Origin of the sequence: Atlantibacter hermannii (genome assembly GCF_009907385.1) — a bacterium.
Lineage (GTDB): Bacteria > Pseudomonadota > Gammaproteobacteria > Enterobacterales > Enterobacteriaceae > Atlantibacter > Atlantibacter hermannii_A.
In genome coordinates, this window is record NZ_JAAATR010000049.1 from 1 (window position 1) to 57671 (window position 57671).

The window sequence follows — 57671 nt, forward strand, 5'->3', positions numbered from 1 at the left end:
GTTTTATTGTAGAGAGAGATTTATAAAATGAATGAATCATTATTATTTTGTGAGGTTGATGAATATGGCTTCCTGCACTGGAATGGCTTTGATGCATTCCGTGGGTATGCATTGCCCAAGAATTAGAGATTTATGACGGGGAATGCGTATTTATGCTTTATAAAATTTCATGGTTAATCTACCACCGAAACATGATGAAGCAATATGTTAAACAAGCTGAGATCTCAGCTTGTTAATTAGCGGGTGTTGCTGTATCAGAAGTCGGTGGAATGCCCGAAAGGTTCAAAGGATTAGGTGTTGTGCAAGCCAGGCAAGTAGTAATAGGAGAACCCAAAGAAATGAAAGTGAGAGTAAATACTCAATTCATGATCCAATAGGTTTTCCAACCCGTGTATATAGTGAATACGGACGGCGTATTCTTCAAAAAGAAGCCATAATGCGGATAGTAGAGGGTAGATGAATGAATTATAAAATTTATGCCCTAGGGATAATTTGGTTCTTTGTTGCGTTATTTTGGATTGTTGTATTTTCTTCTCAGGATAAAGAGTGGATGATAGGTTCTGGAGAAATTAAAAACATCTGCGATCTGATTTATTTGATTGAAAAAGACGATGTTCGCGATGTCGGTATCATCGTAACGCTTCCCCTTTTCTTTCCTGCAATTTATGTTCTTATTATCAAAAAAAAGCATCATTGGTTTATCTGGTTAATCACCTTATGTCTTACAGGATATTGGCTATGGCAATTTTTTATCCGCTATCAACTTTGCCTCTGCTAAAAAAGCCGGTCACCCGAAGTAACCGGCTCCCTGATTACACACTTCCCGCCGGGCGCGAGTTCTTTCCAGCCGACGTTAACGTCCGCGCAGTACGCTTGCCGTCCAGGCTTTCCAGACGCATCTGGAACGGCGGGAACGGCAGGTCAATACCGTGTTCGCGGAAGCCGTGCAGGATCAACTGGTGGATCTCATGGCGCAGCGGCATCCGGTGCCCCATCTCAGCGGCGTAAATACGCAGCTCAAACAGTTGCAGACCCTGCTGTAAATCCACCAGGAACACTTCCGGCGCCGGGTTATCAATGACCAGCGAACAGCGTTTCGCGGCGGTATACAAAATTTGCGTTACCTCTTCGCTATCGGCATCGCCCGGCGCAGGCACGGTCAGCACCACGCGGGTGACCGAGTCGGACAGCGACCAGTTGATAAACTGCTCGGTGATAAATGCCTTGTTCGGCACGATGATCTCTTTGCGGTCCCAGTCGCTGATAGTGGTGGCGCGGGTATTAATGCGCGTCACGCTGCCAGTCAAATCGCGGATGGTCACGGTATCGCCGATGCGGATCGGTTTCTCAAACAGGATAATCAGGCCGGAAATAAAGTTGGCGAAAATTTCCTGTAAACCAAAACCCAGCCCCACACCGAGCGCGGCCACCAGCCATTGCAGTTTCGACCACTCAATCCCGATCATTGAGAACCCGGTCAGGCCGCCAATCAGCATCAGCAGGTATTTGGTGATGGTGGTGATGGCGTAACCGGTGCCAGGCGTTAAATCCAGATGCTGCAACAGCGCCAGTTCCAGCAGGGCCGGTAGGTTTCGTACCAGCTGGGTAGTGATAATAAACACCAGAATGGCGATCAGCACCGCCCCGAGGGTGATTGGCTCAATGCTTTCCACGCCCTGCACCGTCGAGGTGACATCCCACAGAGAAATATTCTCCAGGAAGCCGAAGGCCGAATGGATTTCCGACCACAGCACAATCACCGACAGCAGAGCGATCAGCATCAGTATCGACCGCACCAGCCGGAGCGACTGGGCGCTGATGGTATCGAGATCCACTTCCGGCTCTTCAATAATCTCATTGCTGCCTTCGGTGCTGTGGTTGTGGGCTGGCTCCTCTTCGCCGCGTGCGCGCTGGGCGAGGATTTCCGCACGGCGGTGTTTGGCGCGGTCAAACGCCAGACGGCGGCGCTGAATAAACATCCAGCGGCGGATCACATGATAAACCACCAGCAGCAGGAACCAGATGGCGACCGAGGTTTCAAGGCGCGCCAGCAGTGCCTGCGCAGTGGCCAGATACCCCACGGCGGATGCCAGAATCGCCAGCAACGGCGCGCTGAGCATCAGGTTCCACAGCATCTTGTTCACCATGTTGTCGCCGCTGCCTTCTTTATCCAGCCACAGCGGTATCCCGGCGCGTTTCAGGCTTAACGTCACAATAGCCAGCGCGCCGCAAATCAGGATAAAGCACAGGCGGCCCAGCGAGCCGGAGAATTCCCGATCGTTAAGGTTATCGAACATGATCAGCGCCATGATCAGCGGCACCACAAACCCGATGGTCATCAGGTAGTAGCGCATTGCGCGGGCGACCTGGCGGCGCGGCCAGCCGAAGTGGGCGATAAACAGCCCGTTCGGGCGGGCGAAGGTGGCACAAATCATCACGACCCACAGCAGCGGCACGGTGGCCGTCACGCCATCGCCAATCGCCACGGCAATAGGGTAGGGCCAGGCCTCGCGCAGCCCGTAACCGAGCGTCGCCCAGAGCACCGGCAGCGGCGAGGCCACCAGAATCGACCAGAACAATGTGCGCAGCGTCAGCCTGAAGTGATCCTGGGTGACTTTGCCGATGCGGGCGCTGGAGCGCTCCAGAAACGCCGTGAAATGGCGCCGCGAACTGAGGCTGAAGCCCACCAGGATCAGCGCGCCAAACAACGGCAGCAGCGTCTCTTTACTGGTGAGCATCATCAGCGTGGCGTTGCCCATCTGGCTGGCGGTGTCGAGCGATACCAGGCGGCGTAAATCCTGCACGATTTCAAGCGGCCAGGCGATGGTCATCGGGCTGACGTCCGCCGTCCAGAACAGATAGCGGTGGGTCGCCTCGTTAACCTCTTTTAATGCGTCCTCCAGCTGGCTGTTGGCGACTTTCAGCTTGGTTAACTCCAGGATCAGCGTATCGCCGCCCTGCAACAGCGAATTGAGCAGCTCGCGCTGGGTGCGCAATTGCGCCTCCAGAATGCGGTTTTGCTCCGCCGTGAGCGGCGCGCCGTCGGCCTGGCGAACCTGACGCAATTGCGGCTGCTTGTTCAGCAAATCCTCATAGCGCATACGGTGAACGCGCAGCTGCGCCATTTCCGTATCCAGCTGCTGCGGCTTGGGCATTTCCGGCAGACGGGCTACCTGCGCACGCAACGCTTCGCCGAGCATGTTCGACACGCCCAGCCACTGTGACTGCTCGCGCAGGGTATTCAGCGCCTGACGCACTTGCAGCGTCTGGCCAGATGCCTGGCGCTGCTGCGAAGCCACCAGGTCCATACGCTGCGCCTGCTGATTGAGCGCCTGTGACAGCTCGCGGTTGATTTTGAACTGCTCTTCGATAGACGGCGGCAGGCCCGCGCTGTTTTCAGCCAACAGTTCGGTGCTTTCCAGGGCGCGCTCAGCCTCTTTCTGCCGCTGGCTATTGAGTTGATTGCGCAGGGCTTGCAGATAAGCATCCAGTTGCTGGCTTTGCTTTTGCGCCAGCTCGCTGCGCATCCGGGACAGCTCCTGGCGGTTGCTGGCGGAAAGCTGCGCCAGTTCGAGCTCATCGACCAACGCTTTAAGGCGTGCGGATTCCGCCTGAGCGTTAAGCTGCTGGGCCTGAGTTAAGGCGTTGCTTGCCCCGGTCTGCGCGCCCGCCCGCCGTTCCACTTCATTCAACTGACGGCGCGCATCGGTTTGCTGTTGCGGAAGCTGGCTGAGCGAGTCGGCGATTTCCCGGGTACGCTCCTGCTCCTGCTGGGCCAGACGGCTTTTTTCCAGCAGTTGGCTGCTGACTTGCAGGATTTCCTGACTCAGGGCGTCGGAGGTGAGGCCTTCCGGGACTTTTTGCGGCTCGTCGCGCAGGTTGTTCAACTGCTGGCGCAGGGTCTCAGAAAGCTTGGGGTAGTTATCAATAACTTGCTGGTATTGCGTTGCGCGCTCCAGCGAGGCTTTGCGCTCTTCAAGCGCGTTCAACGCGGCCTGGAGGGCCTCCACGGTTTCCGCCTGGTTGGGCAGGTTTTTTGCCGCTTTGGCTTGCTCCAGTTCCTGGGAGATTTGTTTTGCGTCGGGGGACGTCGCAGCGTACGCCCCCATACTGAGGCACCAGGCCATCAGGATTGTGATAATCAGGCGCACGTCAGTCTACCTTTACGTAAAAAATTAACCCTGATCTTTCGGGGAGCCGTCAACCAGCGGGCTGGCCGCCAGTTCAGCATTGATTTCCTCATCCGACAGCGGCGCAGGCGTGGTGTCCGGCGTCTCGAATGTTTCGGTGGAAACCGCCAGCGCTTCGCCAAGGCGAGTTACCGACAGGCTTTGCAGCCCCTCGACCAGATTCACTTTGCCCGGCGCGAACAGGTTAATCACTGTGGAGCCGAGCTTGAAGCGGCCCATTTCCTGGCCTTTAAGCAGCGCGACGGCGTTTTCGCTCTCGCCTGCGGGCCACGTCCAGCGCTTGATCACGCCTTCACGCGGCGGCGTAACCGTACCGGACCACGCCGTTTCGATGCTGCCGACAATGGTCGCGCCCACCAGAATCTGCGCCATCGGGCCAAATTCAGTATCGAACAGGCAAATCACGCGCTCGTTACGGGCGAACAGGTTCGGCACGTTCCGGGCGGTTAAATGGTTAACCGAGAACAGATCCCCCGGTACGTAGATCATCTCACGCAGGATCCCGTTGCACGGCATATGTACGCGGTGATAGTCACGCGGCGACAGATAGGTCGTGGCGAAGGTCCCGTTGCGGAATTTGTCCGCCATCAGGTAGTTACCGGCCAGCAGCGCTTCCAGGCTGTAGTTATGGCCTTTGGCTTGCAGGATTTTGTCTTCTTCAATGCGGCCCAACTGACTAATAACGCCATCGGCGGGCATCACCAGCACATTGGGGTCGGTATTGACCGGGCGCACGTCATCGCGCAGCGGGCGAACAAAGAAATCGTTAAAGGTGCGGTAGCTGGCGGTATCCGGCTTCTGCGCTTCGTTCATGTTGACCTTGTAGGCTTTGACGAACAGGTCGATCACCAGTTTGGTCAGCCAGCCAGCACGTTTACTTGCGCCCCAGCCCGCCAGGCGAGTGAGCCACAGTTTCGGGAGAATGTATTGAAGCGAAAGTTTAAAGTTGTTTAACAAGATAGCCTCCAGGCTAATGTTATTTTGCTGTTCCTGGCCCGGTCACTCTGGACCAGGCGACACCCAAAGGGGGGCGATTCTAGCGATGCCAGGATTAAATGTCAGTCATCAGATTCAGAAAAGCTTTTACGCGTTTTTACCTGACTCATGCTTTCCAGGATGCGGTGGTAATTATCGAAACGGCTTTCCGCAATTTTTCCCTGTTCGACCGCTTCACGAATGGCGCAGCCAGGGTCGGCATCATGCTTGCAGTCGCGGTATTTGCAGTGGCCCAGATAGTCGTGGAATTCGACAAAGCCCTGGGTGATTTGTTCCGGTTCGAGATGCCACAGACCAAATTCACGTACGCCGGGGGAATCAATCACATCGCCGCCGTGCGGGAAGTGATACAGCCGTGCAGCGGTAGTGGTGTGTTGTCCCAGCCCTGATACGTCAGAAACGTCGTTGGTGAGAATACTGTCGTCGGTCAGTCCCAGCAGAGCATTGAGCAGACTCGATTTCCCAACGCCTGATTGCCCGGCGAAGATACTGATCCGGTCGGTGAGGGCGTTTTGCAGTTCCTGCAAGCCGTTTTGCTGATGGCTGGAAACCATCAGGACGCGATAGCCGATCCCGCGATAGATATCCATCTGCTCATTAACAAAAGCCATTCCTTCAGCATCCAGCAGGTCGATCTTGTTTAATACGATCAGCGGCTCGACGTTCAGGGTTTCGCAGGCCACCAGATAGCGATCGATAATATTGAGCGACAGCTCAGGGAGGATCGCAGAAACGATCACGATCTGGTCGATATTGGCGGCGATAGGTTTTACCCCATCATAAAAATCAGGGCGAGTCAGCACCGAGGTGCGCTCATGCACGGCTTCGACGATGCCTTTCACCGCCATCCCTTCCGCCGCGGTTTTACCCGGACGCCAGACAACGCGGTCGCCGGTCACCAGCGAACGAATGGTACGGCGAATGTTACAACGGTGTACTGAACCCTCTGGCGCCTCGACATCGGCATGCATACCAAAACGGCTGATCACCACGCCTTCGCCCGGCTCGCCAAACAGGTTGTCGTCGTAATCCACCTTCTCCGGCGCCTTTAACCGACGCTGGTGGTTCGCTTTCACACGGCGCTGTTGCCCTTTGGAGAGTTTATTTTTGCTCAATCGTGCTGGCTCCTGGTCGCCCGGAATGGGCAAAACCTCTATGATACACACTAATTTTACATGAATTAACCGATCGTCACCGTGGGTGACGCCAGAAGGGTGGAAAATAGCATGAGTGGAAATGAAAATAATCTGATTTGGATCGATCTGGAGATGACGGGCCTTGATCCAGAGCGCGACCGCATTATCGAAATCGCCACTCTGGTTACCGATGCAAATCTGAATATCCTGGCGGAAGGCCCGGTGATCGCGGTGCATCAGTCGGACGAACAGCTGGCGCTGATGGATGACTGGAACGTGCGCACCCATACCGGCAGCGGCCTGGTGGATCGCGTGAAGGCCAGTACGCTGGACGACCGCGCGGCAGAACAGGCGACCCTCGAATTCCTGAAGCAGTGGGTGCCTGCCAATACTTCGCCGATCTGCGGCAACAGCATCGGCCAGGATCGCCGTTTCCTGTTTAAGTACATGCCGGAACTGGAAGCCTATTTCCACTATCGCTATCTGGACGTCAGCACGCTGAAAGAACTGGCGCGCCGCTGGAAGCCGGAAATTCTGGTCGGCCTGAAGAAAGAGGGTTCACATCAGGCGCTGGATGATATCCGTGAGTCGGTGGCAGAGCTGGCGTATTACCGCGAGCACTTTATTAAGCTCTGATACCATCAAATTCAGGCCGCTTTCGCGGCCTGAATTGTTTTTACTTAAGCGCCAGCGTGCCGAATGCGTTTTGCCAGTCCTGCTCAAATTTAGCTACCGCCGCCGTGACCGCTGGCGCATTGATAAACTGTTCCGCCACGTCCAGCGGCAGGGTGATGGCTTTACAGCCCGCCAGCAGGCAATCCAGCGCCTGACGCGGCGTTTTAAAGCTTGCTGCCAGTACGTTCGAACCCGGCGCATGCAGCGTCAGCAACTGCTGGAGCTCGGTAACGGTTTTGATCCCGTCACCGCCCTGAGCATCAACGCGGTTCACATACGGCGCGACGTATTCCGCGCCCGCCAGCGCGCTTAACAAGCCCTGAGCAGCACCGTAAACCGCCGTACCCAGCGTGGGGACGCCTTTGGTTTTCAGGATCTTGATTGCCGCCAGGCCTTCCGGCGTCACCGGCACTTTGACCACCAGATCGGCAATGATTTCCCGCAGCGCCAGCGCTTCGTCCACCATCTTTTCTGCCTGTGTCGCCATCACCTGCGCGAATAAACGCCCCTTACCGCCCAGCGCCTCCTGCAATTCCGGCAATACCACGCTCACGGGTTTTTTCCCGCTGGCGACAATGCTGGGGTTGGTGGTCACGCCGGCTAAAGGGAAGATCCGCGCCAGGCGGGCCACCGCCGCGACGTCGGCAGTATCCAGGTAAAGTTCCATTGTGTCGTCCTCAAAATGTGAAATGCAGCAACTTAGCGCAGTATATCTTCGCCCTTCGCAGGCTGGTTGATCGAAATCAATGTTACTTTCTTTCGAAAGTCATTTAATTTTCATACGTAACAAAACCGGTGAATTTTATGATTTTCAATATCCAGCGCTACTCGACCCACGACGGCCCCGGCATTCGTACCGTGGTATTCCTGAAAGGGTGCTCTCTGGGGTGCCGCTGGTGCCAGAATCCGGAAAGCCGTTCACGCGAGCGCGACGTGTTATTCGATCCCCGCTTGTGCCTTGAAGGCTGCGATCTTTGCCAACAGGCGCTGCCGGACATCATCCAACGTAGCCTGACCGGGCTGATTATTCATCGTGAAAAGCTGGAAACTGCGCATCTCGACCGTTTACAGGACTGCTGCCCTACACAGGCACTGACGGTGTGCGGCGAAGAGAAAAGCGTTGATCGGATTATGGCGACGGTGCTGCGCGATAAGCCGTTTTATGACCGCAGCGGCGGCGGGCTGACCCTGTCGGGCGGCGAACCCTTCATGAACCCCGAGATGGCGCTGGCGCTGTTGAAAGCCAGCCATGAGCAGGGCATTCATACCGCAGTAGAAACCTGCCTGCACGTGCCCTGGCATTATGTGGAGCCTTCGCTTCCGTATACCGATTTGTTTCTTGCCGATCTTAAGCACGTGGATGACGCGGCGTTTAAACAGTGGACCGACGGTTCAGCCCGGCGCGTGATGAAGAATCTGGAAAACGTGGCGGCAGCCGGGAAACAGATGATTATCCGCGTCCCGTTGATCCCCGGTTTTAACGCCGACGAAGCGTCAATCCAGGCGATTACTGACTTCGCCGCAGAAAAACTCAACGCCAAAGAGATTCATTTTTTGCCCTATCACACCCTGGGCATCAACAAATATCACCTTTTAAACCAACCCTACCTGGCGCCGGACAAACCGCTCGATGCGCCGGAATTGCTTGATTTTGCCCAGTCCTGCGCCCGTGAGAAGGGCCTGACGGCTACCCTGAGAGGATAATGTCATGACTACCCTGAAACTGGATGTGCTGAGCGACCGTATTAAGGCGCACAAAAACGCCCTGGTGCATATTGTTAAACCGCCGGTCTGTACCGAGCGCGCCCGGCACTACACCATGGTTTATCAACAGAATATGGATAAGCCGATTCCGGTACGCCGCGCGCTGGCGCTGGCCCATCATCTGGCGGAACGCACCATCTGGATCAAACATGACGAGCTGATTGTCGGCAACCAGGCGAGTGAAGTGCGCGCCGCGCCGATTTTCCCGGAATACACCGTGTCGTGGATCGAAAAAGAGATCGACGATCTGGCCGATCGTCCCGGCGCCGGGTTTGCGGTAAGCGAGGAGAACAAGCGGGTGCTGCATGAGATTTGCCCGTGGTGGCGCGGGCAAACGGTGCAGGATCGCTGCTACGGCATGTTTACCAGCGAGCAAAAGGCGCTGCTGGATACCGGCATCATCAAAGCCGAAGGCAATATGACCTCTGGCGACGCCCATCTGGCGGTGAATTTCCCGCTGTTGCTGGCGCTGGGGATGGACGGGATGCGCGCCAAAGTGGCCGAGCGCCGCTCGCGCATCAATCTGACCGTGCTGGAAGATTTGCACGGCGAGCAGTTCCTGAAGGCCATTGATATTACGCTTGAAGCCGTCAGCCATCATATTCTGCGGTTTGCCGCGCTGGCGCAGCAGATGGCGCAACAGGAAACCCGCGAGGCGCGTAAAACCGAGCTGCGCGCTATTGCTGAAAACTGTGAAGTCATCGCCCACGAGCCGCCGAAAACCTTCTGGCAGGCGCTGCAGCTGTGCTATTTCATCCAGCTGATTTTGCAGATCGAGTCTAACGGACACTCGGTGTCGTTTGGCCGCATGGACCAGTATCTCTACCCATGGTATCGCCGCGACGTGGAGCTGGAACAGTCGCTGACCCGCGAACAGGCCATCGAAATGCTGCACAGCTGTTGGCTGAAGCTGCTGGAAGTGAACAAAATCCGCTCCGGCTCGCATTCAAAAGCCTCGGCGGGCAGCCCGCTGTACCAGAACGTGACCATCGGCGGCCAGAATCTGGTGAACGGCGTGGCGACGGATGCGGTTAACCCGCTGTCTTACGCCATTCTGGAATCCTGCGGACGCCTGCGCTCTACCCAACCGAACCTCAGCGTGCGCTATCACGCCGGTATCAGCGACGACTTCCTGGACGCCTGCGTACAGGTGATTCGCTGCGGTTTTGGTATGCCGGCGTTCAACAACGATGAAATCGTGATCCCGGAATTCATCAAGCTTGGCGTGGAGCCTGAAGACGCTTATCAATATGCCGCCATTGGCTGCATCGAAACCGCCGTGGGCGGCAAATGGGGCTACCGCTGCACCGGCATGAGCTTTATCAATTTTGCGCGCGTGATGCTGGCGGCGCTGGAAGGAGGCAAAGACGCCACCAGCGGTAAAGTCTTCCTGCCGCAGGAACTGGCGCTGTCGAAGGGCAATTTCAGCCAGTTTGACGAAGTGATGGCGGCCTGGGATAACCAAATCCGCTACTACACCCGTAAATCTATCGAAATCGAGTACGTGGTAGATACCATGCTGGAAGAGAACGTTCACGATATTCTCTGTTCGGCGCTGGTGGATGACTGTATCGAGCGCGCGAAAAGCATCAAGCAGGGCGGCGCGAAATATGACTGGGTATCCGGTTTGCAGGTGGGGATCGCGAATCTGGGCAACAGCCTGGCGGCGGTGAAAAAACTGGTCTTCGAGCAGGGCGCGATGGGTCAGCAGCAGCTGGCGCAGGCACTGGCGGAGGATTTCGACGGCCTGACCCATGAGCAACTGCGTCAGCGCCTGATCAACAGCGCGCCGAAATACGGCAACGATGACGACAGCGTGGACGAGCTGCTGGCGCGGGCTTATCAGACCTACATTGACGAGATTAAGCAGTATCACAACCCGCGCTACGGCAGGGGGCCGATTGGCGGTAATTATTACGCGGGCACGTCGTCTATTTCCGCTAACGTGCCTTTTGGCGCGGCAACCATGGCGACGCCGGACGGCCGTAAAGCCAAAACGCCGCTGGCGGAAGGGGCCAGCCCGGCTTCCGGGACCGATCACCTCGGGCCAACGGCGGTGATCAGTTCGGTAGGCAAACTGCCGACCGGATCGATTCTTGGTGGGGTGTTGCTGAACCAGAAACTGAACCCGGCCACGCTGGAAAACAACAGCGACCGTATCAAACTGATGATGATGCTGAGAACCTTTTTCGAAGTGCATAAGGGCTGGCATATTCAGTACAACATCGTGTCGCGGGAAACGCTGCTGGAGGCGAAGAAACATCCTGACCAGTACCGCGACCTTGTGGTGCGCGTCGCGGGCTATTCCGCGTTCTTTACTACGCTGTCTCCGGATGCCCAGGACGATATCATCGCCCGTACCGAACACACCCTGTAACCCACCCCGCGCAGCGGCGTTGCCGCTGCGCTTCCTGACGTTATGAGCCTATGAACGATCGACAACAGCGTATCCTGCAATATGTCACCGATAATAAACGCGTACCGGTCGTCGAACTGGCGGATGTGACAGGCGTGTCGGTAGTGACCGTACGCCACGATCTTAATTATCTGGAACAGGGCGCGTATTTAAAACGCGAGCACGGTTTCGCGGTGGCAACGGATATCGACAGCGTGGATTCACGGATGCTGTGTAATTTCCCGGTCAAAAAAGCGCTGGCGGAGTATGCCGCCTCGCTGATTGACGATGGCGAAACGGTATTTATTGAGAACGGCAGTACCAATGCCATTCTGGCGCGGGTACTGGCAAAAGAACGCCAGGTTACGGTTATCACCGCCAGCGTGCATATCGCTAATTTGCTGCGTGACAGTCGTTGCGAGGTCATTCTGCTGGGTGGCGTGCTGCAAAAGCGCAGCGAAAGCATGGTAGGGCCGCTGGCGCGACTGGCCCTGGAGCATGTCCATTTTGCGAAAGCGTTTATCGGCATTGACGGGTTTCATCCTGAAACCGGTTTTACCGGCCGCGATATGCTGCGCGCCGATATTGTTGTCACCGCGCTGCGGAAGTGCGCCAGCAACTACGTATTGACCGACAGCTCGAAGTTTGGGGAGATCCATCCCCATGCGCTGGGCCCGCTGTCGCTGATGCATGAAGTCATTACCGATAGCCATTTACCGGCTATTTATCGCCAGCAGCTTGATACTGCCGGACTACGCTGTACGCTTATCACAGCAGCGTAAATTTTTTTGATAACCGTTTTGTAACAAGACTGTTTTTAATTTCGCCAGCTTGTTGATAAAATCAGCATTCAGATAAAAATCACAAAAAAACGCTTTGAAAGTATTGCGACAGCGATGATTTCTCGTATAATGCGCCTCCCGTGACAGAGCAGAAATGCAGTGCACGTCGGGCGGGAATAGCTCAGTTGGTAGAGCACGACCTTGCCAAGGTCGGGGTCGCGAGTTCGAGTCTCGTTTCCCGCTCCAAAATTTGTTCAGCACCACCCAATCGCAGGATTTCGGGTTGCAGTTACGCAGCGCGAAAGACGAAGATTAAGCGGGAATAGCTCAGTTGGTAGAGCACGACCTTGCCAAGGTCGGGGTCGCGAGTTCGAGTCTCGTTTCCCGCTCCAAAATTTGATTCAGCACCATTCAATCGCAGGATTTCGGGTTGCACTTCAGCAGCGCGAAAGACAAAGATTAAGCGGGAATAGCTCAGTTGGTAGAGCACGACCTTGCCAAGGTCGGGGTCGCGAGTTCGAGTCTCGTTTCCCGCTCCAAATTTCTCACCGATTAAAAATTATCCACAGCAAGTCAACTTGTCTGTAAGCCTTTTTCGCGAGTTTGAAACAGGTCTTTCAACAGAGTTATCCACAGGTTATTTCTTGCCGCTCCGCCGTAGACTACAAGTCACATTTTGACATCTTTTCGCCAGCATGTTGTTTCTTAATGAAATTTTTAAACGCTTAAAATTGTTAATTCGATCACTGACGTATTTTTTACGATTGAATGGCAAGGCCTTTTAAATTTTATTCACAGCAGAGTTTTCTTAAGCATCACGCGTTAAACCTTTCTCTATCACCCGCACCAGACGCTGTTTTTGCGGCAGTTGCACTTCGATTGCATCGGCGTTTCGCTTGGTCAATTGTTGCGCAATCGCCCAGTCTATGTGCTCATCAAGAAGTGGGTGCTCACCTTTTCTTTTTGTTAGCGCGGCGATATTGGCTTCATCCCAGGCCGCGTTACCTAACGCGACGGCGATGTTACGCAGAAAACGTATGTGACCAATGCGGCGGATCGCGGAACCTTCGGTCATTTTCAGGAAATGCGCTTCGCTCCAGCCAAACAGCTCAATCAGCTTAGGGCTATGTAACGCCTGGCGCGGCGAAAAGTCGGCCTCAACGGTTAGCTGAGAAAAACGGTTCCACGGGCAAATCAGCTGGCAATCATCGCAGCCGTAGATGCGGTTACCGATGAGCGGGCGGAATTCTTCCGGGATAGCGCCTTCCAGTTCAATGGTCAGATAAGAAATACAGCGACGCGCGTCAACGGTGTAAGGCTCGACAATCGCGCCGGTAGGGCAGATGGTCATACACGCCACGCAGCGGCCACAGCCTTCTTCCACTGGCTGATCCACCGGCAGCGGAATATCCACCAGCAATTCACCAAGAAAAAAGAACGAACCGGCGTTGCGATCGAGGATAAGTGAGTGCTTACCTGTCCAGCCCAGGCCCGCCTTTGCGGCCAACGGGCGTTCAAGCACGGGCGCAGAATCGACAAAGGGTCTAAAATTCAGCGACGCGTACTGCTCCTGAATCATTTCCCCCAGTTTTTTTAGCCGGTTTCGCATCAGCTTGTGATAATCGCGCCCCAGCGCATAGCGGCTGATATAACCCAGCGAGGGATCTTTTAAAGTGCGCGCAAACGCGGCGTTGGTGGGCAGATAGTTCATCCTGACGCTGATCACGCGCAGAGTGCCGGGCAACAGTTCGTGCGGGCGGGCGCGCATCATACCGTGACGCGCCATCCACTCCATCTCGCCGTGATATTGTTTGTCCAGCCACGCCTGGAGCGCGGGTTCATGGGGGCTTAAATCAGTGTCGGCAATACCGACATGCTGAAAGCCGAGCCCGGCGCCCCATTGTTTTATATTTTGCGCGAGAAGAGAGAGATCAAGGGGTTCAGACATGACGGACCATCGGCTTACCAATAACCGTAGCAGTATACCACACTCGGTATGGCCGGCTGAGTGGGTAAGAAAGGCGGAGAAAGAGGCGGCGGATAGCCTCGGCATCACCCTGTATGAACTGATGCTACGCGCCGGGGACGCCGCGTTTCGGCTGGCGCGCGCGACGTGGCCCGAGGCACAGCACTGGCTGGTGCTATGCGGCCACGGCAATAACGGCGGCGACGGCTACGTGGTGGCGCGGCTGGCGAAAGCCGAAGGCATCGACGTTACGCTGCTGGCGCTGGAGAGCGACAAACCGCTTCCTGAAGAGGCTGCCTGCGCCCGCGAGGCCTGGCTGAACGCGGGCGGGGAAATCCACGCATCGACGACGCCCTGGCCGCAGGGCGTGTCGCTGATTATTGATGGCCTGCTGGGAACCGGTCTTGCCAGCGCGCCGCGTCCTGCGGTCAGCGCGCTGATTGATCAAGCCAATGCCGATCCCGCGCCGATTCTGGCGTTAGATATCCCCTCCGGATTATTGGCCGAAACCGGCGCCACCCCCGGCAGCGTGATTTTTGCCCAGCAAACGTTGACGTTTATCGCCCTGAAGCCCGGCCTGTTGACCGGGAAAGCCCGCGATGTGGTGGGCACGCTTCAGATTAATGCGCTCGGGCTGGAAAGCTGGCTGGCGGATAAGCCTGCGGCAATCCAGCGTTACGATGCCGCAACGCTGGCACGCTGGCTCACACCGCGCCGCGCTACGTCGCATAAAGGCGATAACGGACGCTTGCTGGTGATTGGCGGCGACCACGGCACCGCCGGGGCAATACGCCTGGCGGGCGAAGCGGCGCTGCGTTCCGGTGCCGGGCTGGTCCGCGTATTGACGCGCCAGGAGAATATCGCCGCGCTGCTCACCGCCCGGCCTGAACTGATGGTGCAGGAATTAACCGATGAATCGCTCGCCAAAGGCCTCGAATGGGCGGACGTGGTGATTATCGGCCCTGGCCTGGGCCAAGAAAAATGGGGCAAAAGGGCGCTGCAAAAAGTCGAGAATTCGCAAAAACCGATGCTGTGGGATGCGGATGCGCTCAACCTTCTGGCATTCAATCCCGATAAACGTCAGAATCGGGTTATTACGCCGCACCCCGGCGAAGCGGCGCGTCTGCTCAACTGTGACGTCGCGCAAATTGAAAGCGATCGCTTACTCGCAGCCCACCGCCTGGCGAAACGTTATGGCGGCGTTGTGGTCTTAAAGGGGGCGGGTACGCTGGTCGCCAGCGAAAACGGTGAACTCGCGATTGTCGATGCCGGAAACCCCGGTATGGCGACAGGCGGAATGGGCGATGTGTTGTCCGGTATCATCGGCGCGTTATTGGGCCAAAAACTCAATCTTTATGATGCCGCCTGCGCGGGTTGCGTGGCGCATGCCGCCGCCGCTGATGCCGTCGCCCGCCGTTCTGGTACGCGTGGAATGCTCGCAAGCGATCTGTTTACGACGCTGCACCTGGTTGTTAACCCTGAACTGAATGATGTAAACCATGATTGAACGTGTTATCCCTCTCGCCGATGAACAGGCAACGTTAGATTTCGGCAAGGCCGTGGCGCAGGCCTGTAATGGCGCAACGGTGATCTGGCTGGTGGGTGATTTAGGGGCGGGTAAAACCACTTTTAGTCGTGGTTTTTTGCAGGCGCTGGGCCATAAGGGCAATGTAAAAAGCCCCACCTATACCCTGGTCGAACCTTACGAGCTTGAAGCGTTGACCGTGTACCACTTCGATTTATATCGACTGGCGGACCCTGAGGAACTGGAGTTTATGGGGATCCGCGATTATTTCGCCGACAACGCCATTTGCCTGGTGGAGTGGCCGCAACAAGGTGCGGGTGTGCTGCCTGACCCGGATGTCGAAATTCATCTTACTTATCACGATCGCGGGCGTTCGGCACAGATAAAAGCCGTATCTGCAGCGGGTAATACGTTATTGGCACGTTTGGATCCCAACACCGATCGGGTTGTGGTGTGACACGTCCAGCCATTTAACAAGGATGACGGGATGATACCTTTCATGAAAAAGTGGTTGATTATCGCTTTGCTGGCGCTGTGTGCGCCTGCATGGGCGGCAAGCTTATCCGATATCCAGGTCTCCAATGGCGATGACCAGGCGCGAATTACGTTCAGCTTTTTTGGCGAGCCTGATTACGCGTTTTCCCACAACGGCCAGCGCAGCGTCGCGCTGGATATTAAACAGACCGGCGTGATTCAGGGGCTGCCGTTGATTTTCAGCGGCAATAACCTGGTGAAAAGCATCCGCTCAGGGACACCGAAAGACACGGGCTCGCTACGCCTGGTGGTGGACCTGACTAAAAACGGCAAAACCCGCGCGGTGAAGCAGCAAAACGGCGCCAACTACACCGTGGTGTTCACCATTGACGCCGATGCGCCGCCTCCACCTCCACCGCCGCCCGTGGTAGCAAAACGGGAAATCACGCCGCCGCCGCGCGCCGTAGAGCCTGCGCGTAATCCGTTTAAAGCGGAATCCGATCGCGTGACATCGGTGGTGAGCAGCAACACCGTGACGCGGCCTGCCAACACGCGCAACGTCTCAGCCAGCGGCGACCGTATTGTGGTCGCGATTGACGCCGGACACGGCGGCCAGGATCCGGGCGCAATCGGCCCTGGCGGCGTGAAAGAGAAAAACGTCACTATCGCCATTGCCCGCAAGCTGCGCACTCTGTTAAACGACGATCCGCTGTTTAAAGGCGTGCTGACCCGCGACGGCGATTACTTTATTTCGGTGATGGGCCGTTCCGATGTGGCGCGTAAACAGAACGCCAACGTGCTGGTGTCGATTCATGCCGACGCCGCGCCGAACCGCGACGCCACGGGCGCGTCGGTTTGGGTCCTGTCGAATCGCCGCGCCAACAGCGAAATGGCGGGCTGGCTTGAACAACACGAGAAGCAATCCGAACTGCTGGGCGGAGCGGGCGACGTGCTGGCGAACAGCCAGGCGGACCCGTATTTGAGCCAGGCGGTACTGGATTTGCAGTTTGGTCACTCCCAGCGTGTAGGCTATGACGTGGCGACTAACGTGCTGTCGCAGCTGGCGCGGGTCGGTGATTTACACAAGCGCCGTCCGGAACACGCCAGCCTGGGCGTACTGCGCTCGCCGGATATCCCCTCCCTGCTGGTGGAGACCGGGTTTATCAGCAACAGCGGCGAAGAGCGCCTGTTAGCGAGCGACGATTACCAACAGCAGATCGCCGATGCGCTTTATAAGGGCTTGCGTAACTATTTCCTGTCGCATCCGTTACAATCGGCGCCCGGTGAGGGCGGCACCGGCAAAACGGTTAACGCCGGTTCAACGACCACGGGTCAGTTCGCCGTGACGCAATAAGGAGCATTCATGCCGATTCAGGTTCTGCCGCCACAGCTTGCGAATCAGATCGCCGCAGGCGAAGTGGTGGAGCGCCCCGCATCCGTCGTCAAAGAGCTGGTGGAAAACAGTCTTGACGCCGGGGCGACGCGGATTGATATCGATATTGAGCGCGGCGGCGCGAAACTGATCCGCATCCGCGATAACGGCTGCGGCATCAACAAAGATGAACTGGCGCTGGCGCTGGCACGCCATGCCACCAGTAAAATTGCCTCGCTCGACGATCTGGAAGCCATCATCAGCCTCGGGTTTCGCGGCGAAGCGCTGGCCAGTATCAGTTCGGTGTCACGCCTTACCCTGACCTCGCGCACCGCAGCACAGAGTGAGGCCTGGCAAGCCTATGCCGAAGGGCGCGATATGGATGTGACGGTGAAACCCGCCGCGCATCCTGTCGGCACTACCCTGGAAGTGCTGGATCTGTTTTACAACACCCCGGCGCGGCGCAAATTTATGCGCACCGAGAAAACCGAATTTAACCATATCGACGAAATCATTCGCCGCATTGCGCTGGCGCGCTTCGATGTGACCATCAATCTGAGCCATAACGGCAAGTTAATCCGCCAGTATCGCGGCGTGCAGCCTAACGCGCCGAAAGAGCGCCGCCTTGGCGCGATTTGCGGCACCGCGTTTCTTGAACAGGCGCTGACGATAGAATGGCAGCATGGCGATTTAGCGCTGCGCGGCTGGGTAGCGGAACCGAAAGCCAGCGCCGCATTGAGCGAAATCCAGTATTGCTACGTCAATGGCCGCATGATGCGCGATCGGCTGATTAATCACGCTATCCGCCAGGCTTGCGAAGATAAGCTCGGCGTCGATCAGCAGCCTGCCTACGTGCTTTACCTGGAGATCGATCCCCATCAGGTGGATGTGAATGTGCATCCGGCTAAGCATGAAGTGCGGTTCCATCAGTCGCGGCTGGTGCATGATTTTATCTATCAGGGCGTGCTGAGCGTGCTGCAACAGCAGCAGGCGGAGCCGACGCTGCCACTGGGGCAGGCCGACAACGAGCCGCCGCGCTGGCAGCCGGAAAATCGCGTGGCGGCGGGCAAGAATCATTTCTCCCAGCCAGCGGTGGAAAGCCCAGCGCCCGCGCCGCGTCAGGCCAGCGCTTCGTCCGGCGGCAGTCGCGCTGCAGCAGGCGGCGCATGGCCTCATGCCCAGGCGGATTACAGTAAGCAGCAGGGCGCGCTTTACCGTAAATTGCTGGAGACGCCGGAAACGCCGCGGGAGCGCAAGCCCGCGCCGCCGGCGCTGGAAGGGCACAGCCATAGCTTTGGCCGCGTTCTTACGGTGATCAGCAATGCTTATGCGTTGCTGGAGCGCGACGAGCGCGTACTGTTGTTGGACTTAACCGTCGCGGAACGCTGGCTACGCCAGGGGCAATTGACGCCCGGTGCGGAAACCCTGTGCGCCCAGCCATTGCTGATCCCGGTGCGCATTAAAGTGGATGCGCAAGAACAGACGGTGGTGCGCAACGCGGCGGCGATATTAGAGGGCATGGGCATCCAAACCGTACTGGATCATCAACATGTTACGATCCGCACCGTGCCTTTACCCTTACGCCAACAAAATTTACAAATCTTGATTCCTGAACTGATAGGCTACCTGGCGGCAAACGAGAAAGCCGATTCCGTACAACTTGCCAGCTGGCTTGCCCGCCAACTGGCGACTGAGCACGAACAGTGGAGCGTGGCGCAGGCCATCACGCTGTTAACGGATGTGGAACGGCTTTGTCCAAACCTGGTGAAGTCACCGCCTGGTGGTTTATTACAACCTGTCGATCTGCAACCGGCGATGAATGCCCTGAAACATGACTGAAGTAAGTAAGGCGAGCCTGCCTAAGGCGATTTTTTTAATGGGGCCAACGGCCTCGGGCAAAACGGCGCTGGCAATTAATCTGCGTAAAACGCTCCCGGTTGAGTTGATAAGTGTCGATTCCGCCCTCATCTATCGAGGAATGGATGTCGGAACGGCGAAACCGACCGCAGAGGAGCTGGCGCAAGCGCCGCACCGTTTGCTGGATATTCTGGACCCGGCTGAATCGTATTCCGCGGCGGATTTTCGTCGCGATGCCCTGAAGGAGATGGCGGAGATCGCTGCCAGCGGGCGTATCCCGCTGTTAGTGGGCGGAACCATGCTTTACTTCAAGGCGTTACTGGAGGGGTTATCTCCGCTACCGTCGGCCAATCCGGAAATCAGGGCGCGTATTGAACAACAGGCGGCAGAGCAGGGGTGGAATGCCTTGCATCGCGAACTCCAGGAAATTGACCCTGTCGCGGCAAGACGGATTCATCCAAATGATCCGCAAAGACTTTCCCGGGCACTGGAAGTTTTTTTCATTTCGGGTAAAACTTTAACGGAACTGACGCAAACGTCAGGAGACGCTCTGCCGTACCAGGTGCACCAGTTCGCCATCGCCCCGGCGAGCCGTGAACTGCTCCATCAGCGAATTGAGCAGCGTTTTCATCAGATGTTGGCTTCAGGTTTTGAAGCAGAAGTGCGGGCACTTTTCGCCCGTGGAGATTTGCATACGGATATGCCTTCCATTCGTTGTGTCGGTTACCGTCAGATGTGGTCTTATCTGGCAGGTGAAGTCCCGTATGACGACATGGTTTATCGCGGTATTTGCGCTACGAGGCAGTTGGCGAAACGCCAGATGACCTGGCTGCGGGGTTGGGAAGGCGTTCACTGGTTAGACAGTGAAAAGCCCGAGCAGGCCTTACAGGAAGTGTTACAGGTTGTTGGTGCTAACCGTCAATGAATGTGTACAATTGAACCGTATCGTGCGCGAATTTTTTTAGGTAGTTTTTCAGAGCCCAAGGGTTCTTAAGTACAAAACAAGCATATAAGGAAAAGATAGAATGGCTAAGGGGCAATCTTTACAAGATCCGTTCTTGAACGCACTGCGTCGCGAACGTGTTCCAGTTTCTATTTATTTGGTGAATGGTATTAAGCTGCAAGGGCAGATTGAGTCTTTCGATCAGTTCGTTATTTTGTTGAAAAACACGGTTAGCCAGATGGTGTATAAGCACGCAATCTCTACGGTTGTGCCGTCTCGCCCGGTTTCTCATCACAGCAACAACGCGGGTGGCAGCACGGGCAGTAACTACCACCACAGTAATGCGCAGGGTGCATCTGCACCACAGCAAGACAGCGACGACGCCGAATAAGGTTGGTGGCTGTTTCCATGACGGGGAACCAGTCTGGCTGTGTTCCCCGCTGGTCTTTTTGAGAGGTTATACGCTTGTTTGACCGTTATGACGCCGGTGAGCAGGCGGTGCTGGTACACATCTATTTTTCGCAAGACAAAGATATGGAAGATCTCCAGGAGTTTGATTCTCTGGTCTCTTCCGCCGGTGTCGAAGCATTACAGGTGATTACCGGTAGCCGTAAAGCCCCGCACCCAAAGTATTTTGTTGGTGAAGGTAAGGCCGTCGAAATAGCTGATGCCGTTAAAGCCACGGGCGCATCAGTTGTTTTATTTGATCATGCATTATCGCCCGCCCAGGAACGTAACCTGGAGCGCCTGTGTGAATGTCGTGTTATCGACCGCACCGGCTTGATTTTAGACATTTTTGCCCAGCGTGCACGCACCCATGAAGGGAAGCTGCAGGTTGAGCTCGCCCAGTTGCGGCACCTGGCGACGCGCCTGGTGCGCGGATGGACCCACCTTGAGCGCCAGAAAGGCGGGATAGGCTTACGTGGGCCGGGTGAAACTCAGCTCGAAACAGACCGTCGTTTGCTGCGTAACCGGATTATGCAAATTCTCTCGCGCCTTGAGAAAGTAGAAAAACAACGTGAACAAGGGCGTCGGTCGAGAAGCAAAGCGGATGTACCAACCGTTTCACTGGTGGGCTACACCAACGCCGGTAAATCCACCTTGTTTAATCAGATTACCGAGGCGCAGGTTTATGCGGCGGATCAGTTATTCGCCACGCTGGACCCTACGCTTCGCCGGATTGATGTGGCCGATGTCGGCGAAACCGTTCTGGCGGATACCGTCGGATTCATTCGCCATCTGCCGCACGATTTGGTCGCCGCGTTTAAAGCCACGTTGCAGGAAACGCGCCAGGCCACTCTGCTGCTTCATGTGATTGACGCAGCGGATGTACGCATGCAGGACAACATCGAGGCCGTCAATACGGTGCTCGAAGAGATCGAGGCCGACGAGATCCCCACCCTGCTGGTGATGAACAAAATCGATGCGCTGGATGATTTCCAACCGCGTATCGATCGTGATGATGAAAACAGGCCGATACGGGTTTGGCTTTCTGCCCAGACCGGTGACGGCGTACCACTGCTTTTCCAGGCTCTGACGGAGCGTTTGTCGGGAGAGATAGCGCAGCACACGTTGCGTTTGCCTCCAGAGGCAGGGCGACTGCGGAGCCGGTTTTACCAGCTTCAGGCGATAGAAAAAGAGTGGATGGAGGAGGACGGCAGCGTGGGATTGGAAGTACGAATGCCCATCGTTGACTGGCGCCGCCTCTGTAAACAAGAACCGACTCTGGTTGACTATGTTGTTTAACCGGTCTGAGGTTGCCTGAAGAACTTTCCCCTTTGGGGGGTACCTGAAATAGTCTGGGTTGTCTCGTAGCGCGAACGGAGCAACTTCCCGGCGGCATTAATCGCGATGCGGTGGGAAACGTGAAGACAGCAATAAAGAGACAGTGCGGAGCAGGACAGGTATATCACCGCATAACAAATATGGAGCACAAACATGGCGTGGAATCAGCCCGGTAATAACGGACAGGACCGCGACCCGTGGGGAAGCAGCAAGCCTGGCGGCGACTCTGGGGGAAATGGAAATAAAGGCGGTCGCGATCAGGGGCCGCCCGATCTGGATGATATCTTCCGTAAACTGAGCAAAAAGCTTGGTGGATTCGGTGGTCGAAGCGGTGGAAGTTCAACCCAGGGACCCCGTAACCCCATCGGTGGTCGTGTGGTGGTGATTGTTGCCGCAGCGGCGGTGATCATTTGGGCTGCCAGCGGATTCTATACCATCAAAGAAGCGGAGCGCGGCGTCGTGACGCGTTTTGGCAAATTCAGTCACCTGGTTGAACCGGGCCTGAACTGGAAGCCGACGTTTATCGATAGCGTCCAGCCTGTCAACGTTGAATCGGTGCGTGAACTCGCGGCGTCCGGCGTGATGCTGACCTCGGATGAAAACGTGGTGCGCGTTGAGATGAACGTGCAGTACCGTGTCACCGATCCTGAGCGTTACCTGTTTAGCGTGACCAGCGCCGACGACAGTCTGCGTCAGGCCACCGACAGCGCCCTGCGCGGCGTAATCGGCAAGTACACCATGGACCGCATTCTGACCGAAGGCCGTACGGTGATCCGTAGCGATACCCAGCGCGAACTGGAAGAGACGATTCGTCCTTACAACATGGGTATCACGCTGCTGGACGTTAACTTCCAGGCCGCTCGTCCGCCGGAAGAAGTTAAAGCCGCGTTTGACGATGCGATTGCCGCACGTGAAAACGAGCAGCAATACATCCGTGAGGCGGAAGCCTACACCAACGAAGTGCAGCCGCGCGCTAACGGTTCTGCGCAGCGTATCCTCGAAGAGGCACGCGCGTATAAGACGCAGACTATCCTGGAAGCCCAGGGTGAAGTGGCTCGCTTTGCGAAAATTCTCCCGGAATATAAAGCCGCGCCGGAAATTACCCGCGAGCGTCTGTATATCGAGACCATGGAAAAAGTCCTTAGCCACACCCGTAAAGTGCTGGTCAATGACAAGGGCGGAAACCTGATGGTGCTGCCGCTGGATCAGATGCTGAAAGGCAATAATGCCCCGGCATCAAAGAGCGATAGCAGTGGCGCGGATTCCTTATTGCGCCTGCCGCCTGCGTCCTCATCCAGCAATAGCGGCGCTAACCGGCCTGCCTCATCCAGCGCTGGCGACATCATGGATCAGCGCCGTGCGAATGCGCAGCGTAACGATTACCAGCGCGAAGGGAGTGAATAACAATGCGTAAGTCAGTGATTGCAGTCATCATCATCGTGCTGGTGGTGCTCTACACCTCGGTATTCGTGGTGAAAGAAGGTGAGCGTGGAATTACGCTGCGTTTCGGTAAAGTATTGCGTGATGATGAAAATAAGCCGGTGGTCTTTGAGCCAGGCCTGCATTTCAAAATCCCGTTTATCGAATCGGTGAAAACCCTCGATGCGCGTATCCAGACCATGGATAACCAGGCGGATCGCTTCGTCACCAAAGAGAAGAAAGACCTGATCGTCGACTCCTATATCAAATGGCGTATCAGCGACTTTAGCCGTTACTACCTGGCAACTGGCGGCGGTGATGTTTCTCAGGCGGAAGTGCTGTTGAAACGTAAGTTCTCGGACCGTCTGCGTTCGGAAATTGGCCGTCTGGATGTGAAAGACATCGTGACCGACTCCCGTGGTCGTCTGACCCTGGAAGTGCGCGATGCGCTGAACTCCGGCTCTGCGGGCACCGAAGATGAAGTGACCACCCCGGCAGCGGATGATGCGATTGCCAAAGCGGCAGAGCGTGTAGCGGCGGAAACCAACGGTAAAGTGCCGGTGGTCAACCCGAACAGTATGGCCGCGCTGGGTATCGAAGTGGTGGATGTGCGCATCAAGCAAATCAACCTGCCGACCGAAGTGTCTGAAGCGATCTTCAACCGTATGCGTGCGGAACGTGAAGCGGTAGCGCGTCGCCACCGTTCGCAAGGCCAGGAAGAAGCGGAAAAACTGCGCGCAGCAGCGGATTACGAAGTGACCCGTACTCTGGCGGAATCTGAGCGTCAGGCGCGTATCCTGCGCGGTGAAGGTGATGCGGAAGCGGCGAAACTGTTTGCCGACGCGTTCAGTCAGGATCCGGATTTCTATGCCTTTATCCGTAGCCTGCGCGCTTACGAAAGCAGCTTCAACTCCAATCAGGACGTGATGGTGCTGAGCCCGGACAGCGATTTCTTCCGTTATATGAAGACACCTGCTAACAGCACACGATAAACTGATTTCCCCCTGATGAAGAGCCGGTTGATACCGGCTCTTTTTTATTGGACAGAGAAAAATGAATTCAACAATTTGGTTAGCGCTGGCGTTAGTTTTAGTGCTTGAAGGCCTCGGGCCGATGTTATTTCCACGTCTGTGGCGGCGAATGGTGTTAAGTATGACACAACTGCCTGAACCGATTTTACGCCGCTTTGGCGGTGGTCTAGTGGTTGCCGGTTGTGTTATCTACTACATGTTGAGGAAAACGATTGGCTGACTGTTATTTGGTCAAATTCGTTGAAGTTTGAATACAAAAAGGGCTGATCATCCACAAAACCGATGGTAGAATCCATTTTTAAGCAAACGGTGATTTTGAAAAATGGGTAACAACGTCGTCGTACTGGGCACCCAATGGGGTGACGAAGGCAAAGGGAAGATTGTCGATCTTCTTACTGAACGGGCTAAATATGTTGTGCGCTACCAGGGTGGTCACAACGCTGGCCATACTCTCGTAATCAACGGTGAAAAAACCGTCCTCCATCTTATTCCCTCAGGTATTCTTCGTGAGAATGTCACCAGCATCATCGGTAACGGTGTGGTGCTCTCTCCGGCTGCGCTGATGAAAGAGATGAAAGAGCTGGAAGACCGCGGTATTCCGGTTCGCGAGCGTCTGCTGCTCTCCGAGGCTTGCCCGCTGATTCTGGACTATCACGTCGCACTGGACGTGGCGCGCGAAAAAGCGCGTGGCGCAAAAGCGATCGGCACCACCGGTCGTGGTATCGGCCCGGCTTATGAAGATAAAGTGGCGCGTCGCGGCCTGCGCGTTGGCGACCTGTTCGACAAAGCCACCTTTGCTGAGAAACTGAAAGAAGTGCTGGAATACCATAACTTCCAGTTGGTTAACTTCTACAAAGTGGAAGCGGTCGACTATCAGAAAGTGCTGGACGATGTGATGGCGATTGCCGACATCCTGACCAGCATGGTGGTTGACGTTTCCGATCTGCTGGATCAGGCGCGTAAACGCGGCGATTTCATCATGTTCGAAGGCGCACAGGGTACGCTGCTGGATATCGATCATGGCACCTATCCGTACGTGACCTCTTCCAACACCACCGCTGGCGGCGTGGCAACGGGTTCCGGTATCGGTCCGCGTTATGTTGACTACGTGCTGGGCATCATCAAAGCCTACTCTACTCGCGTAGGTGCGGGTCCGTTCCCGACAGAGCTGTTTGATGACATCGGCGAGTTCCTGTGCAAGCAGGGTAACGAATACGGCGCAACCACTGGCCGCCGCCGCCGTACTGGCTGGCTGGACTCCGTAGCGGTACGCCGCGCGGTGCAGATCAACTCCCTGTCTGGCTTCTGCCTGACCAAGCTGGACGTGCTTGACGGCCTGAAAGAAGTGAAAATCTGCGTTGCCTATCGTCTGCCGGACGGTCGTGAAGTGACCACCACCCCGATGGCCGCGGATGACTGGGAAGGTATCGAGCCGATTTACGAAACCATGCCGGGCTGGTCTGAGTCGACCTTCGGCGTGAAAGCGCGCAGCGGTCTGCCGCAGGCGGCGCTGAACTACATTCAGCGTATTGAAGAGCTGACCGGCGTGCCGATTGATATTATTTCTACCGGCCCTGACCGTACTGAAACCATGATTCTGCGCGACCCGTTCGACGCATAATGATGAAAAGGGGCGTTTAGACGCCCCTTTCTTGTTTTTTCCGCTTTTTCCCCAACCTTATTTAAATAAATTAGCTGTCTTTGCGCTGGCTGGTTTATCATCACTTTATGCCCGTCATAATTCGGGTTGCAGGTGCGTTGGCTTCCTCGCTCAACCCCGTCACTTACTGTTGTAAGCTCCCGGGGATTCGCCGCGTCGCCGTCTTCCTGCAACACGAATTATTTAGGGCATATGCCCTCAGGCAAATCGCGTTCCCCCTTATTCAGAGGTTGATGTGCAGTTAACGAGTTTTACCGATTACGGATTACGTGCTTTGATTTATATGGCGTCATTGCCGGAAGGTCGTATGACGAGCATTTCCGAAGTGACCGAGGTTTATGGCGTGTCCCGTAATCATATGGTTAAAATTATCAACCAACTGAGTCGCGCTGGTTATGTCACGGCTGTACGCGGGAAAAACGGCGGCATCCGTTTAGGCAGACCTGCACCCTTGATCCGCATCGGTGACGTGGTTCGCGAGCTGGAACCGCTCTCGCTGGTTAACTGTAGCAGCGAATTTTGCCATATCACCCCCGCCTGCCGTTTAAAACAGGCGCTATCCAAAGCGGTGAATAGTTTTCTGACTGAGCTTGATAACTACACGCTTGCCGACTTAGTTGAAGAGAATACGCCGCTGTATAAATTACTGCTGGTGGAATAAGTAAAACCTTACGGGTAGCAGGCTTTTCTTTGCACATTACTCCGCGCAGCGCGGGATCGCATAGCCTGACCCCCGGGGATTTCCGCCAGAGATGACAACGGAGGAATCGAAATGTCACAAGATCCTTTTCAGGAACGAGAAGCAGAGAAGTACACCAATCCTATCCCGAGCCGGGAATTTATCCTCGATCACTTAACCAAACGCGAAAAGCCCGCCAGCCGGGAAGAACTGGCGATCGAGCTGAATATTGAGGGCGAAGAGCAGCAGGAGGCCCTGCGCCGTCGCCTGCGCGCCATGGAGCGCGACGGACAGCTGGTCTTCACCCGCCGCCAGTGCTACGCCTTGCCGGAGCGTCTGGACCTGTTAAAAGGCACCGTTATTGGTCATCGCGATGGCTACGGTTTCCTGCGCGTGGAAGGCCGCAAAGACGACCTGTATCTGTCGTCTGAACAGATGAAAACCTGCATTCATGGCGATCAGGTACTGGCGCAGCCGCTGGGCGCGGATCGTAAAGGGCGCCGCGAAGCGCGTATCGTCCGCGTGCTGGTGCCGAAAACCGGCCAGATTGTCGGGCGCTATTTTACCGATGCGGGCGTCGGCTTTGTGGTGCCGGACGACAGCCGCTTAAGCTTTGATATCCTGATCCCGCCCGAAGAGATCATGGGCGCGCGCATGGGTTTTGTCGTGGTGGTGGAGCTGACCCAACGTCCGACCCGCCGTACCAAAGCGATTGGTAAAATCGTCGAAGTGCTGGGCGATAACATGGGCACCGGCATGGCCGTCGATATGGCGCTGCGCACCCATGAAATCCCCTACGTCTGGCCGAAAGCGGTTGAGAAAGAGGTCGCCGGATTAACCGAAGACGTGCCGGAAAAGGCCATCGCCGGGCGCGTGGATTTGCGCGACCTCCCGCTGGTGACTATTGATGGCGAAGACGCCCGCGACTTTGACGATGCGGTATTCTGCGAGAAAAAACGCGGCGGCGGCTGGCGTCTGTGGGTAGCGATTGCCGACGTGAGCTATTACGTGCGTCCGCAAACCGCGCTGGATACCGAAGCGCACAATCGCGGCACCTCGGTCTACTTCCCGTCGCAGGTGGTGCCGATGCTGCCGGAAGTGCTGTCTAACGGCCTTTGCTCGCTTAATCCGCAGGTTAACCGCCTGTGTATGGTATGCGAGATGACCGTTTCCGCCAGCGGCAAGCTGACCGGCTACAAATTTTATGAAGCGGTGATGCGCTCCCATGCGCGCCTGACTTACACCAAGGTCTGGCACATCCTCCAGGGCGACCAGGATCTGCGCGAGCAGTATCAACCCCTGGTTAAGCACATCGAAGAGCTGCATAACCTGTATAAAGCGCTGGACGTTGCGCGCAGCGAGCGCGGCGGAATCTCGTTTGAAAGCGAAGAGGCGAAGTTTATTTTTAACGCCGAGCGCCGTATTGAACGCATCGAGCAAACCCAGCGCAACGATGCCCATAAATTAATTGAAGAGTGCATGATCCTGGCGAACATCTCGGCGGCGCGTTTCGTTGAGAAACACCAGGAGCCGGCCTTGTTCCGCATTCACGACCGTCCGAGCACCGAGGCGATCACCTCGTTCCGCTCGGTGCTGGCGGAACTCGGTCTGGAACTGCCGGGCCGTGATAAACCCGAGCCGCGCGATTACGCCGAGTTGCTGGAGTCTATCGCCGATCGTCCGGACCACGAGATGCTGCAAACCATGCTGCTGCGCTCGATGAAACAGGCGATCTACGATCCGGAAAACCGCGGTCACTTTGGTCTGGCGCTCCAGTCCTATGCGCACTTCACCTCGCCGATCCGCCGTTACCCGGATCTGTCGCTGCACCGCGCGATCAAATATCTGCTGGCGAAGCAGGACGGGCACGTTGGCAACAGCACGCCGACCGGCGGCTGGCACTATTCCGTGGAAGCGATGCTGCAACTGGGCCAGCACTGCTCCATGACCGAACGCCGCGCCGATGAAGCCACCCGTGAAGTAGCGGACTGGCTGAAGTGCGACTTTATGCAGGATCAGGTGGGCCAGACGTTCTCTGGCGTTATCGCCAGCGTTACCGGTTTCGGCTTCTTTGTCCGCCTCAACGATCTGTTTATCGACGGGCTGGTTCACGTTTCTTCTCTGGATAACGACTACTACCGCTTCGACCAGGTAGGCCAGCGCCTGATCGGCGAGTCCGGCGGACAAACCTACCGGCTGGGCGACCGTGTGGAAGTGAAAGTGGAAGCGGTCAACATGGACGAGCGTAAGATCGACTTCTCGCTGATCTCCAGCGAGCGCGGCCCGCGCAACGTCGGCAAAACGGCGCGTGAAAAAGCCCGCAAGGGCGGCGCGGCGAAACCCTCAGGCAAACGCCGCCAGGCGGGCAAGCGGACCAACTTCGAGCCGGACAGCGAATTCCGTGGCGAAAAGCGCAAGCCAAAAGCCAAAAAAGAGCAGGCCGACAAAAAAGTGAAAAAACCGTCGTCGAAAACCCAAAAAATCGCGGCGGCCACCAAAGCGAAACGGGCGGCGAAAAAGAAAACGCACGACGCGTAACCCCCGGCTGGCCTTATTATTGCGATAAGGCCAGCGGCAACGTATTAAACCAGGCGCGATAACGCCTCAAATGAGTACTTTTCATGAGTGAAATGATTTACGGCATCCACGCGGTTCAGGCTTTACTGGAACGCGCGCCTGAGCGATTTCAGGAAGTCTTTGTGCTGAAAGGCCGCGAAGATAAGCGGCTGCTGCCTTTACTGCACGCGCTGGAAGCCCAGGGCGTGGTGATTCAGGTGGCGAATCGCCAGTTCCTGGATGAAAAAAGCGATGGCGCGGTCCATCAGGGCATTATCGCGCGGGTCAAACCGGGGCGTCAGTATCAGGAAAACGACCTGCCGGATCTGCTGGCCCAGTTTGAATCGCCGTTCCTGCTGATCCTCGACGGTGTAACCGACCCCCATAACCTGGGGGCGTGCCTGCGTAGCGCCGATGCGGCGGGCGTTCATGCGGTTATCGTACCGAAAGATCGTTCCGCACAGCTCAACGCCACCGCCAAAAAAGTGGCCTGCGGCGCGGCGGAAAACGTGCCGTTGATTCGCGTCACTAACCTGGCGCGCACTATGCGCCTGCTTCAGGAAGAGAATGTCTGGATTGTCGGCACCGCTGGCGAAGCGGACCACACTGTTTTCCAGAGCAAAATGACCGGACGTCTGGCGCTGGTGATGGGGGCGGAGGGCGAGGGTATGCGCCGCCTGACCCGCGAGCACTGCGACGAGCTGATCAGCATCCCGATGGCAGGCAGCGTATCGTCGCTCAATGTTTCCGTTGCAACGGGCATCTGCCTGTTTGAAGCGGTCCGGCAACGAAGCTAATTTCCGATTATTAAAACCATCCTGCGGGATGGTTTTTCTCATGCATATTTTCAAATCAATAAGGGAGTCGCCGTGAGGAGATGTAAACTTCAAAAATATATCAAGCGAATTGTTAAATGACGTAAATAAGCGTCGCTCTGAAGAGCAGGGTAGACAGGAAAATTATTTTTTACGCATGCAAGGCGCATATGTACAGATATTAAAGCAACACGACGATCTCATGGTTGGAGCGTCAATGTCATTAAAGCGAAAGTTAATTGAAAGAGTGGCTTGTTGCGTTAAGATATTCATGGCGTATATATATTAAACGATCGCTTATGACGTCCAGAAAATTATTATCCCTTTCATCACGTGGTATTTTTTATTGTCAATTATCGCTGGAGTATTGATGATGAATCGCTAGACAGGGGCTGCAAGGATCACACGCTCATTACCAAAGATACTTCTCGCTTCATACCGCATTACATTGCGGGTTAAGTGATTAATTGGGAAATCAGACAACTAAGGACCCATGCTATGTTTCGTGTAATTATGTTAATTATACTCTCCGCTTTGTTTGTGCAACCGGCGTTCGCGGATAACGCGAGGCCTGAAACGGCAAAATATGTTAAGGGCTATACTGGCCAGGAGGGGGTTAAACTATGGACCTTACGTATCGGGCCAAGATCGGAAAATGAAGCTTTGCTGCAAATTTCAAACATCGACCACGAACTCGACATGAAGATTTTGCGCTGTAAGGTTCAGCCCACCAGCGATGGCGGTAAAGGTTATTCGACCGAGATTGACGGGAAGCAGTTTATGGTGCTGAGACTGAATAATGGCGTGGGCGAGCTTTATCTGCCCGGTGAAACACCGATCTCAGTCGCGTATAACGACGACCTGTCCCGCCAGGGCGATGCAGAATACTTTTTGACGGATTACCTTGGGCAGAAAGCAAAGAAATAGCGCAGGCGACCAGGCCGGTTTGATAATGGAAAGGCGGCGTTGCTGCCTTTCCCACCCTCACAACATATCTGCGCGCCCCGCTTTGTGATCCCTTTCCCTGCATAACTTTTCCTGCCGTCCATACTAAAGGCGTTGCCGATTTATGGAGGGAAACAGGATGCAATGGCAAACTCATACCGTTTTCAACCAACCCATCCCGTTAAACAACAGTAATCTCTTTTTATCCGACACCGCGCTACGCGAAGCCGTCCAGCGTGAAGACGCCGCCTGGGATGCGGAACTTTTGGCCAGCATCGGCCAACAGCTGGGCACCGCCGAATCCCTTGAACTGGGGCGCCTGGCCAATGCAAATCCGCCTGATTTATTACGCTACGACGCCAGCGGCGAGCGGCTCGACGACGTGCGCTTTCATCCGGCGTGGCATCTGCTGATGCAGGGGCTGTTTGCCAACCGGGTGCATAATTTACCGTGGCAGGAGGAGCGGCGGCGCGGTTCATTGGTGGCCCGCGCCGCGCGTTTTATTCTTCATGCTCAGGTGGAAGCGGGTACACTTTGCCCGGTGACTATGACGTTTGCCGCCACACCCTTGCTGCTTCAGTCACTGCCGCCGGCGTTCAGCGACTGGACCAAACCGCTGCTCAGCGATCGCTATGACGCCCATTTGCAGCCCGCCGGACAAAAACGCGGATTGCTGATCGGCATGGGGATGACCGAAAAGCAGGGCGGTTCGGACGTTCTCACCAATACCACTCGCGCGGAACCGGTGGGTAGCCCCGGTCCCGGCGAAGCCTATCGGCTGGTGGGGCATAAGTGGTTTTATTCCGTGCCGCAAAGCGACGGGCATCTGGTGCTGGCCCAGGCGAAAGGCGGGCTGTCCTGCTTCCTGGTGCCGCGCTTTTTACCTGACGGCCAGCGCAACGCGGTGCGCCTCGAACGGCTGAAAGACAAGCTGGGCAACCGCTCCAACGCCAGCAGCGAAGCGGAATTCTGCGATGCGCTGGGCTGGCTGCTGGGCGATGAAGGCGAAGGCGTGCGCCAGATTTTGAAAATGGGCGCGATGACCCGCTTTGACTGCGCGCTGGGCAGTCACGGCCTGATGCGCCGCGCGCTGTCGGTGGCGCTGTATCACGCCCACCAGCGCCAGGCGTTTGGCAAAAACCTGATCGATCAGCCGCTAATGCGCCAGGTTTTAGGCCGAATGGCGCTACTGCTGGAGGGGCAAACCGCGCTGTTGTTCCGTCTGGCTCGCGCATGGGAAGCGCAGGGGGATGCGCGCGAGCGCGCGTTTTGCCGCCTGATGACGCCTGCAGCGAAATTTAACGTCTGCAAAGCAGGGATCCCGTTTGTGGCGGAAGCGATGGAGGTGCTGGGCGGTATCGGCTATTGCGAAGAGAGTGAACTGCCGCGTCTGTATCGTGAAATGCCGGTCAACAGTATCTGGGAAGGCTCCGGCAATATCATGTGCCTCGACGTGCTGCGGGTGCTGGCCAAACAGCCCGGCGTGATGGAGATGCTGAGCGGCGAGTTCGAGGACGTTAAGGGCCAGAATCGCCATTTCGACCGGGCGTGGCGACAGTTAGCCCAGCGGTTACGCAAACTCAACGAGGCCGACGGGCGCGCCATAACCCGCCAGCTTTACCGGCTGGCGACCGGGGCGCAGCTGTTGCGTCACGCCTCGGTGCCCACGGCGGAAGCCTGGTGCCAGATGATGCTTGACCCGCGTGGCGATGCCCAGGTGGCGGAAAAATGCCTTTCCGACGTCCTGCTGCGCGCCACGGGCGGCATCGGTTAAAGGCTGCGTAAGCGGAACACGCTCACCAGCGTATTCAGATGGTGGCCCTTATCGCGCAGCGTTTGCGCCGTTTGCTCGCTGCGCGAGACCCGCTCGGCGTTGATATGGGTCGCTTCGCCGATATGGTTCATCGCCAGATTCACCTGCTGAATGCCCGCAGACTGCTCATGGGAAGCCTGGCTGCTGTGCGTCACCAGCAAATTCACCTGGTCGATATGCTGGATAATCTGCTCCATCGCCTGGCGAGTACGCTCGGAAAGCTGATGCCCTTCGGTGACTTTATGCAGCGTGTCCGCAATTAAGGCATCAATCTCCTTCACCGCGTTGGCGCTGCGCGCCGCCAGCGCCCGCACCTCCTGCGCCACAACGGCAAACCCTTTGCCATGTTCCCCGGCGCGGGCGGCTTCCACTGCCGCGTTCAGCGCCAGAATATTGGTCTGGAACGCGATCGATTCAATCACATGGGTGATATCGGCGATACGCTGCGACGCATCGCGGATCGCATTCATGGTCGATACCGCGTTGGTCACGGTATCGCCGCCGATATGCACCGCGTGGGAGGCCTGCTGCATATAATTTTGCGTCTGCACCATGTTCTCGGCGTTCTGCTCTACGGTCGCCGTCAGCTGCTCCATACTGGCGGAGGTCTCTTCCACGCTGCTGGCCTGCTTGTTGATCTGCTCGCTGATGTCGTGGCTGTCCGCCGCCAGTTCATCGGTGCCGTGGCTGATGTCGGCGGCGGCATCGCGCACCTGAATCACAATCTGCTGCAAACCATTGCCCATGCTGTTGATGGCGGCGATCAGTTCACCTACTTCATCCTGACGGCGCGTGGTGATGCTGGAACGCAAGTCGCCTGCACCATATTGCTGCGCCAGGCCAATCACATTGCGTAGCGGCGCGGTAAGCAGACGGCGGGTGGTGAAATCAAACAGAACGGCGAACAGCAGGCTGATGACCAGGCCAGCCAGTAAAAACTGGTTACGCAGTCGATCGATGTTAGCGAGCAGGGTGCCCCGGTCCACTTCGCCCACTACTACCCAGTTCCATCCCGGTACGTGAGTGAAGGTCATGAGCGATGTGCCGCCCGTGTCACGCTGCCAGGCCAGCTCGCCTTCGCTATCGGCCAGCAGGTGCTGACGGATATCGTCAGGCAACAGCGGCTTTTGCCCTTCGGCATCGCGATGGAACAGGTACTGGCCGAGCTGCTCACCCGGCTGGCGGTTGATGACATAAAAGTGACCGCTGTCGCCCAGCTTGCGATTGAGGATTTTTTCACGCATCAGCTGCCATGAGGAGGAGATATCCACGCCGACGAACAGCACCGCAATGACGTTCCCTTGCTCATCCTTAACGGGCTGATACTGAGTTATGTAGCGCTTACCGAAAAGCTGCGTCAGCCCGCGATAGATTTCACCTTTATTCATCGGCAGCCAGGCGGGACTGGCGCGATCGAGCTGCGTGCCTACGGCGCGAGTGCCGTCCTCTTTGCGCAATGATGTCGCCACGCGCACATAGTCATCGCCGCTGCGCACGAACAGCGTGGCGATAGCGCCGGTTCGCGTCTGAAAATCATCGGTTAAGGCATTGTTTTCATGCAATGACAGCTCGCCGCCTTTAAGCAGCGGAACGCTCTGAGCATTCAGCGCCTGCATCTGCGCGGCATCGCGCGTAATGGGTTGAGGGATAAAACTGTTTAGCAGAGTGGTGTAGTTGCTGACCTCTTCTGTCAGCGTGGCGTCAAACATTTGCACCATGTCCACCACGCCGCTGGTCTGGCTTTTTAAGTCTTCCCGCGCCAGTGACTCCAGCTGCTGGCTGGCCTGATGGCTTAACACCAGCGTGAAGGTTAAAAACAGACAGGCGAATGACAGGCCCGCAAGCAGGGAGAGTTTGGTACCCAGCCCGATGCGCTGGAAAATGGTTTTCATAATTATCCCTTATACCAACCGAGTTGAGTTGCCCGGTTAAACGGCATCGGCGGGATAATATTTACTCAATATATGTAAAAATTTATGTCAGAATTTTACAAATAGTATTTTTGACAGGGAAAGCAGGCTTTCAGCCTGCTTCCATTCAGGCATAAATAATGGCTTTTACCTGCCAGTTATCGGCTCGCGGGTTTTCCTGCATTTGTACGATGCGATAATACGAAGCGCCCTGTTCATCGGCTTTCATCGCAATGACGCGTTCAACATCCTGAGGACTTCCGGAAACGCTGTTGACTGCAATCATGCCAATTTCATTCAGACCGGTCACCCGGTCAGCACTGACATCTTCTGCCGACTGCGCAGAGGTAGTAATCAAACCGGCAGACAGCAGCAAAGACGTTAAGGCAATTGATCGTTTCATAGTCAGCTCCATTTCACATTACCCCGATGAGTAACAGGGCGATCCTTCGCGATGTGTTATCCCATCCTTTCATAACGGCCCGGGATTAAGTGTGCACAGAAAACGATCAGCCGACGCAAAGCAATGTAAATTTTGCTAAATAAAACGGGATGTTAACGCGGTTTCTTATACAAAATCGCCTGGGAGTACCACTGACCCGGTACTACCGTCTCATCGTTCAGCAAAATCTGGTAATAATCTGCACCGGCGGCGATCGCTTTGGCTTTAATGGCAGCCTCGCTATCGCTGGGCGCACCGCGCTCCATAACGCTCACCGTACCCATTCGAATTAAGCCCTGGGTCTGGGATCGCTGGATCTCCTGCGGTTGGCCCGTGACCGGAGGAGCCGGCTGCGGGGTACCCTGCAGGGAAGCGCACGCGCTAAGCAGCATCGCCAGTAATACCGGAAGTAATCTTTGCATTCGCATTTCTCGTTTCCTGACTCATTGAGTGTAGTGCCGTCTATTTTTGAGCCTATAGGGAAGGTTCCCATTTTGTTAGCTCAGCCGCTTTTTTTCGTGCATTGAGATGTAAAAACGTAACCGGGTTCTCATCATGCTTTTTCATTAGATTATCTGCCCGGACTTGCAGGGTGCGTTGTGCCATGTCATATCTTGCCGATAACGAAAAGGGGAACGAGATGATCGAACTGGAAACGCGCGAATTTGCGGGGATCGAAACCGTGCATGCGACACCGGCAGGGAAAACCACACAGCCGCTGCCTACGGTGATTTTTTATCACGGCTTTACCTCGTCAAAATTAGTATACAGCTATTTTGCCGTGGCCCTGGCGCAGGCGGGGTTTCGCGTCGTGATGCCGGACGCCGCTGAGCACGGCGCGCGCTTTAATGGCGATGCTCAGGGGCGAATGCTGCGCTTCTGGCAAATCCTGCATCAGAATATGACGGAGTTTGCCGGCCTGCGTGACGCGCTGCAGGAAGAAAACCTGATTGCTGACCAGCGGCTCGGTGTGGGCGGGGCGTCGATGGGGGGCATGACGGCGCTGGGCATCATGACCCATCATCCCGAGGTGAAAAGCGTGGCCAGCCTGATGGGATCGGGTTATTACACCACGCTCGCGCCCGCGCTTTTTCCGCCCTCACTTGAACTCACGCCGGAGCGTCAGCGCCAGCTTGATGCGGTTATCGCCCCGCTGGCGGAATGGGACATCACTCACCAGTTAGCGAAACTGGCGGACCGACCGCTTTTTCTCTGGCATGGCGAGGAGGATGACGTGGTTCCGGCACAAGAGTCCTTCCGTTTGCAGCGCGCGCTACAGGAAAATCAGCTCGACGCGTTGCTCACATATCAGTGGGAGCCTGGCGTCAGGCACCGCATTACACCCACTGCGCTGGACGCGACCGTGGCGTTTTTTACCCGCCATCTGGCATAAAAAAGCCCCCTGGACGGGGGCAAAATAACGTCAGTAACGTTGTCGTGGCATTATCGTTATTCCTGAAAGGGGATCGACGATAAATCGGTATTGTCGCGTGATGAACTCTACTGGCGGGCAACCTGGATTGCGTCTTCCGTTGCGGTTATCACGCTAAAATTCTGGCTATGTGACTGATCGGCTTTGCTATCATCGGCTGAATTATGATTTATGTAGACGACGCCTAAGCTATGCACATCATCCATACTTTGCGCCAGGTCGCGATCGACCTTAATGGCGGCGGCGGCATTCGCGGTCAGTATGAGTCCCGCGAAGACGGCGATAAGACTTTTTTTCATCATCGGTACTCCACAACAGCAAGCTATACAACCGGGATCGTCACTCCTTCGTGGTAAGGGGTCTGTACAGAATAAGTGTAATGGCTTATTGCTGATTAAAACGTGACCATTTCTGATGGAGATACTCAAATTTTTTTAGCATTCCTGGATAATCTATTTTAAATCATCTGGTTAACCACTTTTTACCCCCTGCACCGCCGCGCTGCGTAATTATTTATCAATCAGCCTTGAGTTTGCCGGGGCCCGCAAGTAGAATGACGCGTCAATTTTTCAGCCGCCCTTTAATCACGTTCCTTGCCTCCATGGGCCGCGGCTGACCCAGACAGGAGGCTGAATAATCCGTAAGGAGCAATTCGATGCGTCATTACGAAATCGTTTTTATGGTCCATCCTGACCAGAGCGAACAGGTTCCGGGCATGATCGAGCGCTACTCTGCTGCCATCACTGGTGCAGAAGGCAAGATCCACCGTCTGGAAGACTGGGGCCGCCGTCAGCTGGCTTACCCGATCAACAAACTGCACAAAGCGCACTACGTTCTGCTGAACGTTGAAGCACCGCAGGAAGTGATCGATGAGCTGGAAACGACTTTCCGCTTCAACGATGCCGTTATCCGCAGCATGGTTATGCGTACTAAACACGCTGTGACTGAAGCATCTCCGATGGTTAAAGCGAAAGACGAGCGCCGCGAGCGTCGCGATGATTTCGCTAACGAAACCGCAGATGATGCTGATGCTGGGGATTCTGAAGAGTAATTCTGATGGCCAACCGGTTGGTGTTGTCCGGCACCGTGTGCAGGGCGCCCCTTCGAAAGGTCAGCCCATCAGGAATTCCTCACTGTCAGCTGGTGCTTGAGCACCGTTCTGTGCAGGAGGAAGCCGGTTTTAACCGGCAGGCGTGGTGCCAGATGCCCGTAATTATTAGCGGACACCAGAACCAGGCCATTACTCACAGTATAACGGTCGGCACGGTGATCACCGTTTCAGGTTTCATTAGCAGCCACAAGGCGCGCAATGGGCTGACAAAACTGGTGCTCCATGCCGAGCAGATTGAATTGATAGATTCTGGAGACTAGCCAAATGGCACGTTATTTCCGTCGTCGCAAGTTCTGCCGTTTCACCGCGGAAGGCGTTCAAGAGATCGACTATAAAGATATCGCTACGCTGAAAAACTACATCACCGAAAGCGGTAAGATTGTCCCGAGCCGTATCACCGGTACCCGTGCAAAATACCAGCGTCAGCTGGCTCGCGCTATCAAACGCGCTCGCTACCTGTCCCTGCTGCCGTACACTGATCGCCATCAGTAATCGGTCACGGTCCATTAATACGACTTTGAGAGGATAAGGTAATGCAAGTTATTCTGCTTGATAAAGTAGCAAACCTGGGCAGCCTGGGTGATCAGGTTAACGTTAAAGCGGGCTACGCTCGTAACTTCCTGGTGCCACAGGGTAAAGCTGTTCCGGCTAACAAGAAAAACGTTGAGTTTTTCGAAGCACGTCGTGCTGAACTGGAAGCCAAACTGGCTGACGTTCTGGCCGCTGCTGAAGCGCGCGCTGAGAAAATCAACGCACTGGAATCCGTTACTATCGCGTCTAAAGCAGGCGACGAAGGTAAACTGTTCGGTTCCATCGGTACTCGCGACATCGCTGACGCTGTGACTGCAGCTGGCGTTGAAGTGGCTAAGAGCGAAGTTCGTCTGCCGAACGGCGTTCTGCGTACCACTGGCGAACACGAAGTGGACTTCCAGGTTCACAGCGAAGTGTTTGCTAAGCTGATCGTAAACGTGGTTGCTGAATAATTCGTTATTCACATCAACGTGTAAAAACGCCGACGTATGTCGGCGTTTTGCATTTCTGGCGGGTAAATCCCAATTCCGCCGTGCACCCATTTTTGAGGGTGGCTATTCTCTGAACAATCATTGATAATAAACTGAAACGTTATTTTATCTTTGGTGAGTGGAATGGACGCTGTTTGCCCAACCCCTGTATTTGCTCGTAAAAATGTCGCTTTCGCCTGTGCCACGCTGTGCTGTCTGCTGTGGGGAAGCTCTTATCCGGCCATCAAAAGCGGTTACGAAATCTTCCAGATCGCAACCGACGATATCCCTTCGAAAATCGTTTTTGCGGGTTACCGCTTCCTGTTTGCAGGGTTGCTGCTGTTGCTGTTCGCAATGGCGCAGCGCAAGCCCATCGCCCGCCTGAAGCCGCGTCAGTGCGGTCAACTGGCCATGCTGGGTTTAACCCAAACCACGCTCCAGTACACATTCTTTTATATCGGCCTGGCCTTCACCACCGGCGTGAAAGGCTCAATCATGAATGCTACCGGCACGTTCTTCAGCGTATTGCTGGCGCACTTTATCTATCACAACGACAAGCTGAGTTATAACAAAGCCATTGGCTGCGTGCTGGGTTTTGCCGGCGTGATGATTGTTAACTTTAACGGCGGGATGAGCGACTTCACGTTTAGCCTGATGGGCGATGGTTTCGTGGTGCTGGCGGCCTTTATTCTGTCTGCGTCCACCCTGTACGGAAAGCGCATTTCGCAAACCGTCGATCCCACCGTGATGACCGGCTACCAGTTAGGTTTTGGCGGGCTGGTGCTGATTGTGATTGGCTATATGACGGGCGGGACGCTGGAGGTTCACGGATTCGCCTCGGTGGCGATTTTAGGCTATCTGACGCTGCTGTCATCCGTCGCCTTTGCCCTGTGGAGCATTTTGCTGAAGTACAACCGCGTCAGCATGATCGCCCCGTTTAACTTTGTGGTTCCGGTGGCGGGCACCGCGCTGTCGGCTATTTTCCTGTCCGAAAACATTCTTGAATGGAAATACGCGCTGGCGCTGCTTCTGGTGTGCTCGGGCATCTGGTGGGTTAACAAGATGCCGAAGGGGAGTGAGTGATCACTCCCATCATGATCAGCGGACGCGGATAAAGCTGCCGTCCGGCTGGCGGGTAAACAGCACCTGCTTATCGTTGCCGACCTCAATCGTTAAACCGGTTACCACGCCGCTCGCGTTCTGGCGTATCTGCACCATCTGGCCGGTCTGCAGCGTGCTGAGCGGCTTGCCGTCTCCTTCAACCTGCGCCATGGCGTAAACGTCCGCTGGCGGCAAATTGTGGTCGCGGAACAGTTGCGCCATGGTTTTCCCTTCTTCCACGCGATACGTGCGCCATTGCTGCTCAATATCATTATTCTGGAACGGCTGCGGCGCAGATTCTGCGGGCGCGGGCTCTGACCCGGGCGTCTGTGTCGCCTGGGTCTGCGGCGGCGGAGTGGTGAGTTCAGCTTGCATTGGCGGCTGAGATGAGGATTGAAGATCGAGCTGGGCATCGCGCCGTACCTGGGGTTGCTCAGGCTGCGCAGCGGGCCAGAGAAAACAAATCACAATCACCAGCGCCGCAATAATAATGCCGCGACGATGAAAAGGGGGGAGCGGGTCCATCAGCCGGACATGGTCCGGCGCGTGCCAAATCCGCGAAAGGGTAGGTTTGATTGCGAATCGTCCGGGCATGCTCTTCTCCTGCGCATTGTAAGGCGTGCGGCAATCTCCGCTTTTAACCAGTATATATGTAACTGATTGATGACGGTAACAATGTGGCCTTTCGTGACATCTTATCTGTGATCCTGCGGTCTTAAGCCATCGGTTTTAGTACCAAACCGATCTATCCCGCGCATGCAGGATCATTTTACCCTAAACAGCTGGGCTGTTATGCTGCCCGCTACTTTTTATCAGCATGAAAGGAAAATCCATGACGACCCCTTCTTTTGACAGCATCGAATCCCAGGCAAGCTACGGCATTGGTTTGCAGGTTGGGCAGCAACTGCGTGAATCCGGGCTGCAGGGTCTGCTGCCGGAAGCGCTGGTCGCGGGTCTGCGTGACGCACTGGATGGCAATCAACCTGCTGTACCGGTCGATGTGGTGCACCGCGCCCTGCGTGAGATCCACGAGCGCGCCGATGCGGTGCGTCGTGAGCGTCAGCAGGCGATGGCGGCGGACGGCCAGAAATACCTGGACGAAAACCGCGAGCGTGAAGGCGTGAACAGCACTGAATCCGGCCTGCAGTTCCGCGTACTCACTCAGGGCGAAGGCCCGATCCCGGCGCGTAAAGATCGCGTGCGCGTACACTACACCGGCAAGCTGATCGACGGCACCGTGTTCGACAGCTCCGTGATGCGTGGCGAACCGGCTGAATTCCCGGTGAGCGGCGTTATTCCTGGCTGGATTGAAGCCCTGACCCTGATGCCTGTGGGTTCCAAATGGGAACTGACCATCCCACAAAACCTGGCCTATGGCGAGCGCGGCGCTGGCGCATCCATCCCACCGTTCAGCACCCTGATTTTCGAAGTCGAGTTACTGGAAATTCTGTAACCCCGCATACCGCCCCCGTTTCGGCGGGGGTAAATAACGGAAATAATAATAATTGTGGTGCTTTCTCCTGATTGCGCCCCCGTTCCGGGTGTTTTCATGAGATGCTTTGCAAGGTAATAGTGATTTAACACTCATTTTAAACATTTAATTAACATAACGTTAAAATCGCAGTACTCAACCCTCCGATTGTTACCTAATATCGATGATGTTTTTGAGGGGCATCGTCACTTCATTATGCATTTACAGGCCATCAGAGCCTGAACAACACAGACAGGTACAGGAATTCAACATGGTAGATCAAGTCAAAGACGCAGACGTTGCTGAGGCACCGGCTGAGCAGTCGCTACGGCGTAATCTTACAAACCGTCATATCCAGCTTATTGCCATCGGCGGCGCCATCGGCACCGGGTTATTTATGGGTTCTGGCAAAACCATCAGCCTCGCAGGGCCGTCGATTATTTTCGTTTATATGATCATCGGTTTTATGCTGTTTTTTGTGATGCGCGCGATGGGGGAATTATTACTTTCCAATCTGGAATATAAATCGTTCAGCGATTTCGCTTCGGATCTGCTCGGGCCGTGGGCCGGTTATTTTACCGGCTGGACCTACTGGTTCTGCTGGGTGGTGACCGGCATGGCAGACGTGGTGGCGATTACCGCCTATGCGCAGTTCTGGTTCCCTGAGCTTTCCGACTGGGTGTCGTCGCTGGCAGTGGTTCTGCTGTTGCTGGGGCTTAACCTCGCTACCGTGAAGATGTTCGGTGAAATGGAGTTCTGGTTCGCGATGATCAAAATCGTCGCTATTGTGGCGCTGATTATTGTCGGCGTAGTGATGATTGCCACCCACTTTACTTCTCCAACGGGCGTTGAAGCCTCGTTAGCGCATCTGTGGAATGACGGCGGCTGGTTCCCGAAAGGCATTAGCGGCTTCTTTGCCGGGTTCCAGATAGCGGTATTTGCGTTCGTGGGTATCGAACTGGTGGGCACCACCGCAGCGGAAACCAAAGATCCGGAAAAATCGCTGCCGCGCGCCATCAACTCGATTCCGATTCGTATCATCATGTTCTACGTGTTTGCGCTGATCGTGATTATGTCGGTCACCCCGTGGAGTTCCGTGGTGCCGGATAAGAGCCCGTTCGTTGAGCTGTTCGTGCTGGTGGGCCTGCCTGCCGCCGCCAGCGTGATTAACTTTGTGGTGCTGACCTCTGCGGCCTCGTCGGCTAACAGCGGCGTGTTCTCTACCAGCCGTATGCTGTTCGGCCTGGCGCAGGAAGGCGTGGCGCCAAAAGCGTTCGCTAAACTCTCTAAGCGCGCAGTACCGGCGAAAGGGCTGACTTTCTCCTGTATCTGTCTGCTGGGCGGCGTGGTGATGCTGTACGTTAACCCGAGCGTGATCGGCGCGTTCACCATGATCACCACGGTGTCAGCGATCCTGTTTATGTTCGTCTGGACCATCATCCTGTGCTCTTACCTGGTGTACCGCAAACAGCGCCCGCATCTGCACGAGAAATCAATCTACAAAATGCCGCTCGGCAAGCTGATGTGCTGGGTATGCATGGCGTTCTTCGTGTTTGTGCTGGTGCTGCTGACGCTGGAAGATGATACTCGTCAGGCGCTAATCGTCACGCCGCTGTGGTTCATCGTACTGGGTCTGGGCTGGTTGTTTATCGGCAAGAAACGTCTGGCGAACTTCCAGAAATAAGACAAAAAAAGGGCCATCAATGATGGCCCAATAAGGACTTCCGATGGCGCTCGACGGGCGCCTTATTTTTCTCCAGCGAGGGCACGCGGAAAAAGAACGTTGTTTTCCAGGCTGATGTGATTCATCAGATCGTCAATCAGCTCATTAATGCCGTTGTACATCGCTTTCCACGTGGTGCAGGCTTCCGGCGGCGGCGTGACGTTATTTGTGGTGTGCTTGATCACTTCCAGCAGTTCGCCCGCCTCATCATGCTCACTCTCCATGACCGTAATCGGCCCGGTCGCGTGGCTGCCCATTCCCTGTTTGATCATCGGAAACAGGATCTGCTCTTCTTTCATCATGTGGCTGGACAGCTCTTCATGCAGCATGGTCAGGTATTTGGTCAGGCCTTTCGGCACGTTAGGCTTATCGGCGTGCACGCGTTCCACTTTGGTGGCCTGGTAAATCAATTCCGGCAGCTGTTCGCGGTGGCGATCATGGTAACGCACAATAATGTGATCGATGATTTCGACCAGCGGCGCGGTACGCCACTCTTTTTCCAGCGGTTCGTCCGCCAGCGCGGTCAGTTCCGCTTCGATGGTATCGAGATCCAACTCCTGGCGAGTCGCCGCGCGTAGCAGAGTCTGTTTGCCGCCGCAGCAGAAGTCGAGATTGTATTTACGGAACAGGGCAGAAGCGCGGGGAATGGTTAAAGCCAGTTCACCTAAAGGTTGGTCACGGAAGGCCATAGCGTTTACCTCAATCATCAGAATATAAGATGCATTTTAAATGCATCTTTTAAGGAAAGCTATAACCCTTTTGAGTCAGCAAAAAAAAACCGACGCGGTTTGCGCCGGTTTGCGATCACGATCCCGGTGTGACGGGCATGACGGCGGGTTGTGTTTTTTGCGGCCTGGCGCGTACTGCCAGCACCACGCCAGCCACCAGCAGCAGAATGCCCAGCGCGGTAATCAGCGGCGGCGGGCTCTGGCGCATCAGGAAGGTATAAAGCAGGCCGGCGAGCGTCTCAAATACGATTAACGGCCCGAGGATCACCGTCGGCAACCGCTGGCTGGCTTCGTTCCAGCACAGTGCGCCCACCCAGGAGCACAGCACCGCAATGGCGATCATCAGCGTAATAAACACTGCCGGACGCGGGCCGAAGGGCAGGGCGAAAGAGACCTGCTGGTGAGAAAGCCACAGGCACACCGCGACATAGCCAATCAGCGACATCGGCAACGTCACCAGACCCTGGGCGGTGGCCCACATCATTGGCGGTTTATCGGGGTTTTCCCGCAGCCAGCGGGCATTGCGCAAGGCATACCAGGCCCAGCACACCACCGATACCAGCGCCAGCGCGATCCCGCTGCCGTACCGCCAGAGATCGAAATCCACCACGCCGCCACGCAGTTCGGCATAATTCACCAGCACCAGGCCGATGGCGATAAACAATAAGGAAGGCGCAAGCTGCCGCCACGGGATTTTTCCGTCGCGCTGGCTGTACAGCAGATTGGCGAATACCGGGATCACCACCGGGAGCGTACCGATAATCATGGTGGATACCGGCGCGCCGGTACGCTGGATGGCGCTGGCAAGGCAGACGTAATAAATCAGGTTGCCGACAGCGGAGAGAAACAGCGCGGTCCACCAGTCGCGGGAGGAAAGCTGCATCAGGCGGCGGCGGCCCAGCCAGGCGACAGGGATGGCAATCAAACCGAGCGCCAGATAGCGGCCCGTCGATTGCAACGCCGCCGGGTATTCCGGCACGATCAGCGGCCCCACGAAAATCAGCCCCCACATCAGCCCTGCGGCGAGGGCGAACAACACTCCAGCAAACATGACACATTCCCGTTAAAACAGTGTAACGCCCAGTGTGCGCAGCAACGCCTGAGAATTATTGTATGAGATTGCGCTTTTAGTCTCTGATGACCTGCTTCTGATAGCGCACCGGCGTGATGCCGTAGCGGCGGGTAAACGCGCGCGTCAGGTGAGATTGATCGCTGAGGCCGGTCGCGATGGCGACTTCGGCTGCGGGCATGCCGTTGGTTAAAAATTGCTTGGCACGCCATAGCCGCACCGCCATCAGCATCTGATGGGGCGTAACGTGAAAATGCGCTTTGAACTGACGCAGAAAGTGATACGGACTGAGCGCCGCCTCCTGCGCCAGTTCCTCCAGACCCACCGCATGCATGTAGTTTTCATACACATACTCGCGCACCCGGTCAAAACGGGTTTGCCGGGTGGGGATGTGCCTGCCGCCATGGCGGGCGTAAGGGCGGAAGGCGTCGATAAGATCCAGCACCAGGCCCTGTTGCGCCAGCGGATCGGGCTGGTGCCACAGGTCGTAAATGATCCGCCCGGTCGCCTGGGCGCGTAGCGGGTCGTGGCGCTCGACGTCAGTAAACCACCATTGTTTGACGCCGGTCATTTGCTCCAGCAGCGCTGGTTCGAGATAGATCATCCGGTAGCGCCACCCGCCCTGGGTCTCCGCTTCGCCGGTGTGCAGTTCGTCCGGGTTCATGGTAACCAGGGAATTTACTGCCGCTACGTGATCGGCACCGCGATAGCGAAAGCGTTCGGCGCCCCATTCGATGGTGCCAATGCCAAAGGCTTCGTGAGTGTGGGGTTCAAAGGCAAAGTGGGCGATATGGGCGTGATAAAGCTCAACGCCCGGAATGGCCGCTAAGTGCCGAAACCGGGCGCGATCTTGTTCATCGGTAAACTGTTCTGGTACGCCTTGCACAACTCACCCCCTTAGACTGCTTCTTGTTCATTATAGGGATGAGCTGTGGTATGGCTACGAAAATTAACCACTAATTAACAATTACAGGACGGCCTTCAGGCTGTCATCGATAGTCGTTGTTGGGCGGCCAATCAGGCGGCTTAGCTGATGGCCGTCGTCATACAGCCCGCCTTTGGATGCGCCAACGTCGGAGTCCGCCAGCAGTCTGGCGAAGCCTTCCGGCAGGCCTGCCCCCTGCAATGCGGCGGCGAAATCCGCTTCGCTGAGGTTGTTATACACCACGGTTTTTCCGGTTATCGCGGAGATTTTTTCCGTCAGCTCTGCCAGCGTCCAGGCGCTATCGCCCGCCAGCTCGTACACTTTACCGGCCTGATTATCGAGGCTCAGCACTTTCGCGGCGGCCTCAGCATAATCTTCACGGGTGGCGGAGGCGATTTTGCCCTCGCCCGCGCTGCCGATAAACGCGCCGTGCTCCAGCGCCGCCGGTACGCTCGCCAGATAGTTTTCGCTATACCAGCCGTTACGCAGCAATACATAAGGCACGCCGGATTGCGCCAGAGCGTTTTCGGTTGCCACATGTTCAACGTGCAGCGCCAGCGGCGAGCTATCGGCACGCAGCAGGCTGGTATAGGCGATCAGCTGTACCCCAGCCGATTTCGCTGCATCGATAATGTTGCGATGCTGCACGGCGCGTTGGCCCACTTCGCTGGACGAAATCAGCAGCAGTTTTTCCACGCCCTGTAGCGCCGAAGCCAGTGCCGCCGGGTTGCCATAATCGGCCTCGCGAACCTGAACGCCTTTATCCGCCAGCGCCTGCGCTTTGGCGGGATTACGCACGATCGCCACGAGATCCTGCGCGTTATGGGTTGCCAGCAATTTTTCGATGACCAGTCGGCCCAGATGGCCGGTTGCGCCAGTGACTGCAATCATGATGTGACTCCTTCGAATTTGGTGGGTGTTGTGGCACACTATCACCCTAACTAACTTTTAGTAAGTACGTACAAAAAGGTAAGTATGAAAATGACATCAGCCAACACCCTGACGCAGCAACTGCGCGACGGAAATTTATTTGCCGAGCAATGCCCGTCCCGGGACGTGTTAAAGCACGTCACCAGCCGCTGGGGCGTACTGATCCTGGTGGCGCTGCGCGACGGTACTCATCGCTTTAGCGATTTACGACGCAAAATGGGCGGGGTGAGTGAAAAGATGCTGGCGCAGACCCTGCAATGGCTGGAACAGGATGGCTTTGTGAACCGGGTTTCATACCCGGTGGTGCCGCCGCACGTGGAGTACAGCCTGACGCCGCTGGGCGAGCAGGTCAGCGAGAAAGTCGCGGCGCTGGCGGACTGGATTGAAATGAATTTGCCGCAGGTGATGGCGTCCCGCCATGAACGGGACGCCAGCGCGGCTTAACGGGCGTTCAAATCGAGCTGATACAGCGCAAAGCCGATCTCATCAGTGCCGACGTTTTTCATCGGGTACTGTGCTTTTTGCTGGATAAACGCGGCGGCTTTTGCCCCCGGCGAGGTTTCGAAGCGGATATCCAGCGGCTTATCGCTGTGGATCGGTGCCAGACGCCAGTTGTTATCCGCCGCCGGATGGATCTCCCCGGCCTGTTTGGTTTGCGCGCCAATCCAGGCGGCCAGCACTGAGCGGTTCTCATCCGGCGAGGCGAAGGCGATATGATCGTCGCCAGTGCCGGCAAACTTGCCGCCGTATGCGCGGTAGTTGTTGGTCGCTACCAGGAAAGTCGCGTTCGGGTCGATGGGTTTACCGTTGAACGTCAGCTGCTTAATTCGCTCAGCCTGAGGATTCACTATCTGGCATTCGCCGTCGTACTTCGCGGGCTGGGTGACGTCAATCTGGTAATTCACCCCGTCGATCACATCGAAGTTATAGGTGCGGAAACCGTCCCAGTTAATCAGGCTCTGGGGCTGGCTGTTATTCACATCAATCTGGTTAAACTGCCCGGCGGAGCATTCCAGCCACTCTTTGACCTCTTTGCCGCTGGCTTTCACTACCACCAGCGTGTTCGGGTAGAGATACAGATCGGCGGCGTTACGGAAAGTTAACTGGCCTTTTTCCACCTCCACATAGCTTGCCGGATCGTTTTTACGCCCGCCCACTTTAAACGGCGCGGCGGCGGACAGGACCGGCAGCGAGGCCAGATCCGGATCGCCCTGGATAAAGTGCTCTACATAAGCGCGTTGGGCGTTATTCACCACCTGAACGGTGGGATCGTCCTGCACCAGCGCCAGGTAGCTGTAAAGACTATCGGCGGATTTGCCGATTGGCTGGCTGACGAAATCACGCGTGGCGTCGTGCGAGGGCTTCAGCACCTTCACCAGATCGGCGTCTTCCGCCGCCAGGGATTTTTTCGCGGCGGCGTCGTAAATGGGCCGCGCCAGGGCTTTCGCCTCGTTAACCTGCCACTTTCCGGCATCGTTATTCAGCACCATATCCACCACGCCCAGGTGATCGCCCCACATGCCCGGCATGACCGCAGGCACGCCGTTCAGCGTCCCTTTCTCAATATCCGCGCCTTTGATGGCGGCAAAATCTTTGCCAGGGAACACCGCATGGGCGTGTCCAAACAGAATGGCATCCACGCCGGGCACTTCGCTTAAGTAATACACCGAGTTCTCCGCCAGCGCTTTGTACGGCTCGGCAGACAACCCGGAATGCGCTACCACGACCACCAGATCGGCGCCTTTGGCGCGCATTTCCGGAATGTAGCGACGGGCGGTTTCGGTAATATCGGTGACGGTAACATTGCCGCTCAGGTTGGCTTTATCCCATGTCATGATTTGCGGCGGCACAAAACCGATATAGCCGATGTTCAGGGTATGGGTTTTGCCCTCGCGATCTTTCACCTCGGTGGGTTGGATCAGATATGGCGTAAACAGCGGCTTATTGGTTTTAGCGTCGATAACGTTGGCGTTAACGTACGGATAGTTCGCCCCGGCCAGCGCGTTATGCAGGTAATCGAGGCCGTAGTTGAATTCGTGGTTGCCGAGGTTGCCCACGGCGTAATTCAGGGTGTTCATCGCCGCGAAAACCGGATGCACCTCGCCGTCTTTTAAGCCTTTAGCCGCCATGTAATCGCCCAGCGGGCTGCCCTGAATCAGATCGCCGTTATCCACCAGCACGCTGTTGGCGGCTTCGCTACGGGCGGCGTTAATCAGCGATGCAGTGCGCACCAGTCCGAATTTTTCAGTCGGGGCGTCTTTGTAATAATCGAAATCCATCATGTTGCTATGCAAATCAGTGGTTTCGAGAATGCGTAAATCGACCGTTGCCGCATAGACGTTGGCCGTCACAAGCGTCGCCAGGAGCGTTGCGCTAAACTTAATCATCATCAAGGTCCCTTTTAAGATCTCTGTTGCAAAAAGATATGTATGTATAGGCTGTTGCTTACAGAAATGTGAATCCTGCCATAGATTGATGTAAGGAAATCCAGGCTCTATCACAGATGGCGGAATCAGGCGCAATGCTATATAAAAAGTCATTAGCTAAAACAAAGGGTTAATCAGCGGCAGAAAATGCCTGTCGCTCACGAAGAGGTGGAAGATGTTAGAACAGGTATGCCAGGTGGCGCGTGAGGCGGGAAACGCCATTATGCAGGTCTATCAGGGCGAGAAGCCGATTGTCGCAACCCATAAACTTGACGATTCGCCGGTCACGGCGGCGGACATCGCCGCCCATAAAATCATTGTCGAAGGGCTGAGCAGGCTCACCCCGGATATTCCGGTGCTGTCTGAAGAAGATCCGCCCGCCTGGGAAATCCGTCAGCACTGGCAGCGTTACTGGCTGGTGGATCCGCTGGACGGCACGAAAGAATTTCTGAAGCGCAACGGCGAGTTTACCGTCAATATCGCGCTGATTGAAAACGGGAAGCCGGTACTGGGTGTGGTATACGCGCCGGTAATGAAGGTGATGTACAGCGCCGCCGAAGGCAAGGCGTGGAAAGAGGAGTGCGATATCCGTAACCAAATCCACGTGCGCGATGCCCGTCCGCCGCTGGTGGTGATCAGCCGTTCGCACACCGATGAAGAGTTAAAAGAGTATTTGCAGCAGTTGGGCGAGCATCAAACCACGTCTATCGGTTCATCGCTCAAATTCTGCCTTGTGGCGGAAGGGCAGGCGCAGCTTTACCCGCGTTTCGGGCCGACCTGCATCTGGGACACCGCCGCAGGGCACGCGGTGGCGGTGGCTGCCGGGGCACATGTTCACGACTGGAAGGGCGTCACGCTGGATTACACCCCGCGCGAGTCGTTCCTGAACCCCGGCTTCCGGGTTTCTATTTACTAAGCAACTGTTGCAGCAGGCTCATGACCTGCTGCACTTCCTGCTGGGTCAGCCCGCCGTCTTTGGCGAATTGCACTCGTCCCTGTTTATCCAGCACGACCACCGCCGAGCTTTCCGGCTCCAGCGCCCAGGATTTAGCCACCACGCCATTACTGTCCACGATAAACTGCGACCACGGATAGAGCTTTTTATTATCCTCCAGGCTGCTGCGCACAAACATCGCGCTGCCCGGGATCGCATCATCCGTATTTACGATGGTGGTGGTTTGATAGGTATCGTGGGGCAGTTTGGCGTTTTTGATGGCTTCAATCAGCCCGGCGTTCTTTTCTTTGGCGGAGGTGCGTCCGGCAATATGCTGCACCACTCGCACTTTTCCACTTAACTGCGCGCTGTTCCAGTTTTTGTAGCTAAACTTATCGTTAGTAAGAATCAATTCGCCCCGGTCAGACACGCCGACCGGCGGGACGCGTTGATTATCCTGGAAATTGTGAGCCGATGCCATGAAAGGCAGCAGCAATAGTGCGAGCGTCGCGGCTTTGCGAAGGGTCATTGTACGGATCCTTATTGTTGTTCTCAGCAGGTGATCGGACCACCGGGTCCTGACGTTTTAAGCATATGTGCTAAATACTTTCTTTACCCGCAACCTTGATGCCACTTTGCGGGCGGACGCACATATCCTGAAGAAAATCGCGCTTTATACTGGCTTTTATGAGCTATTGAAAAGAAAACTCTCAAAAACTGTAATAAAACGGTAAATAAACTTAACCACACTGTGTCACCTGACCAATCTGGTCTATAGTCAACTGGCAACAAAATTTGCGCCTTATTCATGACGGGCCGATTGTGGCACCGCCGGGGCGTAACACTAAGCAGGAGTAGAAAAAAGTGAAAATATTCCAACGTTATAACCCCCTTCAGGTGGCTAAATACGTGAAGATCCTGTTCCGTGGACGGTTATATATCAAGGACGTAGGCGCTTTCGAGTTTGATAAGGGCAAGATCCTTATCCCGAAAGTAAAGGACAAACAGCACCTTTCGGTGATGTCCGAAGTCAACCGTCAGGTTTTGCGTCTCCAGACCGAGATGGCTTAACCCTTTAAGTCGTACGTGAGTATTACCTGTGCAGTTATCAAAACGGCCCCGATGGGGCCGTTAGTGTTTCTGGGATCAGGAAGCGGTGGTTTCTTCCGGCTTGCGCGGCACCAGTACGGTGGGCTTGTTATCAATGCGGGTCACCAGTAGCTGGTCGATGCGGTAGTTATCAATGTCCACCACTTCGAACTTATAGCCGGAGAACTTCACCGAATCGGTGCGTTTGGGGATTTTACGCAGCATAAACATCATAAAGCCGCCGATGGTCTCGTAGTTACCGGACTGTGGAAACTCATCAATATCCAGCACGCGCATCACGTCATCAATCGGCGTTCCGCCGTCAATCAGCCACGAGTTCTCATCGCGCGCCACGATTTGCTCTTCCAGCCCCTGGCCGACTAAATCGCCCATCAGGGTGGTCATCACGTCGTTCAGCGTGATGATGCCTACCACCAGCGCATATTCGTTCATGATCACCGCGAAGTCTTCCCCGGCGGTTTTGAAACTTTCCAGCGCTTCGGAGAGGGTCAGCGTATCGGGGACGATCAGCGTGTTGCGGATTTGTACCCCGCTGGTCAGCGCCAGGCTCTGGTTGCCCAGTACCCGGTTCAGCAGCTCCTTGGAATCGACATAACCGACGATATGGTCAATATCGTCATTGCACACCAGGAACTTGGAGTGCGGATGGTCGGCGATTTTACTCTTCAGGCTCTGTTCATCTTCATGCAGATCGAACCAGACGATATTTTCACGCGAGGTCATGGATGACGGCACGGTGCGCGATTCCAGCTCAAACACGTTTTCGATCAGCTCGTGCTCCTGCTTACGCAACACGCCGGCCAGCGCTCCGGCTTCCACCACGGCGTAAATGTCATCGGAGGTGATATCGTCTTTACGCACCATCGGCAGTTTGAAGATGCGGAAAATCACGTTGGCAAGGCCGTTAAAGAACCACACCAGCGGGCGGAACACGAACAGACAGAAGCGCATCGGGTTGATGATACGCAAAGCAATCACTTCAGGCGCAATCATACCGATGCGTTTCGGCGTCAGGTCGGCGATAAGAATAAACGCGCCGGTGACCAGCGAAAACGACATAATAAAGCTCAGTTGCTCCGCCAGTTCAGGGGAGACGAAGCCGTCAAAGATTTTATGAAAAGCCGGTGAAAACGCCGCATCGCCGACGATACCGCCGAGAATCGCTACCGCGTTAAGACCAATCTGCACCACGGTAAAGAACATGCCGGGGTTTTCCTGCATCTTCAGCACGCGCAGGGCGTTGATGTTGCCTTCATCGGCCATCAGTTTGAGTTTTATCTTGCGGGAGGCGGCCAGCGAGATCTCCGAAAGCGAGAAAAACGCACTGACGCCGATGAGACAAAGTATTAATAAAATACTGTTTAACATAGTTTATCCGGCTTCAGCCAGATCCTCGGAAGGGAAGTGAAAGTACCATTAGAAATAATGCGATAAATACGGGCTCACCGATGAGCGAGCCCGTAAATTCAGGGGGTAGTATAGCGTAAGGGCGGTGTAGGCCGCCAGCAGGTAACAATATAGTGGTGCTGATGCGCTAATTGTGGTTTTTATTCACCATGATAGAAGAGGTGATTACGTTTAACGGTAAATCATATCAAACGTTGCGGTTGCATTGATGTCCCCTGCCCGAATGTTGTCATTCAGACGAATCAGTCGCGCCTGAAAAGGCAGAGTGATTTTAGTACTGGTGACATTGTTTAATATTGCTCTTTCCATGCCGAACATTATCGGCTCTCCGTGTTGCAAAATTTGTACCCCCACCCCCTGCGCGGATGTGGACTGGGCTTGATTATCCAGCGCTAACGTATCTTGTTTACCGCTGATAGTCGTACCCTGAAATGTAATGCTGACATTTGCATTCAATTGACATGAGAGATTGATACCAAAATTTACCGGAGACGTTGTTGCGCCCGGGGTATTAAGCGAGGTGATAACCACGCCTCGCCCGTCAGTCAGAGCAACACTAATATCCCTGGTATCGAGATCGCAGCCGACCGATTGTACCGTTATCGAAGAGTTGGAAAACGATAATAAGAATTGGCGTGCTGTACCAAAGACGCGGTCAACTACGAAGCTGCTTAAATCCAGTGTTCCGGATGTTATTGGTTTTCCGGTCGCAATAAGTTGCACCTTGAAATACATTTGCTGTTTATAGCCATAAGTCGCATGAGCTTGTTCTGTGCCCCGTGGCCACGTCATCGTTAATAAATTTTGCGCATTGGCGCTCGCCAGCATCCTGATCCCGATTCCTGGATTGTTTGTTTGATAGACATTGGGGGACGATATACCCGTGATAAGGGTTTTGGCGGTTTGATAACCCGACGTCACTACTGTTTCTGTATAACAATAAATATCGGCAACTGACGAGCCTGTAATAATACCGCTATCCCAAATAACAGTATCCGCAGGAGTGTTTGCAGCTATCCGTAATGAAGGGGGGGTAATTTTCTGTACATCGGTTGAAGTACCATTTTTAAATGTGCAATCCGCCCAAACCGAACAGGATATAAATCCGTTAATAATAAGGATTAAAAATATAAAAAATGGACGAAGCTTTAGGTTGTTCATGATTTTCAGCCGCTTAAGCATGTAGACGTGGGTATTAATGGCCAGACATCAGCGATAGACCATATCAAAGGTCGCAGTAGCATTAACGTCTCCCGCGCGGAGCGCACTGGAAAGTTTTATCAGTCGCGCCTGATAGGGGAGGGTGATTTTTGTCGTGCTGGCTGACTTAACAACTTCCTTTTGCTCACCAAAATTAATCGGCTGACCATCCTTCACTATTTGTACCCCCACGCCCTGCGCGGAAGAAACGTTGCCGCTATTGTCAAGCAATAAGATATTATTCTGGCCGCTGGGAGTCGTTCCATTGAACTGAATACTAATAGCGGTAGTCATCTCGCAACTAAGACCAATATTGAAATCGACCGGGCTGGAGGTGGCATTATTATCAGAAAGCGCCGTAATGACTAAGCCTCTGCCAGGGGTTAATGCAACATTGATGTCTTTAGTTTCAAGTTCGCAGCCCGTTGCCTGAACATTAATGTTTGTTGGGTTGAACTGAAACAGATACTGGCGTGCAGACCCAAAAGCGCGATCCATATTGTATCCCCCTAATTGAAGATAGCCCGAGGTGAGTGGTTTCCCTGTAGCAATTAATTTCACATGAAAATAGTTTTCCTGGTTATAGGCGAAACCGGCATGCGCCTGCTCAGTCAGCCTGGGCCATTGCATATAAATAATGCCTACCCTGTCATGCGAGGTCAGTACCTGGATGCCGATACCCGGATTGTTAGTCTGGTAAACATAAGGTGAAGTAATACCTGTCACCAACGTTTTCGCCGTCAGGAACCCGGACCAAACGACGGTTTCACTCTGACAGGTAATAAGAGGCGATGGTGTCGGATGAAGAATGCCACTATCCCAAAGTATGGTGTCGGGCGCTGGCTCCCTGGGCAGACGCAATGCCGGTATGGATAACGTGAAGTTGCCGGTTGTCGTCCCACCGGTAAATATGCAGTCGGCCAGGGTTGAACGGGGAAAAAAAACTACACTGATGAGCAATATGAGTGGGCAAAAAAGCCTTCTGTTTAACATGCTGTCACCTGGTAATATTACCGGCATTCCAGCGTGAGGCGCTTTACCATCGCTTCGCTGTCTGCGTTTTCAGATAAGGACGGAACGAGTGCTGCGCAGCTCTGGGCGCTGCCATTTCCCCACCGGGCCACCAGCTTCATGCCTTTGGACACACCCGTGATATAGACCTGGCCGTGATCGTCAACCAGGCTGGTGGAATTATCTTCATCATTCGGGGTTGAGACCAGCGCGCCAAAGGGCACAGTGCTGTCGCCGTGCAGCAAGGTAAACAGAACGCGCGCTCCGCTGCGCACTTTATAATCTGCCAGCGCAACCGCGCCGCGGGTCGGGACGACAGTTTTAACCGGGTCGCTTATGTCACTGTTTTTACTTCCGCTGGTGTTAAGCGATATGGTGTTTTGCCGGTAGGGATTACTATAAGGAATCACGGCATAACCGCGGCTATCGGTATAAATGCCCGATGCGCCGTTCACTTTGATATTCGCCCCGCCGGGTGCGCGGACCAATGTCATGGTTTCCGGTAAGGATTGCGCTAAAGTCACGCCATAAGGGTGGACAAGTACTCCGCCCTGGGCGCTGTAATTGAGGCGTTGACTACTATTGTCGTAGCTATAACCCCCGCTCAGCGTACCGGCTGAACCGCGATAAGAGGCGTTAATACTGCCGCTTGTTGCTTGATCCTGCTCGGAGTAAGCCTGTTGAATATTGTAATTTAATTTATTGTCTTCCAGCGCAAGGCCGTTAATACCAAGCTGATGTGTCGAATTACCGTGTTGTGAGGTGTTAAGTGCATAAGTCGCCCAGGTTTGCGGCATCCATTTATCCAGCGGAATGCTTACGGTTAAAGAATATTGCGTATCCGTTTTGCTGTTGGGCATTTTTGTTTGTGAAGCGTTAAGCGAGTACGAAATGCTGTTAAGCATGACGTTATATCCCAGCGTGAGGTTTCGCTCGGATTGATTAAGCTTCCAGTAATCCTGTTGATAAGCCGAAAGATAAACACTGCCCCATTCTCCCAGCGTTTGGCTGATATTAATTTGCGCACGGCTTCTGCGGTTATAGAGATTTCTGTAGGAATACATATCATCTTCCACAGTCGCCGTATTTCGCTGACTGATAGTTTCAGCGAAGGTGTAAAAATTTTCAGAAGAGTAGCGATAACTGGCTAACGTCAGGTTAGTGTTGGTGGCATCAATATTTTTTGCATACTGCAGACGATATGACATGCCGGTTTCATTACGATCATTATTGAGCTGACTTTTGGCATGTGTGGCATCAAATGAAATTGACCCCAGCGCATGCAAATCCACACCAATGCCGAGAGCCGCAGACTGGTACATGTCGGCGCCAATCAGCCCGCCATAGGCGGTAATTCCCCACGGCATACCATAAATAATTTGCGCCTGGCCAAACTCGGGCGTATCAGAAACATCATTGCTTTGATATTTGCCGTACGCCACGCTATAGCTATAACTGCCGCTACGCAGCATGACGGGTAATGAGGAGGAAGACTGGGTGAAACTATGCTCGCTGCCATCGGCTTCGGTTACGGTAACGTCGAAGTCACTACCCGATGAAACCTGATTGATATCCCGGATCTCAAACGGACCGGGAGCAACATAGGTTTCATAAATTTTATAGCCATTCTGTTTAATTGTGACTTTTGCATCGCTCCGCGCGATACCGCGAATCAATGGTGCGAAACCCTGCTCGCTATAAGGATGCATATCGGTATCAGAATAGATCCTGACGCCGCGAAACTGAATGCTATCGAATATATCCGACGGCGTGCTGCTGTCCCCAACCAAAAACTGGCTGCGTAGCGCTTTGATATCGTGCGTCAGCGTTGTGGAAAGGTCGTCCCATTTTTCATCCGAGTAGTTCGACACATTACGCAGCCGCCAGCCGCCTAAATTGGCGCCTGAATTTAAACTTAAAAAGTTACTGTTGGTATTACCGTCGCTGCCATGGCGGGCGTACGATTGCGAGCCGCTGTAGTAGTAGCCTAACAAGAGCGCAGGAACACCATCGTCCCATAATTCGGGCGAGACAGCGTCTTTCGCTTCCTGATTTAGTGCGATTTGTGGAACGCGAATATCCAGGCGCTGAGTTTTCTCGCTCCAGGCATAGCTGGCGCCATCAATATATTGCCCAATATCGCCGATAGTATCCTCATCCTTGACTTTCTGAAAGGCAGGAAGCACATCGACATTGACGCCATAGCGACGTAAATCCGCTTTGGTAAGGGCGGGAATGAGCTGATTTTTATTCGCCGACAGTTTATAGGCGACTTCTTTTTTTTCTACATAATTGAAATTAAAATAAATACTCGATAAATAACTGCCTTCCAGCATTTCGTTATCGGCAATATATTTTTTCAGGATATTGCTGTCGGCCAGCGGCGTATCATGGCTTAAGGCATTCAGATTAAATTGGTCTTCAGCAACGGCATAAGTGCTCGACAACATTACCGCTAAGGCTAATGCAGAGTATGTAAACCCTTGCGAGCCTCTTTTGTTGTTTATATTGCCTCTGACCATTATGTTCCGCCTTATTTTAATACGGATTCTTTAATGGGGGTGACGTTGCCGTAATCGCTAATTGAGTTCCATTTGATCACAGCATTGGCTTGTAATGATGCTGGCAGTGAAATATGCCCGTAAGGGGCGACCATCATTGTCATGGCGGTCAGGGTGTCCTTCGGTGCCGTCACCGCCGTACCATTAACGGTTATGGAATTAAACGTCACATAAAAAGGTGTGGGGTTAGTTACGTTCAGCGTATTGCCATTTCTTGAGAAATTGATTTTTTCGTAGGCGCTAAACGCATCGCTATCTTTCAGCGAAGTCGGACGATAAAAAAGCTTAATACGCGTTCTGGATGCAAGTTGTAATTTACTCTGATCGCGCATATTTTCAGGCGTGCTGGCAATAAATTTAATATTTGCCCAAAACACAGACTCTCTGTCTTTAGGAAGTTC

At 55.1% G+C, this 57671-nt stretch carries 53 protein-coding genes, 3 tRNA genes and 1 pseudogene (1 of these 57 running past the window's edge); 36 read left to right on the forward strand and 21 right to left on the reverse strand.

Features of this window, described 5'->3' with window-relative positions; translation table 11 throughout:
• Positions 1–460 precede the first annotated feature (460 nt).
• On the forward strand, positions 461–778 hold the full coding sequence (locus GV764_RS13565) for a YjeO family protein (RefSeq protein ID WP_161660622.1): 318 nt from the start codon (positions 461–463) through the stop codon (positions 776–778).
• Between the two features lie 34 nt (positions 779–812).
• Here GV764_RS13565 and mscM read toward each other — a convergent pair whose 3' ends face one another.
• The 3 genes from mscM to rsgA form a co-directional block, all read right to left on the reverse strand.
• Positions 813–4151: a miniconductance mechanosensitive channel MscM gene (mscM, locus tag GV764_RS13570; protein WP_161660623.1), complete on the reverse strand. Its 3339-nt coding sequence runs from the start codon at positions 4149–4151 to the stop codon at positions 813–815.
• Positions 4152–4175: 24 nt separating this feature from the next.
• Positions 4176–5147: an archaetidylserine decarboxylase gene (asd, locus tag GV764_RS13575; RefSeq protein ID WP_161660624.1), complete on the reverse strand. Its 972-nt coding sequence runs from the start codon at positions 5145–5147 to the stop codon at positions 4176–4178.
• A gap of 101 nt (positions 5148–5248) precedes the next feature.
• Positions 5249–6301, reverse strand: coding sequence for a small ribosomal subunit biogenesis GTPase RsgA (gene rsgA, locus GV764_RS13580; protein WP_201743193.1), 1053 nt, complete (start codon positions 6299–6301; stop codon positions 5249–5251).
• Between the two features lie 111 nt (positions 6302–6412).
• Here rsgA and orn point away from each other — a divergent pair, with 111 nt between their 5' ends.
• Entirely contained in the window at positions 6413–6958 is a 546-nt protein-coding gene (gene orn / locus GV764_RS13585) for an oligoribonuclease (RefSeq protein WP_161660625.1), read from the forward strand.
• Between the two features lie 40 nt (positions 6959–6998).
• Here the strand turns inward: orn and fsa are convergent, their stop codons facing one another.
• A complete protein-coding gene (gene fsa / locus GV764_RS13590; RefSeq protein ID WP_161660626.1) occupies positions 6999–7664 on the reverse strand; it encodes a fructose-6-phosphate aldolase in 666 nt (221 codons plus the stop codon).
• A gap of 137 nt (positions 7665–7801) precedes the next feature.
• Between fsa and GV764_RS13595 the strand changes: the two genes are divergently transcribed.
• The 6 genes from GV764_RS13595 to GV764_RS13620 all read left to right on the forward strand — a co-directional run bounded on the left by GV764_RS13595 (position 7802) and on the right by GV764_RS13620 (position 12477).
• Positions 7802–8701 (forward strand): glycyl-radical enzyme activating protein, encoded by a 900-nt coding sequence (locus GV764_RS13595; protein WP_161660627.1) that lies wholly within the window; start codon positions 7802–7804, stop codon positions 8699–8701.
• Positions 8702–8705: 4 nt separating this feature from the next.
• A complete protein-coding gene (locus GV764_RS13600) occupies positions 8706–11138 on the forward strand; it encodes a formate C-acetyltransferase/glycerol dehydratase family glycyl radical enzyme (protein ID WP_161660628.1) in 2433 nt (810 codons plus the stop codon).
• A gap of 50 nt (positions 11139–11188) precedes the next feature.
• Positions 11189–11938 (forward strand): DeoR family transcriptional regulator, encoded by a 750-nt coding sequence (locus GV764_RS13605; protein ID WP_161660629.1) that lies wholly within the window; start codon positions 11189–11191, stop codon positions 11936–11938.
• 170 nt (positions 11939–12108) lie between these two features.
• Positions 12109–12184: transfer RNA gene (locus tag GV764_RS13610), tRNA-Gly, on the forward strand.
• Positions 12185–12254: 70 nt separating this feature from the next.
• Positions 12255–12330 (forward strand) — tRNA-Gly (locus tag GV764_RS13615).
• Positions 12331–12401: 71 nt separating this feature from the next.
• A tRNA-Gly gene (locus GV764_RS13620) sits at positions 12402–12477 on the forward strand.
• Positions 12478–12746: 269 nt separating this feature from the next.
• Here the strand turns inward: GV764_RS13620 and queG are convergent.
• Positions 12747–13886, reverse strand: coding sequence for a tRNA epoxyqueuosine(34) reductase QueG (gene queG / locus GV764_RS13625; protein ID WP_161660630.1), 1140 nt, complete (start codon positions 13884–13886; stop codon positions 12747–12749).
• Between queG and nnr the strand changes: the two genes are divergently transcribed.
• The 17 genes and pseudogenes from nnr (at position 13885) to GV764_RS13705 (ending at position 32739) form a co-directional block, all read left to right on the forward strand.
• Entirely contained in the window at positions 13885–15411 is a 1527-nt protein-coding gene (nnr, locus tag GV764_RS13630) for a bifunctional ADP-dependent NAD(P)H-hydrate dehydratase/NAD(P)H-hydrate epimerase (RefSeq protein ID WP_161660631.1), read from the forward strand. The genes queG and nnr overlap by 2 nt on opposite strands.
• Complete coding sequence (gene tsaE / locus GV764_RS13635) at positions 15404–15886, forward strand: tRNA (adenosine(37)-N6)-threonylcarbamoyltransferase complex ATPase subunit type 1 TsaE (RefSeq protein ID WP_161660632.1); 483 nt, start codon at positions 15404–15406, stop codon at positions 15884–15886. Before nnr ends, tsaE begins: the two co-directional genes overlap by 8 nt.
• 30 nt (positions 15887–15916) lie before the next feature.
• Positions 15917–17257, forward strand: a complete 1341-nt coding sequence (gene amiB / locus GV764_RS13640) for an N-acetylmuramoyl-L-alanine amidase AmiB (protein WP_161660633.1) — start codon at positions 15917–15919, stop codon at positions 17255–17257.
• Between the two features lie 9 nt (positions 17258–17266).
• Positions 17267–19114, forward strand: a complete 1848-nt coding sequence (mutL, locus tag GV764_RS13645) for a DNA mismatch repair endonuclease MutL (protein ID WP_161660634.1) — start codon at positions 17267–17269, stop codon at positions 19112–19114.
• Entirely contained in the window at positions 19107–20057 is a 951-nt protein-coding gene (miaA, locus tag GV764_RS13650; protein WP_161660635.1) for a tRNA (adenosine(37)-N6)-dimethylallyltransferase MiaA, read from the forward strand. Before mutL ends, miaA begins: the two co-directional genes overlap by 8 nt.
• Before the next feature lie 100 nt (positions 20058–20157).
• Positions 20158–20466 carry an RNA chaperone Hfq gene (hfq, locus tag GV764_RS13655; RefSeq protein WP_125294168.1) on the forward strand — a complete coding sequence of 103 codons (309 nt, stop codon included), beginning with the start codon at positions 20158–20160 and terminating at the stop codon, positions 20464–20466.
• Positions 20467–20540: 74 nt separating this feature from the next.
• Entirely contained in the window at positions 20541–21821 is a 1281-nt protein-coding gene (hflX, locus tag GV764_RS13660; RefSeq protein WP_161660636.1) for a ribosome rescue GTPase HflX, read from the forward strand.
• 192 nt (positions 21822–22013) lie between these two features.
• Positions 22014–23264, forward strand: a complete 1251-nt coding sequence (gene hflK, locus GV764_RS13665; protein ID WP_161660637.1) for an FtsH protease activity modulator HflK — start codon at positions 22014–22016, stop codon at positions 23262–23264.
• Between the two features lie 2 nt (positions 23265–23266).
• A complete protein-coding gene (gene hflC / locus GV764_RS13670) occupies positions 23267–24271 on the forward strand; it encodes a protease modulator HflC (protein WP_161660638.1) in 1005 nt (334 codons plus the stop codon).
• A gap of 61 nt (positions 24272–24332) precedes the next feature.
• Complete coding sequence (locus GV764_RS13675; protein ID WP_161660639.1) at positions 24333–24530, forward strand: DUF2065 domain-containing protein; 198 nt, start codon at positions 24333–24335, stop codon at positions 24528–24530.
• Between the two features lie 102 nt (positions 24531–24632).
• The gene (locus tag GV764_RS13680; protein WP_161660640.1) at positions 24633–25931 is read left to right on the forward strand and encodes an adenylosuccinate synthase; all 1299 of its coding nucleotides are present in this window, start codon (positions 24633–24635) and stop codon (positions 25929–25931) included.
• Between the two features lie 274 nt (positions 25932–26205).
• Entirely contained in the window at positions 26206–26631 is a 426-nt protein-coding gene (gene nsrR / locus GV764_RS13685; protein WP_125294321.1) for a nitric oxide-sensing transcriptional repressor NsrR, read from the forward strand.
• 111 nt (positions 26632–26742) lie between these two features.
• Positions 26743–29187, forward strand: a complete 2445-nt coding sequence (gene rnr / locus GV764_RS13690) for a ribonuclease R (RefSeq protein WP_161660641.1) — start codon at positions 26743–26745, stop codon at positions 29185–29187.
• An 83-nt stretch (positions 29188–29270) separates the two neighbouring features.
• Positions 29271–30002, forward strand: a complete 732-nt coding sequence (gene rlmB / locus GV764_RS13695; RefSeq protein ID WP_161660642.1) for a 23S rRNA (guanosine(2251)-2'-O)-methyltransferase RlmB — start codon at positions 29271–29273, stop codon at positions 30000–30002.
• A 378-nt stretch (positions 30003–30380) separates the two neighbouring features.
• Positions 30381–30479, forward strand: a pseudogene (locus tag GV764_RS22110) (hypothetical protein); the annotation flags it as partial.
• Between the two features lie 39 nt (positions 30480–30518).
• Positions 30519–30947, forward strand: coding sequence for a hypothetical protein (locus GV764_RS13700; RefSeq protein ID WP_161660643.1), 429 nt, complete (start codon positions 30519–30521; stop codon positions 30945–30947).
• A gap of 157 nt (positions 30948–31104) precedes the next feature.
• On the forward strand, positions 31105–32739 hold the full coding sequence (locus GV764_RS13705) for an isovaleryl-CoA dehydrogenase (protein ID WP_161660644.1): 1635 nt from the start codon (positions 31105–31107) through the stop codon (positions 32737–32739).
• Here GV764_RS13705 and GV764_RS13710 read toward each other — a convergent pair.
• The 3 genes from GV764_RS13710 to bsmA all read right to left on the reverse strand — a co-directional run bounded on the left by GV764_RS13710 (position 32736) and on the right by bsmA (position 35558).
• Positions 32736–34670 carry a methyl-accepting chemotaxis protein gene (locus tag GV764_RS13710; RefSeq protein WP_161660645.1) on the reverse strand — a complete coding sequence of 645 codons (1935 nt, stop codon included), beginning with the start codon at positions 34668–34670 and terminating at the stop codon, positions 32736–32738. The genes GV764_RS13705 and GV764_RS13710 overlap by 4 nt on opposite strands.
• A 145-nt stretch (positions 34671–34815) precedes the next feature.
• Complete coding sequence (locus GV764_RS13715) at positions 34816–35091, reverse strand: YdgH/BhsA/McbA family protein (protein ID WP_183169792.1); 276 nt, start codon at positions 35089–35091, stop codon at positions 34816–34818.
• A gap of 152 nt (positions 35092–35243) precedes the next feature.
• Positions 35244–35558: a biofilm peroxide resistance protein BsmA gene (bsmA, locus tag GV764_RS13720; RefSeq protein WP_161660646.1), complete on the reverse strand. Its 315-nt coding sequence runs from the start codon at positions 35556–35558 to the stop codon at positions 35244–35246.
• A 212-nt stretch (positions 35559–35770) separates the two neighbouring features.
• Between bsmA and yjfP the strand changes: the two genes are divergently transcribed.
• Positions 35771–36523: an esterase gene (gene yjfP / locus GV764_RS13725; protein WP_161660647.1), complete on the forward strand. Its 753-nt coding sequence runs from the start codon at positions 35771–35773 to the stop codon at positions 36521–36523.
• A gap of 107 nt (positions 36524–36630) precedes the next feature.
• Here yjfP and GV764_RS13730 read toward each other — a convergent pair whose 3' ends face one another.
• On the reverse strand, positions 36631–36864 hold the full coding sequence (locus GV764_RS13730) for a hypothetical protein (RefSeq protein ID WP_161660648.1): 234 nt from the start codon (positions 36862–36864) through the stop codon (positions 36631–36633).
• Positions 36865–37217: 353 nt separating this feature from the next.
• Between GV764_RS13730 and rpsF the strand changes: the two genes are divergently transcribed.
• The 5 genes from rpsF (at position 37218) to GV764_RS13755 (ending at position 39757) form a co-directional block, all read left to right on the forward strand.
• On the forward strand, positions 37218–37613 hold the full coding sequence (gene rpsF, locus GV764_RS13735; RefSeq protein ID WP_044181355.1) for a 30S ribosomal protein S6: 396 nt from the start codon (positions 37218–37220) through the stop codon (positions 37611–37613).
• Positions 37614–37618: 5 nt separating this feature from the next.
• A complete protein-coding gene (priB, locus tag GV764_RS13740) occupies positions 37619–37933 on the forward strand; it encodes a primosomal replication protein N (RefSeq protein WP_125294181.1) in 315 nt (104 codons plus the stop codon).
• Between the two features lie 4 nt (positions 37934–37937).
• Positions 37938–38165 (forward strand): 30S ribosomal protein S18, encoded by a 228-nt coding sequence (gene rpsR, locus GV764_RS13745; protein ID WP_000135199.1) that lies wholly within the window; start codon positions 37938–37940, stop codon positions 38163–38165.
• A 41-nt stretch (positions 38166–38206) separates the two neighbouring features.
• Positions 38207–38656, forward strand: coding sequence for a 50S ribosomal protein L9 (gene rplI / locus GV764_RS13750; protein WP_125294182.1), 450 nt, complete (start codon positions 38207–38209; stop codon positions 38654–38656).
• A gap of 162 nt (positions 38657–38818) precedes the next feature.
• Entirely contained in the window at positions 38819–39757 is a 939-nt protein-coding gene (locus tag GV764_RS13755; protein ID WP_161660649.1) for a DMT family transporter, read from the forward strand.
• A 15-nt stretch (positions 39758–39772) separates the two neighbouring features.
• On the opposite strand, the gene GV764_RS13760 is transcribed toward GV764_RS13755, so the two are convergent.
• Entirely contained in the window at positions 39773–40369 is a 597-nt protein-coding gene (locus tag GV764_RS13760) for a LysM-like peptidoglycan-binding domain-containing protein (RefSeq protein WP_161660650.1), read from the reverse strand.
• 238 nt (positions 40370–40607) lie between these two features.
• Here GV764_RS13760 and fklB point away from each other — a divergent pair, with 238 nt between their 5' ends.
• Entirely contained in the window at positions 40608–41228 is a 621-nt protein-coding gene (fklB, locus tag GV764_RS13765) for a BamJ family beta-barrel-assembly machinery protein (RefSeq protein ID WP_161660651.1), read from the forward strand.
• Positions 41229–41517: 289 nt separating this feature from the next.
• Complete coding sequence (cycA, locus tag GV764_RS13770) at positions 41518–42930, forward strand: D-serine/D-alanine/glycine transporter (RefSeq protein ID WP_161660652.1); 1413 nt, start codon at positions 41518–41520, stop codon at positions 42928–42930.
• 62 nt (positions 42931–42992) lie between these two features.
• On the opposite strand, the gene ytfE is transcribed toward cycA, so the two are convergent.
• From ytfE to GV764_RS13790, 4 genes are all read right to left on the reverse strand, one after another.
• Positions 42993–43658 carry an iron-sulfur cluster repair protein YtfE gene (gene ytfE, locus GV764_RS13775; RefSeq protein ID WP_161660653.1) on the reverse strand — a complete coding sequence of 222 codons (666 nt, stop codon included), beginning with the start codon at positions 43656–43658 and terminating at the stop codon, positions 42993–42995.
• A gap of 115 nt (positions 43659–43773) precedes the next feature.
• Positions 43774–44748 (reverse strand): DMT family transporter, encoded by a 975-nt coding sequence (locus GV764_RS13780; protein ID WP_161660654.1) that lies wholly within the window; start codon positions 44746–44748, stop codon positions 43774–43776.
• Between the two features lie 76 nt (positions 44749–44824).
• Positions 44825–45652, reverse strand: coding sequence for an AraC family transcriptional regulator (locus tag GV764_RS13785; protein WP_161660655.1), 828 nt, complete (start codon positions 45650–45652; stop codon positions 44825–44827).
• A gap of 81 nt (positions 45653–45733) precedes the next feature.
• Positions 45734–46582, reverse strand: a complete 849-nt coding sequence (locus GV764_RS13790) for an SDR family oxidoreductase (protein WP_161660656.1) — start codon at positions 46580–46582, stop codon at positions 45734–45736.
• Between the two features lie 84 nt (positions 46583–46666).
• On the opposite strand from GV764_RS13790, the gene GV764_RS13795 reads away from it, so the two are divergent.
• Positions 46667–47065 carry a winged helix-turn-helix transcriptional regulator gene (locus GV764_RS13795; protein ID WP_125294191.1) on the forward strand — a complete coding sequence of 133 codons (399 nt, stop codon included), beginning with the start codon at positions 46667–46669 and terminating at the stop codon, positions 47063–47065.
• On the opposite strand, the gene GV764_RS13800 is transcribed toward GV764_RS13795, so the two are convergent.
• Entirely contained in the window at positions 47062–49008 is a 1947-nt protein-coding gene (locus tag GV764_RS13800; RefSeq protein ID WP_161660755.1) for a bifunctional 2',3'-cyclic-nucleotide 2'-phosphodiesterase/3'-nucleotidase, read from the reverse strand. The two genes, GV764_RS13795 and GV764_RS13800, sit on opposite strands and share 4 nt — an antisense overlap.
• A 214-nt stretch (positions 49009–49222) precedes the next feature.
• On the opposite strand from GV764_RS13800, the gene cysQ reads away from it, so the two are divergent.
• Positions 49223–49963 (forward strand): 3'(2'),5'-bisphosphate nucleotidase CysQ, encoded by a 741-nt coding sequence (gene cysQ, locus GV764_RS13805; RefSeq protein WP_161660657.1) that lies wholly within the window; start codon positions 49223–49225, stop codon positions 49961–49963.
• Here the strand turns inward: cysQ and GV764_RS13810 are convergent.
• On the reverse strand, positions 49953–50510 hold the full coding sequence (locus GV764_RS13810) for a YtfJ family protein (protein ID WP_125294193.1): 558 nt from the start codon (positions 50508–50510) through the stop codon (positions 49953–49955). The two genes, cysQ and GV764_RS13810, sit on opposite strands and share 11 nt — an antisense overlap.
• A 335-nt stretch (positions 50511–50845) precedes the next feature.
• On the opposite strand from GV764_RS13810, the gene GV764_RS13815 reads away from it, so the two are divergent.
• On the forward strand, positions 50846–51052 hold the full coding sequence (locus GV764_RS13815) for a DUF1107 domain-containing protein (protein WP_004857160.1): 207 nt from the start codon (positions 50846–50848) through the stop codon (positions 51050–51052).
• Between the two features lie 75 nt (positions 51053–51127).
• Here the strand turns inward: GV764_RS13815 and paeA are convergent, their stop codons facing one another.
• From paeA to GV764_RS13840, 5 genes are all read right to left on the reverse strand, one after another.
• On the reverse strand, positions 51128–52459 hold the full coding sequence (gene paeA / locus GV764_RS13820; RefSeq protein WP_161660658.1) for a polyamine export protein PaeA: 1332 nt from the start codon (positions 52457–52459) through the stop codon (positions 51128–51130).
• Positions 52460–52669: 210 nt separating this feature from the next.
• Entirely contained in the window at positions 52670–53659 is a 990-nt protein-coding gene (locus GV764_RS13825) for a fimbrial protein (RefSeq protein WP_161660659.1), read from the reverse strand.
• 48 nt (positions 53660–53707) lie between these two features.
• On the reverse strand, positions 53708–54691 hold the full coding sequence (locus GV764_RS13830) for a fimbrial protein (RefSeq protein WP_161660660.1): 984 nt from the start codon (positions 54689–54691) through the stop codon (positions 53708–53710).
• A gap of 17 nt (positions 54692–54708) precedes the next feature.
• Positions 54709–57231, reverse strand: a complete 2523-nt coding sequence (locus GV764_RS13835; protein WP_161660661.1) for a fimbria/pilus outer membrane usher protein — start codon at positions 57229–57231, stop codon at positions 54709–54711.
• Between the two features lie 11 nt (positions 57232–57242).
• On the reverse strand, positions 57243–57671 hold the 3' portion of the coding sequence (locus GV764_RS13840; RefSeq protein ID WP_161660662.1) for a fimbrial biogenesis chaperone. 288 nt of this gene lie beyond the right edge of the window; 429 of the gene's 717 nt are visible here — the last part of the coding sequence; its start codon lies beyond the right edge, outside the window; the stop codon is at positions 57243–57245.

Excerpts from the sequence above, each read along its gene's own strand:
- GV764_RS13755 (WP_161660649.1), top strand. The coding sequence starts at position 38,819 with ATGGACGCTGTTTGCCCAACCCCTGTATTTGCTCGTAAAAATGTCGCT.
- fsa (WP_161660626.1), bottom strand. The coding sequence starts at position 7,664 with ATGGAACTTTACCTGGATACTGCCGACGTCGCGGCGGTGGCCCGCCTG.
- GV764_RS13715 (WP_183169792.1), bottom strand. The coding sequence starts at position 35,091 with ATGAAACGATCAATTGCCTTAACGTCTTTGCTGCTGTCTGCCGGTTTG.
- hflK (WP_161660637.1), top strand. The coding sequence starts at position 22,014 with ATGGCGTGGAATCAGCCCGGTAATAACGGACAGGACCGCGACCCGTGG.
- GV764_RS13810 (WP_125294193.1), bottom strand. The coding sequence starts at position 50,510 with ATGACCCTTCGCAAAGCCGCGACGCTCGCACTATTGCTGCTGCCTTTC.
- orn (WP_161660625.1), top strand. The coding sequence starts at position 6,413 with ATGAGTGGAAATGAAAATAATCTGATTTGGATCGATCTGGAGATGACG.
- hflC (WP_161660638.1), top strand. The coding sequence starts at position 23,267 with ATGCGTAAGTCAGTGATTGCAGTCATCATCATCGTGCTGGTGGTGCTC.
- GV764_RS13825 (WP_161660659.1), bottom strand. The coding sequence starts at position 53,659 with ATGAACAACCTAAAGCTTCGTCCATTTTTTATATTTTTAATCCTTATT.
- nnr (WP_161660631.1), top strand. The coding sequence starts at position 13,885 with ATGACGGACCATCGGCTTACCAATAACCGTAGCAGTATACCACACTCG.
- bsmA (WP_161660646.1), bottom strand. The coding sequence starts at position 35,558 with ATGCGAATGCAAAGATTACTTCCGGTATTACTGGCGATGCTGCTTAGC.
- GV764_RS13790 (WP_161660656.1), bottom strand. The coding sequence starts at position 46,582 with ATGATTGCAGTCACTGGCGCAACCGGCCATCTGGGCCGACTGGTCATC.
- GV764_RS13780 (WP_161660654.1), bottom strand. The coding sequence starts at position 44,748 with ATGTTTGCTGGAGTGTTGTTCGCCCTCGCCGCAGGGCTGATGTGGGGG.
- amiB (WP_161660633.1), top strand. The coding sequence starts at position 15,917 with ATGATACCTTTCATGAAAAAGTGGTTGATTATCGCTTTGCTGGCGCTG.
- GV764_RS13800 (WP_161660755.1), bottom strand. The coding sequence starts at position 49,008 with ATGATTAAGTTTAGCGCAACGCTCCTGGCGACGCTTGTGACGGCCAAC.
- hfq (WP_125294168.1), top strand. The coding sequence starts at position 20,158 with ATGGCTAAGGGGCAATCTTTACAAGATCCGTTCTTGAACGCACTGCGT.
- GV764_RS13595 (WP_161660627.1), top strand. The coding sequence starts at position 7,802 with ATGATTTTCAATATCCAGCGCTACTCGACCCACGACGGCCCCGGCATT.
- GV764_RS13680 (WP_161660640.1), top strand. The coding sequence starts at position 24,633 with ATGGGTAACAACGTCGTCGTACTGGGCACCCAATGGGGTGACGAAGGC.
- cysQ (WP_161660657.1), top strand. The coding sequence starts at position 49,223 with ATGTTAGAACAGGTATGCCAGGTGGCGCGTGAGGCGGGAAACGCCATT.
- GV764_RS13830 (WP_161660660.1), bottom strand. The coding sequence starts at position 54,691 with ATGTTAAACAGAAGGCTTTTTTGCCCACTCATATTGCTCATCAGTGTA.
- rpsR (WP_000135199.1), top strand. The coding sequence starts at position 37,938 with ATGGCACGTTATTTCCGTCGTCGCAAGTTCTGCCGTTTCACCGCGGAA.
- cycA (WP_161660652.1), top strand. The coding sequence starts at position 41,518 with ATGGTAGATCAAGTCAAAGACGCAGACGTTGCTGAGGCACCGGCTGAG.
- paeA (WP_161660658.1), bottom strand. The coding sequence starts at position 52,459 with ATGTTAAACAGTATTTTATTAATACTTTGTCTCATCGGCGTCAGTGCG.
- mutL (WP_161660634.1), top strand. The coding sequence starts at position 17,267 with ATGCCGATTCAGGTTCTGCCGCCACAGCTTGCGAATCAGATCGCCGCA.
- GV764_RS13705 (WP_161660644.1), top strand. The coding sequence starts at position 31,105 with ATGCAATGGCAAACTCATACCGTTTTCAACCAACCCATCCCGTTAAAC.
- priB (WP_125294181.1), top strand. The coding sequence starts at position 37,619 with ATGGCCAACCGGTTGGTGTTGTCCGGCACCGTGTGCAGGGCGCCCCTT.
- GV764_RS13795 (WP_125294191.1), top strand. The coding sequence starts at position 46,667 with ATGAAAATGACATCAGCCAACACCCTGACGCAGCAACTGCGCGACGGA.
- rnr (WP_161660641.1), top strand. The coding sequence starts at position 26,743 with ATGTCACAAGATCCTTTTCAGGAACGAGAAGCAGAGAAGTACACCAAT.
- rplI (WP_125294182.1), top strand. The coding sequence starts at position 38,207 with ATGCAAGTTATTCTGCTTGATAAAGTAGCAAACCTGGGCAGCCTGGGT.
- GV764_RS13730 (WP_161660648.1), bottom strand. The coding sequence starts at position 36,864 with ATGATGAAAAAAAGTCTTATCGCCGTCTTCGCGGGACTCATACTGACC.
- GV764_RS13700 (WP_161660643.1), top strand. The coding sequence starts at position 30,519 with ATGTTTCGTGTAATTATGTTAATTATACTCTCCGCTTTGTTTGTGCAA.
- GV764_RS13835 (WP_161660661.1), bottom strand. The coding sequence starts at position 57,231 with ATGGTCAGAGGCAATATAAACAACAAAAGAGGCTCGCAAGGGTTTACA.
- rlmB (WP_161660642.1), top strand. The coding sequence starts at position 29,271 with ATGAGTGAAATGATTTACGGCATCCACGCGGTTCAGGCTTTACTGGAA.
- GV764_RS13710 (WP_161660645.1), bottom strand. The coding sequence starts at position 34,670 with ATGAAAACCATTTTCCAGCGCATCGGGCTGGGTACCAAACTCTCCCTG.
- GV764_RS13605 (WP_161660629.1), top strand. The coding sequence starts at position 11,189 with ATGAACGATCGACAACAGCGTATCCTGCAATATGTCACCGATAATAAA.
- rpsF (WP_044181355.1), top strand. The coding sequence starts at position 37,218 with ATGCGTCATTACGAAATCGTTTTTATGGTCCATCCTGACCAGAGCGAA.
- miaA (WP_161660635.1), top strand. The coding sequence starts at position 19,107 with ATGACTGAAGTAAGTAAGGCGAGCCTGCCTAAGGCGATTTTTTTAATG.
- queG (WP_161660630.1), bottom strand. The coding sequence starts at position 13,886 with ATGTCTGAACCCCTTGATCTCTCTCTTCTCGCGCAAAATATAAAACAA.
- GV764_RS13760 (WP_161660650.1), bottom strand. The coding sequence starts at position 40,369 with ATGCCCGGACGATTCGCAATCAAACCTACCCTTTCGCGGATTTGGCAC.
- GV764_RS13600 (WP_161660628.1), top strand. The coding sequence starts at position 8,706 with ATGACTACCCTGAAACTGGATGTGCTGAGCGACCGTATTAAGGCGCAC.
- GV764_RS13565 (WP_161660622.1), top strand. The coding sequence starts at position 461 with ATGAATTATAAAATTTATGCCCTAGGGATAATTTGGTTCTTTGTTGCG.
- GV764_RS13675 (WP_161660639.1), top strand. The coding sequence starts at position 24,333 with ATGAATTCAACAATTTGGTTAGCGCTGGCGTTAGTTTTAGTGCTTGAA.
- tsaE (WP_161660632.1), top strand. The coding sequence starts at position 15,404 with ATGATTGAACGTGTTATCCCTCTCGCCGATGAACAGGCAACGTTAGAT.
- fklB (WP_161660651.1), top strand. The coding sequence starts at position 40,608 with ATGACGACCCCTTCTTTTGACAGCATCGAATCCCAGGCAAGCTACGGC.
- ytfE (WP_161660653.1), bottom strand. The coding sequence starts at position 43,658 with ATGGCCTTCCGTGACCAACCTTTAGGTGAACTGGCTTTAACCATTCCC.
- yjfP (WP_161660647.1), top strand. The coding sequence starts at position 35,771 with ATGATCGAACTGGAAACGCGCGAATTTGCGGGGATCGAAACCGTGCAT.